This is a genomic window from Lentzea sp. NPDC054927, from assembly GCF_053610285.1.
In genome coordinates this window covers 1-56,964 of record NZ_JBSGXZ010000017.1, presented here as the reverse complement: position 1 = coordinate 56,964, position 56,964 = coordinate 1, and the positions used below count along the sequence as shown (strand labels likewise).

The 56,964-nt window shown below is 67.1% G+C and carries 51 protein-coding genes and 1 pseudogene (1 of these 52 only partly in view); 24 read left to right on the top strand and 28 right to left on the bottom strand.

The window, feature by feature from the left end; translation table 11 throughout:
- A protein-coding gene (locus tag ACWGE0_RS23050) for a glycoside hydrolase family 9 protein (protein WP_452262956.1) crosses the window boundary here: on the bottom strand, window positions 1–699 show its 5' end (the start). The gene continues 1,944 nt to the left of window position 1, outside the view; the window shows 699 of its 2,643 coding nt (coding positions 1–699); the start codon lies at window positions 697–699; its stop codon lies off the left edge, out of view.
- 701 nt (window positions 700–1,400) lie between these two features.
- On the bottom strand, window positions 1,401–2,333 hold the full coding sequence (locus ACWGE0_RS23045; RefSeq protein WP_452262955.1) for an extracellular catalytic domain type 1 short-chain-length polyhydroxyalkanoate depolymerase: 933 nt from the start codon (window positions 2,331–2,333) through the stop codon (window positions 1,401–1,403).
- Window positions 2,334–2,493: 160 nt separating this feature from the next.
- Here ACWGE0_RS23045 and ACWGE0_RS23040 point away from each other — a divergent pair, with 160 nt between their 5' ends.
- The gene (locus ACWGE0_RS23040; protein WP_452262954.1) at window positions 2,494–3,330 is read left to right on the top strand and encodes a PaaX family transcriptional regulator; all 837 of its coding nucleotides are present in this window, start codon (window positions 2,494–2,496) and stop codon (window positions 3,328–3,330) included.
- A 36-nt stretch (window positions 3,331–3,366) separates the two neighbouring features.
- Here ACWGE0_RS23040 and ACWGE0_RS23035 read toward each other — a convergent pair whose 3' ends face one another.
- Window positions 3,367–4,860, bottom strand: coding sequence for a non-reducing end alpha-L-arabinofuranosidase family hydrolase (locus tag ACWGE0_RS23035; RefSeq protein ID WP_452262953.1), 1,494 nt, complete (start codon window positions 4,858–4,860; stop codon window positions 3,367–3,369).
- Between the two features lie 213 nt (window positions 4,861–5,073).
- Here ACWGE0_RS23035 and ACWGE0_RS23030 point away from each other — a divergent pair, with 213 nt between their 5' ends.
- Entirely contained in the window at window positions 5,074–6,165 is a 1,092-nt protein-coding gene (locus ACWGE0_RS23030; protein ID WP_452262952.1) for an RICIN domain-containing protein, read from the top strand.
- A gap of 141 nt (window positions 6,166–6,306) precedes the next feature.
- Window positions 6,307–6,969: a lytic polysaccharide monooxygenase auxiliary activity family 9 protein gene (locus ACWGE0_RS23025; RefSeq protein WP_319967701.1), complete on the top strand. Its 663-nt coding sequence runs from the start codon at window positions 6,307–6,309 to the stop codon at window positions 6,967–6,969.
- Between the two features lie 58 nt (window positions 6,970–7,027).
- On the opposite strand, the gene ACWGE0_RS23020 is transcribed toward ACWGE0_RS23025, so the two are convergent.
- Entirely contained in the window at window positions 7,028–9,346 is a 2,319-nt protein-coding gene (locus tag ACWGE0_RS23020) for a beta-L-arabinofuranosidase domain-containing protein (RefSeq protein WP_452262951.1), read from the bottom strand.
- A 216-nt stretch (window positions 9,347–9,562) separates the two neighbouring features.
- Complete coding sequence (locus ACWGE0_RS23015; protein WP_452262950.1) at window positions 9,563–10,435, bottom strand: hypothetical protein; 873 nt, start codon at window positions 10,433–10,435, stop codon at window positions 9,563–9,565.
- Window positions 10,436–10,635: 200 nt separating this feature from the next.
- Here ACWGE0_RS23015 and ACWGE0_RS23010 point away from each other — a divergent pair, with 200 nt between their 5' ends.
- A complete protein-coding gene (locus ACWGE0_RS23010) occupies window positions 10,636–11,814 on the top strand; it encodes a trypsin-like serine protease (RefSeq protein ID WP_452262949.1) in 1,179 nt (392 codons plus the stop codon).
- Window positions 11,815–11,827: 13 nt separating this feature from the next.
- On the opposite strand, the gene ACWGE0_RS23005 is transcribed toward ACWGE0_RS23010, so the two are convergent.
- The 6 genes from ACWGE0_RS23005 to ACWGE0_RS22980 all read right to left on the bottom strand — a co-directional run bounded on the left by ACWGE0_RS23005 (window position 11,828) and on the right by ACWGE0_RS22980 (window position 21,273).
- A complete protein-coding gene (locus ACWGE0_RS23005) occupies window positions 11,828–12,217 on the bottom strand; it encodes a hypothetical protein (RefSeq protein ID WP_452262948.1) in 390 nt (129 codons plus the stop codon).
- A gap of 14 nt (window positions 12,218–12,231) precedes the next feature.
- Complete coding sequence (locus ACWGE0_RS23000; RefSeq protein ID WP_452262947.1) at window positions 12,232–13,863, bottom strand: hypothetical protein; 1,632 nt, start codon at window positions 13,861–13,863, stop codon at window positions 12,232–12,234.
- A gap of 9 nt (window positions 13,864–13,872) precedes the next feature.
- Entirely contained in the window at window positions 13,873–14,454 is a 582-nt protein-coding gene (locus ACWGE0_RS22995) for a hypothetical protein (protein WP_452262946.1), read from the bottom strand.
- A gap of 95 nt (window positions 14,455–14,549) precedes the next feature.
- The gene (locus tag ACWGE0_RS22990) at window positions 14,550–15,143 is read right to left on the bottom strand and encodes a hypothetical protein (RefSeq protein ID WP_452262945.1); all 594 of its coding nucleotides are present in this window, start codon (window positions 15,141–15,143) and stop codon (window positions 14,550–14,552) included.
- Window positions 15,140–20,098, bottom strand: coding sequence for a DUF6531 domain-containing protein (locus ACWGE0_RS22985; protein WP_452262944.1), 4,959 nt, complete (start codon window positions 20,096–20,098; stop codon window positions 15,140–15,142). The genes ACWGE0_RS22990 and ACWGE0_RS22985 overlap by 4 nt, the downstream gene beginning before the upstream one ends.
- Window positions 20,099–20,523: 425 nt before the next feature.
- Window positions 20,524–21,273: a GH12 family glycosyl hydrolase domain-containing protein gene (locus ACWGE0_RS22980; RefSeq protein ID WP_452262943.1), complete on the bottom strand. Its 750-nt coding sequence runs from the start codon at window positions 21,271–21,273 to the stop codon at window positions 20,524–20,526.
- 304 nt (window positions 21,274–21,577) lie between these two features.
- On the opposite strand from ACWGE0_RS22980, the gene ACWGE0_RS22975 reads away from it, so the two are divergent.
- A complete protein-coding gene (locus tag ACWGE0_RS22975; RefSeq protein WP_452262942.1) occupies window positions 21,578–22,042 on the top strand; it encodes a DUF4232 domain-containing protein in 465 nt (154 codons plus the stop codon).
- 120 nt (window positions 22,043–22,162) lie between these two features.
- On the opposite strand, the gene ACWGE0_RS22970 is transcribed toward ACWGE0_RS22975, so the two are convergent.
- A complete protein-coding gene (locus ACWGE0_RS22970; RefSeq protein WP_452262941.1) occupies window positions 22,163–22,621 on the bottom strand; it encodes an SMI1/KNR4 family protein in 459 nt (152 codons plus the stop codon).
- Between the two features lie 140 nt (window positions 22,622–22,761).
- On the opposite strand from ACWGE0_RS22970, the gene ACWGE0_RS22965 reads away from it, so the two are divergent.
- The 4 genes from ACWGE0_RS22965 to ACWGE0_RS22950 all read left to right on the top strand — a co-directional run bounded on the left by ACWGE0_RS22965 (window position 22,762) and on the right by ACWGE0_RS22950 (window position 28,824).
- Window positions 22,762–23,385, top strand: a complete 624-nt coding sequence (locus ACWGE0_RS22965; RefSeq protein ID WP_452262940.1) for a toll/interleukin-1 receptor domain-containing protein — start codon at window positions 22,762–22,764, stop codon at window positions 23,383–23,385.
- 875 nt (window positions 23,386–24,260) lie between these two features.
- The gene (gene lexA / locus ACWGE0_RS22960) at window positions 24,261–24,929 is read left to right on the top strand and encodes a transcriptional repressor LexA (protein WP_452263023.1); all 669 of its coding nucleotides are present in this window, start codon (window positions 24,261–24,263) and stop codon (window positions 24,927–24,929) included.
- Window positions 24,930–25,237: 308 nt separating this feature from the next.
- Window positions 25,238–25,864 (top strand): hypothetical protein, encoded by a 627-nt coding sequence (locus ACWGE0_RS22955; protein WP_452262939.1) that lies wholly within the window; start codon window positions 25,238–25,240, stop codon window positions 25,862–25,864.
- 353 nt (window positions 25,865–26,217) lie between these two features.
- Window positions 26,218–28,824, top strand: a complete 2,607-nt coding sequence (locus tag ACWGE0_RS22950) for a tetratricopeptide repeat protein (RefSeq protein WP_452262938.1) — start codon at window positions 26,218–26,220, stop codon at window positions 28,822–28,824.
- 377 nt (window positions 28,825–29,201) lie between these two features.
- Here ACWGE0_RS22950 and ACWGE0_RS22945 read toward each other — a convergent pair whose 3' ends face one another.
- Window positions 29,202–31,220, bottom strand: a complete 2,019-nt coding sequence (locus ACWGE0_RS22945; protein ID WP_452262937.1) for a tetratricopeptide repeat protein — start codon at window positions 31,218–31,220, stop codon at window positions 29,202–29,204.
- A 49-nt stretch (window positions 31,221–31,269) separates the two neighbouring features.
- On the opposite strand from ACWGE0_RS22945, the gene ACWGE0_RS22940 reads away from it, so the two are divergent.
- From ACWGE0_RS22940 to ACWGE0_RS22925, 4 genes and pseudogenes are all read left to right on the top strand, one after another.
- Window positions 31,270–32,493: a CHAT domain-containing protein gene (locus ACWGE0_RS22940; RefSeq protein ID WP_452262936.1), complete on the top strand. Its 1,224-nt coding sequence runs from the start codon at window positions 31,270–31,272 to the stop codon at window positions 32,491–32,493.
- A 159-nt stretch (window positions 32,494–32,652) separates the two neighbouring features.
- Window positions 32,653–33,147, top strand: coding sequence for a hypothetical protein (locus ACWGE0_RS22935; RefSeq protein ID WP_452262935.1), 495 nt, complete (start codon window positions 32,653–32,655; stop codon window positions 33,145–33,147).
- 818 nt (window positions 33,148–33,965) lie between these two features.
- Window positions 33,966–35,182 (top strand): annotated as a pseudogene (locus ACWGE0_RS22930) (IS110 family transposase).
- Between the two features lie 44 nt (window positions 35,183–35,226).
- Window positions 35,227–35,913, top strand: a complete 687-nt coding sequence (locus tag ACWGE0_RS22925) for a hypothetical protein (RefSeq protein ID WP_452262934.1) — start codon at window positions 35,227–35,229, stop codon at window positions 35,911–35,913.
- A 44-nt stretch (window positions 35,914–35,957) separates the two neighbouring features.
- Here ACWGE0_RS22925 and tcmP read toward each other — a convergent pair whose 3' ends face one another.
- The gene (gene tcmP / locus ACWGE0_RS22920) at window positions 35,958–37,325 is read right to left on the bottom strand and encodes a three-Cys-motif partner protein TcmP (RefSeq protein WP_452262933.1); all 1,368 of its coding nucleotides are present in this window, start codon (window positions 37,323–37,325) and stop codon (window positions 35,958–35,960) included.
- 146 nt (window positions 37,326–37,471) lie between these two features.
- Window positions 37,472–38,242 carry a DUF5131 family protein gene (locus ACWGE0_RS22915; RefSeq protein ID WP_452262932.1) on the bottom strand — a complete coding sequence of 257 codons (771 nt, stop codon included), beginning with the start codon at window positions 38,240–38,242 and terminating at the stop codon, window positions 37,472–37,474.
- A gap of 376 nt (window positions 38,243–38,618) precedes the next feature.
- Between ACWGE0_RS22915 and ACWGE0_RS22910 the strand changes: the two genes are divergently transcribed.
- Window positions 38,619–39,410 (top strand): DUF1883 domain-containing protein, encoded by a 792-nt coding sequence (locus ACWGE0_RS22910; RefSeq protein WP_452262931.1) that lies wholly within the window; start codon window positions 38,619–38,621, stop codon window positions 39,408–39,410.
- Between the two features lie 158 nt (window positions 39,411–39,568).
- On the opposite strand, the gene ACWGE0_RS22905 is transcribed toward ACWGE0_RS22910, so the two are convergent.
- On the bottom strand, window positions 39,569–39,868 hold the full coding sequence (locus ACWGE0_RS22905; RefSeq protein ID WP_452262930.1) for a hypothetical protein: 300 nt from the start codon (window positions 39,866–39,868) through the stop codon (window positions 39,569–39,571).
- Between the two features lie 156 nt (window positions 39,869–40,024).
- Window positions 40,025–41,206 carry a cytochrome P450 gene (locus ACWGE0_RS22900; RefSeq protein WP_452262929.1) on the bottom strand — a complete coding sequence of 394 codons (1,182 nt, stop codon included), beginning with the start codon at window positions 41,204–41,206 and terminating at the stop codon, window positions 40,025–40,027.
- Window positions 41,207–41,293: 87 nt separating this feature from the next.
- Here ACWGE0_RS22900 and ACWGE0_RS22895 point away from each other — a divergent pair, with 87 nt between their 5' ends.
- From ACWGE0_RS22895 to ACWGE0_RS22885, 3 genes are read left to right on the top strand one after another with little or no spacing between them, the layout of a single operon-like run.
- The gene (locus ACWGE0_RS22895) at window positions 41,294–41,872 is read left to right on the top strand and encodes a TetR/AcrR family transcriptional regulator (protein WP_452262928.1); all 579 of its coding nucleotides are present in this window, start codon (window positions 41,294–41,296) and stop codon (window positions 41,870–41,872) included.
- A gap of 26 nt (window positions 41,873–41,898) precedes the next feature.
- Window positions 41,899–42,600 (top strand): helix-turn-helix domain-containing protein, encoded by a 702-nt coding sequence (locus ACWGE0_RS22890; RefSeq protein WP_452262927.1) that lies wholly within the window; start codon window positions 41,899–41,901, stop codon window positions 42,598–42,600.
- Window positions 42,597–43,220 (top strand): class I SAM-dependent methyltransferase, encoded by a 624-nt coding sequence (locus ACWGE0_RS22885; RefSeq protein ID WP_452262926.1) that lies wholly within the window; start codon window positions 42,597–42,599, stop codon window positions 43,218–43,220. The genes ACWGE0_RS22890 and ACWGE0_RS22885 overlap by 4 nt, the downstream gene beginning before the upstream one ends.
- Here ACWGE0_RS22885 and ACWGE0_RS22880 read toward each other — a convergent pair.
- From ACWGE0_RS22880 to ACWGE0_RS22865, 4 genes are all read right to left on the bottom strand, one after another.
- Complete coding sequence (locus tag ACWGE0_RS22880) at window positions 43,210–43,605, bottom strand: hypothetical protein (protein WP_452262925.1); 396 nt, start codon at window positions 43,603–43,605, stop codon at window positions 43,210–43,212. The genes ACWGE0_RS22885 and ACWGE0_RS22880 overlap by 11 nt on opposite strands.
- Before the next feature lie 3 nt (window positions 43,606–43,608).
- Complete coding sequence (locus tag ACWGE0_RS22875; protein WP_452263022.1) at window positions 43,609–43,695, bottom strand: DUF6596 domain-containing protein; 87 nt, start codon at window positions 43,693–43,695, stop codon at window positions 43,609–43,611.
- A gap of 240 nt (window positions 43,696–43,935) precedes the next feature.
- The gene (locus ACWGE0_RS22870) at window positions 43,936–44,283 is read right to left on the bottom strand and encodes a hypothetical protein (RefSeq protein WP_452262924.1); all 348 of its coding nucleotides are present in this window, start codon (window positions 44,281–44,283) and stop codon (window positions 43,936–43,938) included.
- A 60-nt stretch (window positions 44,284–44,343) separates the two neighbouring features.
- On the bottom strand, window positions 44,344–44,997 hold the full coding sequence (locus ACWGE0_RS22865; protein ID WP_452262923.1) for an ArsR/SmtB family transcription factor: 654 nt from the start codon (window positions 44,995–44,997) through the stop codon (window positions 44,344–44,346).
- 60 nt (window positions 44,998–45,057) lie between these two features.
- Here ACWGE0_RS22865 and ACWGE0_RS22860 point away from each other — a divergent pair, with 60 nt between their 5' ends.
- The 4 genes from ACWGE0_RS22860 to ACWGE0_RS22845 are packed head-to-tail and all read left to right on the top strand — an operon-like array spanning window position 45,058 to window position 48,156.
- Window positions 45,058–46,149, top strand: coding sequence for an MBL fold metallo-hydrolase (locus ACWGE0_RS22860; protein ID WP_452262922.1), 1,092 nt, complete (start codon window positions 45,058–45,060; stop codon window positions 46,147–46,149).
- Window positions 46,150–46,157: 8 nt separating this feature from the next.
- Window positions 46,158–46,415 carry a rhodanese-like domain-containing protein gene (locus ACWGE0_RS22855; RefSeq protein ID WP_452262921.1) on the top strand — a complete coding sequence of 86 codons (258 nt, stop codon included), beginning with the start codon at window positions 46,158–46,160 and terminating at the stop codon, window positions 46,413–46,415.
- The gene (locus ACWGE0_RS22850; protein WP_452262920.1) at window positions 46,412–47,650 is read left to right on the top strand and encodes an MFS transporter; all 1,239 of its coding nucleotides are present in this window, start codon (window positions 46,412–46,414) and stop codon (window positions 47,648–47,650) included. Before ACWGE0_RS22855 ends, ACWGE0_RS22850 begins: the two co-directional genes overlap by 4 nt.
- Window positions 47,647–48,156 carry a cysteine desulfurase family protein gene (locus tag ACWGE0_RS22845; protein ID WP_452262919.1) on the top strand — a complete coding sequence of 170 codons (510 nt, stop codon included), beginning with the start codon at window positions 47,647–47,649 and terminating at the stop codon, window positions 48,154–48,156. Before ACWGE0_RS22850 ends, ACWGE0_RS22845 begins: the two co-directional genes overlap by 4 nt.
- An 80-nt stretch (window positions 48,157–48,236) precedes the next feature.
- On the opposite strand, the gene ACWGE0_RS22840 is transcribed toward ACWGE0_RS22845, so the two are convergent.
- The gene (locus ACWGE0_RS22840; RefSeq protein WP_452262918.1) at window positions 48,237–48,758 is read right to left on the bottom strand and encodes a hypothetical protein; all 522 of its coding nucleotides are present in this window, start codon (window positions 48,756–48,758) and stop codon (window positions 48,237–48,239) included.
- A gap of 1,478 nt (window positions 48,759–50,236) precedes the next feature.
- Between ACWGE0_RS22840 and ACWGE0_RS22835 the strand changes: the two genes are divergently transcribed.
- Window positions 50,237–51,460 carry an IS110 family transposase gene (locus ACWGE0_RS22835; RefSeq protein ID WP_452262917.1) on the top strand — a complete coding sequence of 408 codons (1,224 nt, stop codon included), beginning with the start codon at window positions 50,237–50,239 and terminating at the stop codon, window positions 51,458–51,460.
- Between the two features lie 175 nt (window positions 51,461–51,635).
- Here the strand turns inward: ACWGE0_RS22835 and ACWGE0_RS22830 are convergent, their stop codons facing one another.
- The 4 genes from ACWGE0_RS22830 to ACWGE0_RS22815 form a co-directional block, all read right to left on the bottom strand.
- The gene (locus ACWGE0_RS22830) at window positions 51,636–52,298 is read right to left on the bottom strand and encodes a DUF998 domain-containing protein (protein ID WP_452262916.1); all 663 of its coding nucleotides are present in this window, start codon (window positions 52,296–52,298) and stop codon (window positions 51,636–51,638) included.
- A complete protein-coding gene (locus ACWGE0_RS22825; protein ID WP_452262915.1) occupies window positions 52,295–52,966 on the bottom strand; it encodes a DUF998 domain-containing protein in 672 nt (223 codons plus the stop codon). Before ACWGE0_RS22825 ends, ACWGE0_RS22830 begins: the two co-directional genes overlap by 4 nt.
- Before the next feature lie 172 nt (window positions 52,967–53,138).
- Complete coding sequence (locus ACWGE0_RS22820) at window positions 53,139–53,267, bottom strand: hypothetical protein (RefSeq protein ID WP_452262914.1); 129 nt, start codon at window positions 53,265–53,267, stop codon at window positions 53,139–53,141.
- Entirely contained in the window at window positions 53,264–53,557 is a 294-nt protein-coding gene (locus ACWGE0_RS22815; protein WP_452262913.1) for a hypothetical protein, read from the bottom strand. The genes ACWGE0_RS22820 and ACWGE0_RS22815 overlap by 4 nt, the downstream gene beginning before the upstream one ends.
- Window positions 53,558–53,885: 328 nt before the next feature.
- Here ACWGE0_RS22815 and ACWGE0_RS22810 point away from each other — a divergent pair, with 328 nt between their 5' ends.
- Both ACWGE0_RS22810 and ACWGE0_RS22805 read left to right on the top strand, forming a co-directional pair.
- The gene (locus ACWGE0_RS22810) at window positions 53,886–54,539 is read left to right on the top strand and encodes a TetR/AcrR family transcriptional regulator C-terminal domain-containing protein (protein WP_452262912.1); all 654 of its coding nucleotides are present in this window, start codon (window positions 53,886–53,888) and stop codon (window positions 54,537–54,539) included.
- A gap of 159 nt (window positions 54,540–54,698) precedes the next feature.
- Complete coding sequence (locus ACWGE0_RS22805) at window positions 54,699–55,151, top strand: DUF3040 domain-containing protein (protein WP_452262911.1); 453 nt, start codon at window positions 54,699–54,701, stop codon at window positions 55,149–55,151.
- A gap of 43 nt (window positions 55,152–55,194) precedes the next feature.
- On the opposite strand, the gene ACWGE0_RS22800 is transcribed toward ACWGE0_RS22805, so the two are convergent.
- Together ACWGE0_RS22800 and ACWGE0_RS22795 are read right to left on the bottom strand one after the other, a co-directional pair.
- Entirely contained in the window at window positions 55,195–55,443 is a 249-nt protein-coding gene (locus tag ACWGE0_RS22800) for a hypothetical protein (RefSeq protein WP_452262910.1), read from the bottom strand.
- Window positions 55,444–55,841: 398 nt separating this feature from the next.
- Window positions 55,842–56,924 (bottom strand): hypothetical protein, encoded by a 1,083-nt coding sequence (locus ACWGE0_RS22795; protein ID WP_452262909.1) that lies wholly within the window; start codon window positions 56,922–56,924, stop codon window positions 55,842–55,844.
- Window positions 56,925–56,964: the final 40 nt, after the last annotated feature.

The window sequence follows — 56,964 nt, the reverse complement described above, 5'->3', positions numbered from 1 at the left end:
GTAGAAGCTCGCGGCGTCGGTGATGCACGAGCTGTACTTGCCGCGGTAGGTGTCCGCGAAGCTGTAGAGCTGCTTGGCGTGCGTGAGCAGGGTGGCCGCGTAGGCCGGGTCGGTGTCCTTGAAGACCATCGACGCCGATGCCATCGCTGCCGCGTACTCGCCGGCGAGGTCGGATCCGGGACAGGAAGCGTCCACTTTGTACGAGGGACGGGCCATCGGCATGACCTCGGCCGATCCCCACCAGGCGTGGTCCGGGTTGCCGGCGCCGACCTGGCCGTAGACGACGTTCGGGGACGGGTGCGCCTTGATGATCCAGTCCGTGCCCCACCGCAGGTTCGCCATCAGGTGCGGCAACTGGCCGGAACTCGTGTAGGCGCCCCGGTTCTCCACGGCGCCCCAGGCGAGCATCGACATGCTGAACGCGAAGGGCAGCCCGAACTTCACGTGGTCGCCGGCGTCGTAGAAACCCCCGGACAGGTCGAGCCCGACGTCCGAACCATCGCGCAGCGCCGAATCCGCCCGCCAGCTCACGCGGTTGTCCGCCGGCAGCTTCCCCGACCGCTGGGCGTCGTAGAACCAGACCGACTTCTGCAGCGCCTCCGCGTAGTTGAACGCGGGCGCCGCCTCCGCCCGCGGCATCAGCGGGCCGGTCAGCCCCGCGAGCACCGCGACGAGGACGGCTGCCACAGCTCTCGACATGCGACTGTGCACGTGAGCCTCCGAGGACAGGGGTTCGGATTCGGCTGGGAGCGCTCCCAGGTTCGGGACTGTAACGGTCACGAAACCGTCCCGACAGGGGTGCCCGCCGAATGCGTCGGGAAATGCCGACGTTCGGGTCGTGGTCATGGCCCGAACGTCGTCCACGCCTTCTGCCGAATGGCTCTGTGAATGTTTGCGGAGTCGCGAAGAGCCAGGTCGCCGAAGTGTCGGCAGCGCAGGATCGCCGTGACGTGAGCCCGTTCGGCGTAATTTTTACGTGGCTGTCACACGTCGACTTCGAGCGTGATTCCGGGGCCTCTCGCTGAGATGGCCTATTGGTGGGAGGAATCGCCTACTGGTCGTGTTCGAAATGGGCCATTTCGGTGGCGCCATTGGACGAGAAGAGTGGGTAGCAGGTGCTTTTTTGATTACCTGAAGTGCAATGTGAGGTTCGCTCCTGTATCGACGATGAGTTCGACGACCTCTTCCCGAGTCGCTGTCGTCATGGTTAAGTCCCGCTTCACCTGGGAACGCTCCCAGGTATCCGGCCCGGTGACGGGAGTGGGACGCGGACCGACACGGTGTGGCGTCGTGGAGGTCACCCTCGCGTCCTCGACGGCGGCCCGCCATCGTGCCGGTCCAGACGGGCATCCCCTCCGGCGTGAGCCGGGAGGGATGCCCGTCAGGAAACCTTCCCCGGTCTAGCGCGCGTGGCGGCGACCGGTGATGCCGAAGAACTCGACGGCGGAGGCGGCCATGCCCGCCGACGGCAGACTGTGCCCGGCGCCCTGGATGCGGTAGGCCTCCACCTGCGTGCCGAAGCGGCTGCGGTTCCAGCCGGGGCGCGGGGTGTCGGTGGACGTCGGTGTCTGGCTCAGGCCGAACACGTTGGTCCACTGCTCGATCTCCTCCTGCAGCAAGGAGTACGGCACGAGGGTGTCGGCGGTGCCGTGCCACAGCTGCATTCGCGGGCGGGGCCCGGTGTAGCCGGGATAGGCCTGCCGGACGGCGTCGCCCCACTGCTGCGGAGTGCGGTTCATGCTGCCGCCGGTGCACTTGCTGCGTCCCGGCGGGAAGTCGGCGGCGTTGGCGAAGCAGTTGAAGGGCACGCCCATGAACGCCGCGCCGGCTTTGAAGACGTCCGGGTACAGCGCGAGCATCTCGTTGGTCATCATGCCGCCCGAGGACGATCCGGTGGCGAAGACGCGGTTCGGGTCACCGCCGTACCGCTGCCGGGCGTAGCTCACCATCGAGACGATCGAGACGGGGTCGCTGCCCCCGCCGCGCCGCTTGGCGGCGTCGGACCAGGTGTCGAAGCACTTGCCGAAACCGGCTTCCTGTTGCGCGCTCGGGTAGATGACGACGAAGCCGTACCTGTCGGCGAGCGACGCGAACTCGCTGCCCGAGTAGAAGCCGGGGCCGGAGCCGCCGCAGCCGTGCATGGCGACCACGATCGCGGGAGCGGCCGGGCGGGAGTCCGGCGCGTAGACGTGCATGCGCATTCGGCCGGGATTGTCGCCGAAAGCGGTCACCTCCACCAGGGACGCGGCGGACGCGTGCGGTGCGAGCACGACTCCGGCGATGGTGATCAGGATGCTGACGAGTGTCGTGAAAGTGGTTCTGCGTGCGGTCATCGTCGACCTCCGGTCAGGGATTTGAGGTCCCCCCGAGGCTCGAACATATTCAGATCCGTGACGGCCGTCAAACTTTCGACGAATGTTGATGGTGAGGCGTTCGACGAAGAACGTCCGGTACTCGGCTAACGTCGAACCGTCAGGGTGGAAGGAGTGTCGAATGTCGGCAGCGGTGCCTCGCCCGGACGGAGTCGTGGCCGTGACCGCGGTCCGGCCGGAGACCGCGGTCCTCGCCCTGCTGGGCGATCACGTGCTGGACCGCGGTGTGGCCGTGTCGACGGTGGGCGTCATCGACGTGCTCGGGAACCTCGGCATCGGCGAGCACGCGACCAGGACGGCGTTGAGCAGGATGGGTCGCCGCGGACTGCTCCGCACGGTCCGCCGGGGCCGTCAGGCGTTCCTCGGGCTGACCGAGCACGGCACCGCGGTGCTGCACGACGGGCAGCGCAAGCTCGACGGCGAGGTCGTCGAACGGAACTGGGACGGCCGGTGGACGTTGCTGACGTTCTCGGTGCCGGAGAGCCGGCGCGCGGACCGGCACGCCCTGCGCACCCGCCTGGGCTGGTTCGGGTTCGGGCCGTTGCGCAGCGGCCTGTGGGTCTCCACGTCGGCGGCTGACGTCTCGGCGACGCTGGCGGAGCTCGATCTGCTGGAGCACGCCGAGGTGTTCCGCGCGGAGGCGACCTCGTGGACCGATCCCGCGCGGATCGCCGCGGAGGCCTGGGACCTGCCGGGAATCGCCGCCGGATACGAGGACTTCCTGCTGCGCTGGGAAGGCAGGGCGTTCGAGCACCTCGACGAGTTGTCCCGGCGGGTCCTGCTGGGCGCGGAGTGGTTGCTGGTGATCCGCCGCGACCCGGTGCTGCCGTCCGTGCTGCTGCCGCGGGACTGGCCGGGCACGCGGGCCGCGGAGGTGTTCCGCACCCTGCGTCAGGGCTGGGCGCGCCAGGCCGGTGAGCTGGCCGCGAGCGCGCTCGACTCCATTGTGGACGAATGAGCGCGGGACGGCCGGTCCGGCCGTCCCGCACCCGGTTCAGCAGGGTGAGTTGGTCTGCGTGAGCAGGCCCATCCGGTAGGGCAGCCGGAGGTAGTCGCCACCCGCGTTGGGATCGATGCCCTGGTAGACGAACTGCAGTCGGCACGGGTTGATGGTCAGTGTCTGGTCGTTGTTCGCGCGGACCATCTCGCCGTGGCTGATGTCGTGCGACCACTCGCCGCCCGGGAAGGTGACGTTGGCGCGGCCAGCGAACGGGTCGTCGTACAGGCCGGAGGCCGCCGTCCAGGGTCCGGTGAGGCTGGTGGAGGTGAAGGACCGGAAGTAGCGCCGCCAGCCGGGGCCGGCCGCCTCCTGGATCAGCAGGTACTGGTCGCTGCCCGCCACCTTGTAGACGTTGGTCGCCTCGAACAGGTTCTCCTTGGTGTCGGACAGGATCAGCTGGGTGTTGCCGAAGCCGTTGGGGAAGTTGCCCAGCGACGTCTGGGCGCGGTAGATGTGGCCGTTGTCGTCACTGAAGAACAGGTGGCAGTTGGTGCTGTCGCAGATGACCCAGAAGTCGATCCACGTGCCGTCGCCCTTGTTCTGCTTGACGATGTCCGGCTCCTCGGACATGAACGTGCGCGGCGCCGACCACGACCGCGGGTCGGCCGGGTTGGTGCTGGTCGAGTAGGTCGGCACGGGGGTCTGGTAGACCAGGTACCACAGGTTCTGCGGCGCGAAGTAGAACACCTGCGGCGCGGCGCGATAGCCCTGCCCGACCGCGGAGGACGTGTCGAGGTAGGTGTGCGGCGCGGACGCGGCCTGCGACCAGTCGCTGAACGCGTAGTGCACCAGACCCCACCCGGACGGGCCGGCCGTCGTGGCGTAGACCTGCCATTGGTCGTTGTACCGGATGACCGAGAAGTCCTTGACCGCCAAGGCTTCCGGGTGCTGGGCGTCGGGCTTCGGGCCGGCCAGCGGACCGCTCGAGGACCACTGGAACCTCGACGGCAGCGAGCCCGTGGTGCCGACGCGGACGAGCCGCCACTGCTGGTTCACCCCGCCCAGGTCCGAGTACTGGACGACGCCGGTCCCGTCGGCGGCCGAGAAACCCGGCACCTCGACGGCCTTCCCGCTGTTGCGGTTGACCAGCCGCACGTACCCGTCGGGGGAGTCCGCCAGCCGGAACTGCTGGTTCACGCCACCGTGGTCGGTCCACTGGTTGACGGCGGCGTTGTCGGCCGTCGACCACCCGGACACGTCCAGGATCTTGCCGGAATGCCGTGCCTTCAGCCGGTAGTAGCCGCCACCGGAGTCCACGAACTGGAACTGCTGGTTGGTCCCGTCGTGCCGGGCCCACTGCGTGACGGCGGCACCGTCGGCGGTGCTCGCGCCCGACACGTCCAACGCCTTGCCGCTGTTGCGGTTCACCACGACGTACCACGCACTCGTGTCCACAGTGGCCGCCTGCGCTCCCGGTGCACCCGTCGCGATCAATGTGCCGGCCAGCAGGGTCAGGACCGTGCCGATCACCGTTGTTCGACTGCCCATGTTCACCATCTTCCGTGATTGTGGCGGGACAGGATGTGAACGCTAACTTCGGCTGAGCGCGAACCGCAAGACTCTGCAATGCCCGAAGAAGTACTGAGTGGTACTCACGTGAGTCGAGTTCGACGAATTCGACTTCCGTTGTTGACTTCGCTTTGGTGCGCCTCCAATGTGAGCGCTAACAACACTAGTGCCGCTCTCATCGAGGAGAACGCGATGCTGACCAGGTCACGGCGGCTCATCGCCTGCGCCGCCACGTTGATCACCGCCGCACTGCTGCCCGCCGCGCCGGCGGTCGCGGAGTCCAACGGGGGAACACGGGTCATGCCGCTCGGCGACTCGATCACCGAGGGGACGCAGGTGCCGGGCGGCTACCGGATCGGGTTGTGGCAGCGGTTCGGCGGCGCGAACTACCGCGTGGACCTCGTCGGTTCGCAGTTCAACGGCCCAGGATCGCTGGGGGACCACGACCACGAGGGTCGTCCCGGCTGGCGCATCGACCAGATCGACGCGAACGTCGCCGGCTGGCTCGGCAACACCAGCCCGCGCACCGTGTTGCTGCACATCGGCACCAACGACGTGCTCCAGAACTTCGACGTGGCCAACGCGCCCGCACGTCTGTCGGCCCTGGTCGACCGCATCACCGCGACCGTGCCGAACGCGGACGTGTTCGTCGCGACGATCATCCCGCTGGCCAACGCGGGACAGGAGTCCGCGGCCAGCGCGTTCAACGCCACGATCCCTGGAATGGTGCAGGGCAAGAGGAACGCGGGCAAGCGCGTGCACCTGGTCGACATGCACGCCGCACTCACCACCGCCGACCTGATCGACGGCGTCCACCCGACCGCCACCGGCTACGACAAGATGGCCACCGCCTGGTACGCGGCACTGCGCTCGGTGCCGGGCAGCATCGGCGATCCCGCGGCCGGCCGGCGGATCATCGGCGTGCCCTCTGGCCGGTGCGCGGACGTTCCTGGGGCGACGACCACCAACGGCACGCAGGTCCAGCTGTGGGACTGTCACGGCGGAACCAACCAGAACTGGACGTACACCTCCGGCAAGGCGCTGGTGGTCTACGGCTCGAAGTGCCTGGAGGCCTCCGGCGGGGGAACGGCCAACGGCACCCCGGTGGCGATCTGGGACTGCCACGGCGGTGCGAACCAGCAGTGGAACGTCAACGCCGACGGCACGATCACCAACGTGCTGTCCAACCTCTGCCTGGACGCCAGCGGCAGGGGTTCCGTCAACGGCACCAAGCTGATCCTGTGGGCCTGCTCCGGGCAGTCCAACCAGCAGTGGAGGTCCTGACCGCGGTCGGCCGGGCCGGGGTGACTGAATCTGTCACGCAATGCACCGTTGCGATCTCGGAGGGTGACGAGATAGGGTGAAACTGGGAGCGCTCCCAGATCGATCGCTGTTGCTCGATCATCGGAGAATGGAGGCTCAACCATGCGTATGCGCACTACCTCCGGTTCCGTCACCAGACGTCGAGGCGTCCTCGCCGTGATCGTCGGCATGCTGGCCTGCACGGTCCTCTGGGCCCCGCCGGCCTCGGCGCACGGCACCATCGTCGGCCCCGCGACCCGCGCCTACCAGTGCTGGAAGACCTGGGGCAGTCAGCACACGAATCCCGCTATGCAGCAACAGGATCCCATGTGCTGGCAGGCGTTCCAGGCCAACGCCGACACGATGTGGAACTGGATGAGCGCGCTGCGGGACGGGCTCCGCGGAAACTTCCAGGGGGCCACCCCGGACGGACAGCTCTGCAGCAACGCCCTCTCCCGCAACAATTCCCTGAACACCCCCGGCCAGTGGAAGACCACCAACGTCGGCAGCACCTTCTCGATGCACCTGTACGACCAGGCCACGCATGGTGCCGACTACTTCCGGGTCTACGTCAGCAAGAACGGGTACGACCCCACCACGCAGAGACTCGGCTGGGGCAATCTCGACTTCATCACGCAGACCGGCAGGTTCGCCCCGGCCAAGGACATCACGTTCAACGTCCAGACCTCCGGCGCCTACCGGGGACACCACATCGTGTTCACGATCTGGCAGGCCTCACATCTGGACCAGGCCTACATGTGGTGCAGTGACGTGAACTTCGGTTAGGAGATCCGTCCGATGTGGTGCGTGCCCCCGGTGCTTCCGGGGGCACGCACCCACGTCATCAGTTGGCGACCAGGCGCCAGCGGTTGTCCGCGCTGCCGTTGTCGGAGTCCTGCACGACCTGCGCACCCGCGCTGGTGGAACCGTTGAGGATGCCGAGCAGCTTGCCACTGTTGGCGTTGCGGACCTTGTGCGTGCCGTCGCCGTTGGCGATCAACGTCCACCTGTGGTCGGCGGTGCCGTTGTCCGACCATTGCAGGACACGGGCGTTGTCGGCGGTGGACATGTTCTCCACTCCCAGCACCTTGCCGCTGTGGACGTTGCGCAGCCGCACGTCGGATCCGTCGGTGATCAGCTGCCAGTTGTGGTCGGCGGTCCCGCTGTCGTGCCACTGCACGGCCAGCCCACCGTCCGAAGTGGACATGTTCTGGACGCCCAGCACCATGCCGGTCCCGGCGTTGACCAACCGGTAGCTCGTCGTGCCGCCGCCACCGCTGGCGTTCCAGTAAACGGTGTAGTTGAACCCGTGCGCGTCGTGGAACGGCCCGAGGGGCACCTGCGTGCCGTTTGCCGTCGCGGTGAACGCCAGCGACGACGTGCTGGTGCGGGTGACGGAGCCGATGTCGAGCGAGGGCAACGCGGACAGGCTGCTGTTGCCGTAGTTGCCCGCCAGCACGGCCGGGCCGTAGGTCAGCGCGACGACGTTGGCGCTGTCGTTGGCCGGCTGGGCGATCACGCGCATCGGCAGCCGCAGCGTCACCACGTCGCCGGGCGTCCATGACCGCGTCAGCGAGGCGTAGGTGCCGGGCGTGGTGGTCACGTTCTGCGCGACACCGTTGACGCTGATGGTCGCGCCCGTCGTCCAGGCAGGGATGCGCAACCGCATCGTCCACGACCCGCCCGCGTTGCCGGTGACGGTCAGCGTCGTCGTGTCGCTCGCCGGGTAGGTCGTGCTCTGGGTGACCGTGATGCCGCGGGACGACCACGTCAGCACCGACGGCGTGTACAGGTTCACCGTGAGAGTGGTGCCGCTGAAGAAGTAGATGGAGTCGGCGAGCTTGGTGTTGGTCTCCAGTCCGGTGCCCTGGCAGCACCAGAACGTGCCGTAGTCCGTGCTCCAGTTGCCGCCGCCCCACGCAGGACCGGTGTTGCCCCGCCGGTGGCCGGGGTTGAGGCCGGTGAAGTAGCAGATGTTCCCGTGCGGGTCCGCCGGGTTCTGCTGGCCGATCAGGTGGTTGATCAGCGCGCGCTCGTAGTAGTCGAAGTAGGCCGCGCGGCCGGGATCGGTCAGCCACAGCTCACGGGTCAGCTTGAGCATGTTGTAGGTGTTGCACGCTTCGCACGTGTCGGTGTTGAGGTAGGCGGCGACGGCGTTGGGCGCGCGGAAGTGCTCGGCCTGGCTGTTGCCACCGATGACGTAGGTGTGCGCGCCGATGGTGATGTTCCAGGCGTTGGCGGCGATGTCGCGATACCGCGTGGTCCCGGTCGCCTTGTACTCGCGGGCCGCGCCGATCCACTTCGGCACCTGGGTGTTGGCGTGCAGGCCGTTGAGCCTGTCCTGGTTGGCCGCCAGCGGATCGAACACCGCGGCGTGGTCGAACCGCTGGGCCGCCGTCAGCCAGCGGGAGTCGCCCGTCTGCTGGTACAGGTCGGCGAGCACCGCGTTCATACCGCCGAACTCGGTGCCCAGGACGCTCTGCATCCGGCTGTAGGTCAGCCGGGCGGTGCGCCAGTCCACCCACCCGGCGAGGCGCAGCAGCACGTCCCGCGCCTGGGTGTTGCCCATGTAGCGCCAGGCGTCCAGCAGTCCGGCAAGGGTTTTGTGGAGGGAGTAGTACGACACGGACTTGGGCGAACCGGCCTCCATCGCGTCGAAGTCCGACTCGGGGAAACCCGACAGGTAACCGGTGTTGAACCCGGCCGCCGAGTTGTTCGCCTGGCACTTGGCCAGCTCCGCCACCATGTAGTTCGCCTTGTCCCGGCACGTGGTGTCGCCCAGGACCGCCCACGCCTGCGCCCAGGCGGTGAGGAAGTGCCCCTGGCTGTGCGTGCGGAACGGGAAGTTCGGCGCTTCCCAGCCTCCCAGTGCCGCGGCGCCGTTGGTGGACAGCCGGTGGTTGGCGCGGAAGTTGTAGAGCAGCCGGTCGACGTCGACGAACCGCAGGTACGACAGCGTCCGGTTCTGGTTGTCCAGCCAACGCCCCTGCGTCAGCCGGACCTCCGACAGGTCGAACGGGGAGGCGGACACGCCCGCGTCGCCGCGGGCAGGGGGCACGGTGGCGGCCTGCGCCGAACCTGCCATCAGCGACGGTGCCGTGGCCGCGACGGCGGCCACCCCCGCGGCGTGGAAGAGCGTGCGTCGACTCAACGGTGAGGGCATGAGGATGCTCCAGACACTCGGCTCAACGCAGGATGTTAGCGCTAACTTCAAAGAACTGGCATGGATGTAGTCGAATAGTCGAACGGTATCGCCAAGCGACTGTCAGGGTCCGCTGGCGTGAAGGCATTCGCTGTTAGCGCTCACATGACACGGTGAGTCCACTATGGTCAGTGAGGCGGTCGGGGGCCAGGGCCTGGTCTGGTACTCGCGTGAGGATCAGTCTGGCCACTCCCAGCTGATGCCGATCACACCGGAGTTCATGCCACTCGTCGCCACGTGCACCGCGTGGTGGGCGTTGAGCCGCAACTCGTTCAACCGGTGCTGATCGACGTACAGATCGGCGCGGAAGTAGTGGTGCACCTGGGCAGGCAGCGCGTCCGGGTGGAACCGCACCTCCATCAGGCAGGTGCCCTCGTGCCGGCGGAACGCGTGCGCGAAGTCGGTTCGGGAGTCGGAGGTGGTGTCGTGCAGCTCGTACTCCCAGACCCATGTCTCGCCGGTCTGAAGTCGTTGTCCGAAAAGCAGTTCAGCGGCCAGCACCTGTCCTTCCGGGTGGCGCAGCAGTCGCCCGGCGGCACAGTTGCGCACCGGTACGACACGGACACGATCGATCGCACAGTCCGGTGCGCCGAAGTACCGCACCACCGCTCGGTCGACGTCGTCCCGGCGGGCGCGGGCGAGGCTGCGCACCGTGATGCGCGACGGGCTGCGGTGCGCGTCCACGTCCACCGCGTGTTCGGAGGTGATCACCTCGAGGTTCCAGTCCCGCGCGCCGGGGAGCTCGTCGAGCAGTTCGCCCATCGGGCCGTGGTACTCGTCCACGCCCTGCTGCGGCCGGAACGGCGTGAGGTGGTGGGTGGCGAGCAGGCCCGTCAGGGCGTGGCGGGGCAGGCCGAGGATCTCCTCCAGGACCGCGATGGCACGCAACGAGTTCGGCCGTCGCGGCCATGCCCTGCCGTGTTGCCAGTCGCTGAGGCTGGCCAGCCCGACCCGGATGCCGCGCTCGGCCAGCCGCGACCGCAGCCGGTCGAGCGGCAGTCCGCGTTCGCGGATCGCGGTGCGCAACACGAGATGAAATGGTCCGGTCATCGAACTCCTCGTGCGCTCCACCCTACGGCGGTTCACGACGAGAGGTCCAGACCATCAACGGGCGGGCGGGCATCGTATTCACCAGCCGCGCGGGCGGTTAGCCCATCCGCAGCACCGAAGTTTCGGACTTAGATCCGGCGATTTCGGCCGGTGGACCCTTCTGGGAATTCTCCTTCGACCCCATCGAACGCGAGGTTCCCATGCGAGGACTGGTCAAGGGGCTGCTGGCGGCGGCCGCCGCCGTGACCCTGGCGGGATCGGCCGTCACGACGGCGACGGCACAACCCGATCCGCTGACCCCGAACATCATCGGTGGTGTGGACGCCACCGAGAACTACAGCTTCATGGCCTCGATGCAGGGCAACTCCGGTGGCCACTTCTGCGGCGGCGCCCTGATCCGGCCCACGTGGGTGCTGACGGCCAAGCACTGCATGGCCGGCGAGGTGCCCAGCGGTGTGCAGATCCGGATCGGCAGCAACAACCGCAACTCCGGCGGCACAGTCGCCAGGGTCAGGCGCTGGGTCGACCACAGCAACGCCGACACCTCGCTCGTCGAGCTCACCGCGCCGGTGACCCAGCAGCCGATCTCGATCGCACCGGTCGTGGCCCCCGGCTCGACCGTGCGGCTGCTCGGCTGGGGTGCCACGACGTGCAACCCCGGAGGTGGCTGCGGCGGTGCACCCACCACCCTCAAGCAGGTCGAGGTGCCGGTGCTGCCCGACAGCGCGTGCGGCACCGGCCAGTGGGAGATCTGCCTGGACAACAAGGACGGCAAGAGCGCCTGTTACGGCGACTCGGGCGGTCCGCTCCTGGTGGGCACGCCCGGCAACTGGCGGCTCGGCGGTGACACGTCCGGTGGCCCCGGTGTCTGCGGCACCGCGCGCTTCTACTACGCCGAACTGCAGGGCAGCGTCAACACGTGGATCAACAACGTCGCCGGCCCTGACGGCCCTCCGCCGGGCAACAACCTCGCCCTGAACAAGCCCGCCACGGGCTCGGCCGCCTGCAACGCGAACGAAGGTGCCGCGAAGGCCGTGAACGGCAGCGTCTCCGGTGGCACGACCGACAAGTGGTGCTCCACGGCCGGGACGAAGTCGCTGCAGGTCGACCTCGGATCCGGTCACGCGCTGAAGAAACTGGTCGTCAGGCACGCGAGTGCCGGCGGTGAGTCCGCGACGTTCGACACCAGGGACTTCGACCTGGCCGTGTCGGCCGACGGCACCGCCTGGACGACGGTGGCGACGGTGCGCGGCAACACCAGCGGTACCACCGAGCACGCGATCGGCACCACCGCGAGGCACGTCCGCCTCACGGTGATCACGGGTGCGCAGTCCGGTGGGAACATCGCCCGCGTCTACGAGTTCGAGGCGTACGCGTAAAAGTCCGCCGGCGTCAGCCGCCGAACGCCGAGTCGATCGACTTGGTCAGCTCACCGACCGTCTCGACCAGCGGGGCGACGGGCTTCACCATGTTGTTGAGGCGCACGAGAATCCGCGCGATCACCCCGCGATCCGGCTCGGCCGAGTCCAGCTCTTCCTGCAGCTCCTCGGCAACGGCCTCGGCCGAGTCGCCCGCGTCGCCCGTGTCGTCTGCGCCGGGGAGCTCCGCGCGGTGGCGTTCCAGCAACGTCATCAGTTCGGCCATCAGCTCACCGGTCGCCGCGCCGACGGTGAAACTCTGGCCGTGGCTGATCGCGCGGGCGTGCGAGCCGACGGCCTGGTTGCCGACGTTGCTCACGCCGCCGGACTGTTGGATGCCGTAGTTCGGCGAGCTTTCCGGCACGGTTTCCCCTTGTCTCAAGCCGGTTTCCCGGCGGCTTCGGGTGCGGGGAACCGCACCGTCGCGGTGGCCTCGCTGCCGACGGCCTGGTTGCCCACGTTGCTGACACCGCCGGTCTGGATGACGCCCTGATTGAGGATCGTCATCTGGCGGTTGCGGAACTCGGTGGTGTCCACGCCGTGCTCGTCGAGGAAGTCCAGCAGCGTGGCGAGCACGTGCCGTTCGATCAGCTTGAGGTGCTTGGCGGCGTCGGTCTTCTGGAAGTAGTTGTGGTAGTTGGCGTCCGTGGCCTCCTCGCGGACGCTGAACCGGGCGCCGTAGGGATAGCCGAGGTCCTGCCCGGCGATCGCCCGCTCCACGGTGCGGTGCCGGTTCCACCGCCAGTGGAAGGTGAGGTCGCGCACCACGCGGAAGGGAGCGCGCGGCACCGCGCTGGAGACGCCACTCGCCGCTCTGGCCAGCAGGCGGCCGATCGCGCTCGCGGTGAGCACCGGGCTGATCCGGTCCACGTCGTGGTACTGCTGCCACAACGGACCCAGCACGGTCCGGTCGCACTGCAGGTAGAGCAGCCGCCCGTCGGTGGAGAAGTGCAGGAACGTGCTGGCGACCACCTCGCCGCCCCACGACGGCACCTGCGCGCACAGGTAGTGCCGCGCCGAACCGTGCGGGCGCGCGGCGAGCCGGGCCAGGTCGTCGGCGGGCAGGTGCTGCTGGGGCGCCTGATCGCGCTGGGGCAGCAGCGCCGGATGCATGGTGAGCGCGTTGCCGCTGACGAACGCCCGCTCGGTGAGGAACAGCCCGGGCAACTCGTCAGGCTCCACGCCAACCCCGGCGAGCCGATCCCGGACGTGGTCGACCAGTTCGGCGGTGTCGAGCGGCACCACTTCGTCGGAGTCACTTCGCAGCAACGGCAGCGCGAACGACCACGTCGACACCAGCGGGCCGTGACCGATGAACGGCGTGAAACCGTCGTAGATCGTCACGTTGCCGCGTTCGGCCTCGTCGATCGCCGCCAGCCGGTCAGACAACCACGCCTGGCCGGACGGCAGCGCCGGCGCCTCCTCCGGATGGAATTCGGCACGAGTGAGCCCGCCCAGCAACGTCTGGCGGGTCTGCCACTCACTCCGCACCACCAGCGCGTACATCACCAGGCCCATCAGCAGCGCGAGCCACGGCAGACCGACCAGCCACTCCGCGACCGGCGGCTCCGGCGCCGGACGACTCCGCGTAGCCGCCGGGGCAACGCCCAGCGCGGACACCAGCGACACGGACAACAACAACACAATCGCCAACCCGACCAGGGCGAACACGACATCGCGCAGCCGCCGCGACTCCCCAGCGCGCCGGGCGAGGCTTCCGCCGATCGGCAACACCACCAGCAGCGCGACGATCGTCCACAGTGGAGACAGCACCAACGCCAGCACTGTCGCCCCGAGCAGGCACCAGTCCCGCACCCGCCGTTCCCGAACACCGTCCAGCGCGTGCAACAGCACCGGGCGCAGCGAGAACCCGACCGACGGCGCCGCCGCGTGCAGATCTTCAGTCAGCAGCGCCTTGGTCATCCGCTCGGCGAAGCGCTCGTCGGTCCTGGCCGCAACACACAGGTAACGAGTCGTGTCGTCAGGGGAGAACGCGGTTGGCTGGTTCATCGATCCCCTTCACCAGAACGACTTCGGCGCGTTGACACGGCGTTCCCTGCCGGCGGGAGTCCGGCGCTGCAGGGCGACGACCACACCGAGCACCAGACCGAACAGCACGCCGAACGAGGCCGACGTGGTGAGCTGACCCAGAAAGAAGTCCTCCGGCCGGTCGTAGGCGAGGTACGGAAGAGCGGACCGCGTGTCCAGCAAAGTCACTGCCACCGCCGCGGAGCCCAGCCCGGCGGTCACCGCACTGAGCGTCGTCATTCCGACGGTGGTGATGAACAAGCCCGCGCCACCCGCCGTTCCGCTGACCCAGCGCGGCACCCTGTTGAGCCCGGCGACGGCGAATACCAAGAACAACGCCGTCCGCAGGTTGGCGAACCAGAACAGGAACGGGCCGACGAGCTCCACGTCCACGTGCCAAGCCGGATAGGAGAACATCACGTTGGCGAGCCGGAAGACCGACTCACTGCCGGACAACGCGAAGGCGAGATCCCGGTTCAGCCACGGGTTTCCAACCAGCACGACATAACCGAGCAGCACGGCGACGCCCGGCGCCAGGAAACGCGATAAGTGAGGATCCCCCTGTCCAGCCACACCAGCAACCTAGGTCACCCACCGGTCCCGCGGCGACGGCTGATCGGCGTAGGTGTGCCGAAGAGCTTGCGCCATGTGCGACAACGGGGTGGATCTCACCCAGTTCCGCGCAACGCGCTGCTGACCAGTCGGTCGACCTCACGGACGTGGGCCTCGAACCTGGCGTAGGGGACACCCTCGCCGAGGCTGATGTACTCGAGGTACACGGTGTACTGGCCGTAGCGAGCCCAGAAGACCCATACGGTGCAACCAGGTTCCTTCGCTCCGATGCACGACAGATCGGCAGCGTGAGCACTGATCCCGGCAGGCACCTCGGCGTCACTCGGGTCGGTCGCGTAGTCGTCGCCGAGGCCGTCTTCGGGGTTGTCGAAGCGGAACGCCCACTCGGCCCGCCAGACGCTGTCGTGCCGCTGGACGCCCTGCACGAGGCTCGGTGCCCTACCGCTGCTGTCCCATTCGCGGACGTCCGGCCAACTTCCGTGCACCGTCCACTTCGGATCGCCGTCGACGACAGCAGGCTGGGGGAGCAACAGCCGATCGAGCGCGACGTCGGGGCCGCGCTGCCCGTCGAGAACCGACTGGTACACGACGGTCGCGGTGCCGAGCAGCAGGACCGTCACGCAGGCGAGCCCGAGGGCCGGCCGCGCGCGGCGGCCGGCCCTCGGGGTGTTCTCCGGTGTGTCCGTCACTTGCGCGGCACCACGTGCTTCGCCGCGTCGGGAACGGGTTTGAGCAGGAACAGCTCGGTCAGCCTGGCGCGGATCCCGTAGTCGATGTGGTCCGGTCCCAGCCGGTCGGGGGCGTGCCGCCCGGCGAGGTCGACGCCGATCTGGACCGTGATCACGTCGCCGGGGTCGTTACCGCCCGCCGGTCCGCCTCCCGCCGCGCCCTTCTGCAGATCGTCGCCGGTGAACCCGGCCTGGACGCCGACATAGCCGTAGTGGATGTTGGACCACACGTCGTAGAAGATGCGGTAGGGCTTGCCCGGCACGTCGGAGTACAACGAGTCCGGGTCGCCTTCCGACATGCCCCACTTCTCGCGGATCTTCGGCTTGTGGTCCCACGGGCACAGCTTCTGGCAGACCTGCAGTCCCCAGGAGACCTCGGCAGCCACCTTGGACTGCTGCTGGTCGTACTTCGTCACCCAGAACTCCCACCACGGCGACTGGTACCGCGAGAAGTCCAAGTTCTGTTTGATGCCGCGGACCACCTGCGACTTGGCGTTCGTGACCATCTCGCTGTGGATGTACATCAGGATCTGACAGTACTCGGACTCGCTGACCGTGCAAGAAACCTCCCACGGCGCCTTGTCCCACTGACCGGCGTCGGCCGACGGCGGCAGGGGTTCCGGATCCGTCACGCCACCGCCGCCGTCCGCGATCGGTGCGCCGCCGGTCGGGTCGATCAGCATCGTCGGCCGGTTGAGCACGTAGGCGTAGCTCGACGTGGCCGGCTGCCGCAGCGACGACGGCTCGGGGTCGATGCCGCCGAAGCGGCCAGTCGACGAGTCGTAGACGCGAGCGGGCAGTGCGTAACGGCCGTCCAGCGCGGGGTCGGCGTAGGCGCCGGTGAACCGCAACGGGTTCGTGCCACCGGCCCCACCCGCGGTGCCGTTGTCCCTCGGCTCGCCGAACGCGCCGTAGTCGTACTTCTCGGTCACCGCGCCGGCGGGCGACAGCACGGCGGCGACTCCACCGAGCCAGTCCGGCGCGTACGAGCCGACCCCGTTGTCGAGTGTGGCGAGCGCACCGTGGCCGGGCGCCGGCAGGTACCCGCGGGTCGAGTCCGAGGTGAGCCACGGCCTGTCGCCGTTGACGTCCCAGGACCACGCGCGATCACCCGACGAGATCCGGAGCGCGTCGCCGTCGTAGCGGAAGTCGGTGGTGCGGCCCGCCACGGTGGCCGACGCGAGGGTGTGGTCCAGGTTGTAGCGGAACGTGTCCTTGCCCGCCCTGATCTGGTTGCCCTCGTCGTCGTAGGCGAACGTGCGGGTCGTGTTGCCGGTCTTCTCCTCCACGAGCTGGTCGGCGTCGTCGTAGCCGTACTTGGTCGTGCTCGACCCCATGGTCCCCGTCCTGACCTGGCTGACCCGGTTGCCGACGGCGTCGTAACCGAACCGTGCGGTGCCGGTCGCCGACGGGTCGCAGCCCGGTTGCCCGCCGAGCAGGCCGGCGCCGCCGTAGCAGGCCGCGACGACCCGGTCGGCCTCGTCGTAGAAGTAGCCGGAGGTCTCGGAGGCGTCGCCGCGGGTGGTGATGATCCGGGTCGGGTTGCCGACCGGGTCGCGGGCGATCTGGTACGCGGCGACTCCGTGCGTGTTCATGTCCGCCAGGCGTCCTGCGTTGTCGTACGCCCGCTCGGTGACCAGCCCTGGAGCCGTGGTCCTGCGCAGCCGGCCGGACGGGTCGTACTCGAAGGCGTACGTGACGGGCGTGGTTCCCGCCCTGCCGCCACTGGCGGTGAGCTGGGTCAGCTGGCCGGCCTTGTCGAACCCGGACGACACGGTGGTGCCGTCGGGCCAGGTCCTGGTGGCGACGTTGCCGTCCCTGTCGTAGGTGTAGCCGTACACCTGGTCCCCGCGGGTGACCTTGGTCAGCCGGTCCCGCTTGTCGAACTCCTGGACCCGCACTCCCGCCGGGTCGGCGATGCTGGTCGGCCGGTTGCGGGCGTCGAAGCCGTAGGCGTAGACAGGTCCGTCGACCCCGAGCTGCCGCCGGACCCTGCGGTTGAGCGAGTCGAACGTCTCGATCGTGGTGCGCGCCTTGGCATCTCCACGTCCGGCGTTGACGGTCTTGACGAGGTTGCGTTCCTCGTCGTAGCCGAACACCCGCGTCCGCTCCAGCGGATCAGTGACGGAGACGAGCTGGCCGAGCCTGTCGTGGCGGTACTCGGTCTCCCGTCCCAGCGGATCCTTCCTGCTGACCACGGAACCGTCCGCGCCGTAGCCGTAGCGGGTGGGGTCGTGCCCGTCCGGCCCGGTCACCGCGACGAGCTGGCCGGCGTCGTCGTACTTGTAACGGGTGACGTGGCCGTTGGCGTCGGTGGAACCCGTCACGCGGCTGGTGGCGTCGTACTCGAAACGCGTGGTGTTGCCGAGCGGATCCGTTGTGGCGACGAGGTTCCCGTCCACGTCGTAGCTGTACCGGACGGCGAACGCCGACGGATCCGCGCCCGGTGCGTTGCCCCGCGGATCGGTCTTGGTCACCACCCGGCCGTCGTCGTTGTAGGACCACGTCGTGGCGCCGCCGGTCATCGACACCTTGCGCAGCGGGTTGCCCGCCGAGTCGTAGACGACCTTCGACTCGCCGCCACCCGCCGTCCTCACCGCGGAGGGACGGCCGTTGGCGTCGTAGTCGAGGTCGGTCCTGTTCCCCAGCGGGTCCACTGTGGACGTCACGTTGTCGGTGTTGTCGTGGCGGATCGTGGACTGGTTGCCGAACTCGTCGGTGGCGGTCTCCCTGCGGTCCAGCGCGTCGAACCCGGAGTCCACGTCGGCGGAACCACCACCGGGGTAGGGACGGGACGTGCGCACCAGGTTGCCGTTGTTGTCGTAGAAGTACCGGGTGGTGAACTGCGCGGGGTCGGCGCCCGGTGCGTTGCCCCGCGGCGACACCGTGGCCGCGAGCTGACCCCGGTGGTCGTAGGTGTACGTGGCCCGGTTGCCTTCCGCGTCGACGCGGGAGATTTCCCGGCCGGCGGGGGAGTATCCGGTCTTCGTGACGCTGCCGCGCGGGTCGATCACCGAGATCCGCCTGTTCAGCACCTTGGCGTAGGTGTAGAGGGTCGTCCTCTCCAGCGGGTCGATGCTGCGCACGAGCTGGCCGGCGTTGTCGTACACGTTCTCCTGCGCACGCTCGTGGCCGGGCGAGTGCACCGTGCGGACGCGGTCGAGCGCGTCATAGCCGTACTTCGTGGTGAAGTCGTGCGGGTTCGCGCCAGGAACATTGCCGCGCGGCTTCGTCTCGCTCAGCCGCCGCCCTGCCTTGTCGTAGGAATACGTGGTGCGTGCACCGGTGGGCGTCGTGCGCGCCACCATGTTGCCGGCCTGGTCGTAGCCGAAAGTGGTGACCTTGCCGCGAGGATCGGTCATCCGCGTCACGAGGCCACGGCTGTCGCGCTGGTAGACGGTCTTGTCGCCGGATGCGGCGGTCTCCTGTTCCACCTCGTCGTACGGCGAGTGACCGAACGCCGTCGTGTGCCCTTCGCCGTTGGTCAGCGACGCCGGGTTGTTGCGCCCGTCGTAGGTGGTGCGCTCGGTGAAGGAGAACGGTTCCGGCGCGGTGGCCGAGGTCCTGTTGCCCGCCGCGTCGAACCCGCGTTCGCGCTGGTTGCCCCGTGCGTCCACGGTCAGGCTGGGATCGAGCGCGGCGGAGTAACGGGTGTTGACCGCGTCACCGTTGCCGTTCTGCGTGTACACGAGAACGTTGCCGCGATACCCGTCGAAGAACACGACCCCGTCGGGATCGGTCGTCTTCGACTCCTGACGTCCGGCGTCCCACTCGAACGTGGTCCTGGCACCGTCCGCGGCCGACTGAGCCACGACCCGGCCCGCCGCGTACTCGTTGGTGATCTGCGCGTGGCCACGGGGATCGACGACTTTCACCAACACCCCGCCGGCGTAGACGTGCGACCAGGTGTTGCCCTGTGCGTCCTGCACCGCCGACAACCGGCCGTCCTCGTAGCTGTACTGGGTCTTCCGCCCGTCCGGCAGCGTGATCCTGCCGACCAGCCCGGCCGCGTTGAGCGAGACCACCACGACCCGTCCCGCCGCGTCGGTGATCCGCCACTCCGCAGCGGAGTGTCCGATGTGGACGCCGTGCCCGCGGGCGTTGGTGATCGACGTCAACCGCCCGGAAACATCGAACGCGTACACGATCTGGCCAGGCGTCGTGAGCCGCCACGTGTTGTCCGGCAACGCGGTGAGCGTCGAACGCACACCGGGTGGTCGCGCATATGAACCGTCGGCGTTGCGCGGGTAGGTCACCTGCGCGCCATCCTCTGCGCGTACCGTCACCGACGTTTCGCCACTGGCGGGTGGGAACACGCGAACGTCATAGGTCCACGCCCACCCCTTGCCCATCGTCCCCGAACCCTGGTTGGCCGAGGAGTAAGTCCTCTTGACCTGGAACGGAACCGCGAAGGACGCCATCTGGAAGTCCTGCTGCGACCAGTGGAACGCGCCCGTCGCGGTGTTGACCCCGGCACCCCGCACGGACTGCCCCGGCACGGACGCCGCCAGCGCGTTCGGGCAGCCACACCCGGCCGCCTGTGGCGCGGGCATCTCGGGCGGCACGGCGGTCTGGCGTGCCACCGCCTGGTTGGACGGCGCCGAGACGACCTCACTGCCGTCCTGACGTGCAACGGTGATCGTCACGGAATACCGCTTGCCCGCCACCAGCGCCCACCCCGCCGCGGTGCCGAACGCACGGCAGAACCGGCGCGGCTCACCACACCTGGGCAGCTCCGACGTCGGCTGGGACTGCTGCTCCTGACCCGTTTCCGGATCCAGGACGGTGGCGCGCCACTCCCGCCACGAATCGGTGTCCGTGCCGTTGAAATAGACCACGAGTGACGTGTCGCCGAGTTCGAAACCTGATCGTGCCAGCACTTCCTCCGCACCACCGACATCGGCGGCACGCCTCACCGCGGCCGGCTTCGGATCACCTTGTGCGGCAACCAGCGGCGGCGTGATCGGTGGCCTGTCCCCAGTCTTCCCGCCGTGGAATGGCAATGCCTGCGGCGGTAGTGCCCGTTGCTGTGGCGCGGCCCCGGCAGGTGCGTTGACCTGCGGCGCTGCCGATGCATACGGTAAGGCCACAATGGACTGTGATAAGAGCGCAAGCGCGCAGAACAACACGAGATGGCGCATGAGTGAATCCCCCAAGAGTCACATGCTTTCCCCCCATCTCGGACCATACGCCCCGAGTTCACGGCCGGTACCGTCATCTGGACCTAACGGCGTGGCTCGCACGGGTGAAGGTCAAGACTTGAAACGGCGGCCAATGTGGACACAGGCGAAGTGCCGGTTGCGGAAAATGCTCCGCAACCGGCACCGTTGTTGTGGCGCGGCTATCCGCTGACCGAAGCCGAGAAGTTGTCGACGGCGAGGCCGGTGCCGCCGTTCCACGGCTCGAACCCGGCCTGGATGCTCGTCAGATACCAGGAGCTGGTGATCGCCCCGCGGGCGCGCACGTCGTTGATGAAGTCCAGCACGCTGAACGACCAGGAGTTGATCGGCGACGGCGCGACGTAGGAGATGACGTTGTTGCCCCCGTTGTTGCCGCGCCACACCTGCCAGCTGCGGCCACCGATCGAGGTGGTGCCCACGGCGCTGCCGATGGGCTGGATCGGGCCCTGGCGGTTGAACCAGATCATGATCTCCATCTGGTTCACGCCGTTGGTCTTGGGCGTGGGGTCGAGCCAGATGTCGTAGGAGGCGTTGTATGTGCCGCCGGCGTAGCGGTACGAGATCGACGAGGTGGCGCTGCGGATGCGGCTGACCTGCATCGGCAGGCTGGAGCCAGGGGAGCAGTTGGTGTAGTGGCAGCCGAGGAACACCGACGGGTACGACACCGGTGCCCCGTTGGTCGGGCTCGAGCCTTGCTGCGAGGTGATCTGGAAGCCGGTCGACTTGACGTTGATGCACTGCTGAGCCGAGGTGCCCCACCGGTTGTTCTGGACCACGTAACGGCCCTGGATGGTGGTCGACCCGTACTGGTCGCAGATGGTCGTGTCGGCCTGGGCCGGACCGGCGGCCACGACGATGGTGCTCGCTGCCAGCAAGCCGGCAGCGGCGAGGGCACGGAGAGTCCTTCGCATGAAAACTCCTCTCACAGGGGTTCTGGGAGCGCTCCCAGAGTACCCAGCTGTCAACAGGCGAATCCTGGGTTCTTCCCTCGGAGTTCCGTGACGCCTTCGCCGGCATGCGTCACGGTCGTCGCCCCGCAGCGCTTCCCGCCCGGTCGTCGGTCCGATGTGGACGGTCTGGTGGGCGAACGCCAGTCCGCTGATCCGAACCTTCGCAATACCTTCACAAAATGCCGCGCCTTCCTGTGTCATGATCGCTCGTATGAAACCTGGGGGCAGAATCCTCGCCTTGTTGGCCGTGCTCGCGGGCTTGACCGTGAGCCCTACAGCATCCGCAGAACCGTTGTGCGACAACGGACTTCAGTTCACCACCACCGACGGCGACGCCGCGATGGGCTTGCGGGTTCTGCAGGTGCAGGTGCGCAACTGCGGCACAGAACCCTTGCAGCTCAACGGCTATCCGCAGGTGCAACTGCTCGATGTAGAGCGGCAGCCGTTGGTCGTCGACATCCTCGAGGGGTCGGGCGGTATCTCCTTCGTCGAGGGCTTCAACGACCCGCCGCAGCCGATCACGGTGCAGCCGGGGGAGACCGCGAAGACCGCGTTCATGTGGAAGAACACGAACACCGGCGAGGTGCCACCGCAGCTCGGCTGGTACGCCGACATGGCGGCCGCGCCAGGTGGCGCCTGGTACGAACTGGCGCCGCTGCCGCCGAGGACGAGCATGCACATCGACCTGGGCACCACGGGACGGATGGGCGTGCAGGCCTGGCATCGCTAGTTCGGTGTTCGTGATGGTCATCGGGGGCGAGGTCGAACAGGTCCACGTCTCCGCTGACCATCACGGATCATTTTCGCGTCAGCGCGGTTGGAGCTGCCGGCCGAGCGCACCTCGCCCCCGCTAGAGCCAGTCGTGGCGCTTGTAGGTCGGGGAGAGGACCCCGAAGCCGAAGTAGTCGGTGGTGGACAAGCTGTCGAGGAACTGGCGAGTCGAGTCGGCGAGCGGTTCCTCGTCGAAGCCGTCGAGCCGCACGACCCGGTCCTCGCCGGCGGCGAGGTCGGCGGTGTGCCAGCCGCACATGTCCCTGTTGTCGCTGCGGGCGAACACGATGACGTCGGCGGTCGGTGCCAGATCTTCCTCGTCGTCCTCGTCGATCAGGTGCTCGATGAGCTCCCGGTGCGTGCACATGCCGTCCGGCGCTTCGAAGTGCAGGAAGCCACCGAACGTGCCGACCCCCGACCGCAGGTAGAGCTCGGCCAACGCGTCCGGCAGCGGCGCCCCGTGCTTCTCGCCGAACGCGGCGATGTCAGCTGCCGTGACAACGCCACCGGTTCCGGACACCGACACCCCAGGCCACATGGCGGGCCAGCCTACCCCGATCCAGGCGGTGATCCAGCAGCGCGCAGGACATGGTCCCTGGTGCACAAGCGATTGGCATGAGAGTACGAAACCGTTGATCGCTGAGTAACAGCCCTTCCGAGCCCTGCGATGATCGGCACATGGCGGATCTGACCGGGCATCCTGGGCTGGTGCCACTGCTGGACGGCTATCAGTTCGACGTGTTCCTCAGCTACCGCAGATCCGGGCCGGGGAACGCGGCGACGTGGGTGCGCAACCACTTCCACCGCATGCTCGAAGACTGCCTCGCTGACGAGCTCGGCCGCACCGCGGTCTTCATCGACTCGGCAGTCGAGACCGGGGCGATGTGGCCACCGTTGCTGCGGGAAGCGTTGGCGCGCAGCAAGATGCTCGTGGCCGTCTGGTCGCCGCCGTACTTCCACTCGCCGTGGTGCCTTGCCGAGTGGCGGGCGATGGAGGCGAGGGAGCGGGCGCTGGGCGGGACCGCACGGCTGGTGTACCCGGTGCGGTACTCCGACGGGGACAACTTCCCCGACGACGCGAAACAGCGGCAACACTTCGACGTGCGCGGGGTGTCCAACCCCTTCCCCTCGTTCGGCGGCTCGCACAGGCAGTCAGATCTGTTCGACACGGTCCGGGTTATCTCGGGTGAGGTGGCCAAGGCGATCGCCGCCGTGCCGCCGTGGCGAGCGGACTGGCCGCAGTGTCAGGTCCCCGATCTGACGGCCGCGCCGAAGCCGGCTTTCCCGGTGTTCCAGCCATGATCGTCACCTTCACCGCCCAGCGGCCCGACGACACCGCGCCGATGATCGCCGCACTCCTCGCACGCTGGGGCTACCCCATCCTGTACGTCGACTGGAATCCCGACGAGTCACCGGACCTCCAGGCATCGCTGCTCGCCGATCCCGGCGATCCGCTCGCCGCGGTCGTCCGCACGCCGCTGCCGGGTGGCGGTGTCCTGGACGTCGTCGCGGGAATCGGGTTCGACCGTGTCGACGGAGACTGGGCGACCGCGTACTCCGACAGTCTGGGCGACCTCCTGGAGTCCTGCGCCGAGCGGTGGCAGGCGGTGTACGAGATCGTCGTGATCCGGGACGCGGCCGTGGGCCACCCGAGCCGCGGGATCGCTGTCGCGCACCTGCCCGACGCCGTGGTGGTCGACCGCAGGGGTGTCGACGCAGTCGCACTCGCCTCGGCGTCCGACGCCCGGCACCTGCTGCCGTACGGCCGCGCGGAACTGCTGGTTCTGCCGTTGCACGGGCCGGTGGAGGACGTCGATCGCTGGACGCTCACCTGGGTGCACGCCACCGTGCGTCCAGAGCAGGTCGCGGCGCTCGCCCAGGACGACGTCCGGGTGCTGGCGGCCTTGCTCGCCAACGGGTTCGCGGGGACCGACCTGCTGGTCGCCGACCCCGACGGATACGTGCTCGCGGCCGAGCACCGTGACGGCATCGCGGAGAGCGCCGGTGCCGTCCGTCCGGAACTCACGCACCCGGTGCCCGACACCGGCCTCGACCGGGTGCTGCGGGACCTGTTGAGCGAGGAACCACCTCTCCAGCCGCGTCGTCCTAAGACCTCTCCAGCGGCCGAGTACCTGGAGGGTCTCTGGGACGTGCCGCAGACCTCGGCGGCGAACCAGTTGACGCTCGCGTTGCCGTTGCAGGTCACGCAGGCACGGGACGTCGTCGGCAGCGCGGGCCTCACAACGCGCCAGCGCAAGGTCCTGCAGGTCATCCGGGACTGGGTGGACCGCTTCGGCTACCCGCCGAGCGTGCGGGAGATCGGTGAGGCGGTAGGGCTGACCTCGACGTCGTCCGTCGCGTACCAACTGCGCGCGTTGGAGCGGAAGGGGTTCCTGCGCCGGGACCCCAACCGCCCACGCGCGGTCGGCGTGTGGCCCGCGGAGATCGACGCCGAGCCCGACCCCGCGCCGACGCCGGTCTACGTGCCAATGCTGGGTCGCATCGCCGCTGGTGGGCCGATTCTGGCGGAGGAGTCCATCGAGGCCGTTTTCCCGCTACCACGGGAGATCGTCGGTGAGGGCGAGCTGTTCCTGCTGAAGGTGGTCGGTGACTCGATGGTCGGCGCGGCCATCACCGACGGCGACTGGGTCGTCGTCCGAAGGCAGGTGACCGCGGCCGACGGAGAGATCGTCGCAGCAATGATCGACGGCGAAGTGACGGTCAAGACGTTCAAGCGCAAGGACGGGCACGTGTGGCTGCTACCCCACAACGATGCCTGCGAACCCATCAGCGGGAACGAAGCGACCATCCTCGGCAGGGTGGTGACCGTCGTGCGGCGCCTCTGAGCTTCGGCATGGATTCAAGATCATCGGCATTGCTCGATTGCCCCACATCCGTGCATGCGAGGACAACATAGTTGGTAGTCCAGCAGTCTCGGTCTTGGTTCATGCTGCGGGGCGCGCATTCGCTGACCCGCTGATTAAGAGTCCTCGGGTGAGCCTCAACGGTGGTGTCGGCTGATGTCAGGAAATGCTGTTCGGCATGTCAGGTGCATGATCCGGAAGTTTCGTCTGCTGCCCTGTGTCAGTCTGTGTCGTCGCAGGTCGGCGTTCTCGGGCCCATCCCGGGCTCGCATTCGGGTGTCCTGCAGGACGTGTCACGAGCGGTCACGGTGATCATCGCGGCGGTTGTTGGTCTGACGTTCCTCTTCGGGTTCGGCAACGTTTTAAGCCTCGCTCTGCGGCTTGGAGTGCCGATGTGGGTGGCCCCGCTCATCGCGCCAGCGGTCGACCTGTCGATCCTCGGTCTGCTTCTGGCGACGCGGCACCTGGCACTGCACGGCGCGTCGGTGGCGGATCTCCGGCCGCTGCGCCGGTTCACTCTGTTCGTCAGCGCGGTCTCGCTGGCGCTGAATGTCGCCGAGCCAGTGCTGTCTGGTGCCTACGGCAAGGCGGCGTTCGATGCGGTGGGGCCAATGTTGTTGATCGGCTGGGCTGAGGTCGGACCACAAGTCCTGCAAGCGCTCGCTCGGATCGATGTAGTTCTAGCGCCCGCTGTCGAGCCACGACTGACTGATGGCCACCATGAGCCTACTACCGGGCGAGCAGATGATGATCTCTTCCGGGCGCGTCGGGCGGACGCCCGGCACTGGGCTCAGCATCGGCGGCCCATCTCGGCGGATGCCCTTCGCCGCGAGTTGGAGATCGGAGCGGACCGGGCTCGTGAACTGGTTGAGGTTGTTCGGGGCGAGGTTGCGGCGAAGGTATGCGCAGCGGTGTAGACGACCTGGACGCGCGCCGACGCTGCTGGCCTCACGCCTGGGCGTTCGACTCATCGTGGCCGCTGTTCTCGGAAGGCAGGGCCGAGCTGTCGTCTGCGATGCGCACGATGTCAGCGGTGAACAGCCACACTGAACCAGGACGTACGGCCATGCTGCGCGCCTTCGTGAACATCACGCTTCCGTGCCGCCGCCTGCTGACACGAGCTCACCGTCCACCGCCAACTCATTGCTCGGCGGCTGGGTCGCCATCTGAGAGATCCTTCGCCGGGGCCTCCAGCTCAGTAGCGATCTTGTTCGTGCGTGATGTAGACCTGGCTCGCACGACGGCGAGTCAGCGGTCGTGTCACGAATCTGTGGCTGCGTTCGATCAGAAGGACATGGCCCGCCGACAACCACGTCTGACAAGCCGCCGCGTGCTGGGGTACCTATCTGCTCGGTTCGCGCCGGTTCGGATCGGAGTCGCGTGGCTGCGCGGCAAGCGCAATGCGCTTGTGAAGACCGTTGTGCTTTGCGCCTTGGCATGGTCCTTGTTCGTTTTTGGGGTAGAGCGCTTCTTGCAGGTCGGTGACCAGGTCGCGTCGATAGTCGGCGTGCTGCTCGTCCTGGGCATCCTCACGGTTCCGGGCGTTCGCCGGCTTCTGGGGCTGGTCTCGCTCGACCAGTCAGCGGTTGGTCAGACCGCCGGCAGCACCAACCCGACCAGATACCTCGGTGAAGCAGCGCCGCGCAACTTCGTCAACCGCGACCACATCCTCAGCACCTTCAACGCCCTGCTGGATCAACATTTCGAAGCCTGTCGAACGAACGGAACTCCGAGTCAAGCGCTGGTCCTCACCGTGGGCGGCATGGCAGGTGTGGGCAAGACAGGATTGGCGCTGCACTGGGCACATCAGGTCAAGGACCGATTCCCCGACGGGCAGTTCTTCATAAACCTGCGGGGCTACTCCGCTGACGGTGGACCGGTGGAGCCGCACGAGGTCTTGGAACGATGGCTGAAGCTGCTCGAGCCAGATGCCGTGCTCCCCGACACGGAAGCCGCACTGTCGGAGATGTTCAAGAACGCACTCATCACGAAACGTGTTCTGCTGGTGGTAGACAACGCGTCAGACGAGGCACAGGTCCGGCCTCTGCTGCCCACGGTAGGAGCATCTGCGGCGATAGTCACGAGCCGGGAGCCGCTTACGGGGCTGGCCGCCGTGGAAGCTGTTGCCTCAGAAAGTCTCGACGTGCTCGCTCCGGTGGATTCCCAACGCTTGCTCACGGCGATCATCGGCCGGCCAGCGATCGATGACCCCGACTCCGTGGCCAGCCTGGCGCGATACTGCGGGCATCTCCCACTTGCTCTCCGAGTCACCGCGGGGAGCATCGTGACGAAGTCGGGCCGCGGGTATCCGTTGAAGACGTTGGTGGCGGCATTCGACGTGGAGAAGTTCCGCCTGTCACGCATGAGAAGCGCCCCCCGCCATGCCATGAGTGACGTTCAGCTGGCCTTCTCGTACTCGTATCGCGCGCTGGACATGACCGCACGACGTGCATTCCGGCTCCTGGGCTTGCACCTGGCTTCTGGCAGCACCATCGACACCTACGTGATGGGAGCACTCCTGGGAACATCCGCAGCCGAGGCCGCGAAGGTCTTGGAGCGCCTTGAACACAGCGGCCTCGTGACGGTCGTCGTGGACGAGAGCTTACGAACGACGACACCTGAGCTGCACCACATGGCCTACCGATACCGAGTGCACGATCTGCTCAGGCTTTACGCGGGTGGGTTGATCGCGCGTCGGCGGCATCGCCGGGAACGCTCCATCGCACTCCGCAGACTGACCATGGCCTACTACGGATGCGTGAACCACGCGTTCAACAAACAGAACAACGACAACCCTGTAGTTGACACCGAGTTTCTTGAGGAGTGGCGCACCAACTCGGCCGCGACGGCCTCGGTGGACCTGTCCGGCTCGCCGACAGACTGGTTCGACAAGGAGAAGGCCAACCTCCTCAGCGCGGTTCACGTCGCTGCTGGGGCAAGGCCACGCCCTCGCTACACCGCAAAGCTGGCGAGCAGTATGTTCTACTTTCTTGAAATCGGCGGCCACGTGTCAGATTGGCGGGCCGTGGAGCAGATCGCCTCAGACGCCGCAGCTGCAAGCGGAGACCTGCACGACCAAGCACGCTCGCTCCGCAATCGTGGACGTATAGCGCTCGTCCAGGTACTTGACGGCCAAGACCGCCTCTGTGATAACGGCCTTCGATCCGCCGTCGACCGAACCTTGTGCCGGGAAGCCATTGCGCTGTTGCAACGAAGTCTGTTCCTGTATCGGCAGGAGTACCGCCGCCACGGGCTGCGTAGGGATCGGGCGGGTGAGGTCACCGTGTTGCGCGAATTAGGTGACGCGCACCGATTGGAGGTTGATCCAGCCGCGCCCGATCCGGCGCTGATCGCCAACGCGATCGAGAAGTACGACGAGGCTGGCCACATCTACACGTCGCTGGCCAACGAGAACGGGTTGAATTCGTTGAGGCTTGCCTCGGGCATCGCGCGCAGTCTCGAAGACCCGGAGGATCACAGCGGCAAGGTGGAGGCGCTCTTCACTACTAGCTATCGGTACGGAGCCACGATGTGCAATGGGCGAGCACAGCACGGAAGGCTTGCTGCCTACTCGTTGATCCGACTGGCAGCACTCCGCCGCAGGCAGAGCCGGCTCGACGAAGCGATTGAGCTGTACCGAGAGGCAGTGTCGATGCTTAGGCTGCATGTGTCACGTGACCACATCAGACGAGCGCGTGCGCTTGCACTGCTCGGGCAGTCTCTCGCAGACAATGGCGCCCTTCCTGAGGCGACCACATACCTTCGCGAAGCCGTGGATACGTTCGTCGCCTGCGGTCCCTCACACGACGACGAGGCCGCAGCGGTAACAACCTGGCTTGCTAGCTATGCACCTCTTGACGAGAGCGGAAGTGTTTGAGTAGCTGTGGAAGCCACCGCCAACACCTGCCGCCGAAGCACAGTTGGGTCCGCTCAAGTCGACGGTCTGGTCGGCCGTGCGGTCGATGATCGTGATGGGCAGGTCGTGTTGGTAGGTGACCTGCCGGATGCCGAACTTGAGCTTCTTGCGGTCGCAATCACCGACGGCCAGGACGACGGCGCCAACACAACGTCCCAGAGGACTGAGGTGCGGCATCGACCAAGCCGCAGGTGCGCGGCAGCGGTGCACATGCCCTATGCAGAATAGAACTGTCAGGTCTCAGATACACAAGTTTGTGCTAGAGGACTGATGAGGCCAAAGGCTCGCCGGTAGCCGCCATGGCTGCATGGTCAGCTGCACGACATACCATAAAGGCGCTACGTGGCCACACCACTGCGCCACTCGTGGTTGGCCGTGTCCAGATCAGCAGCGATCTGCTCCAACCTGCCCGCCAACTCCCTGTCGGCCGCTCTGAGTGCATTCAGATCTGTGCGCAGGTCGGTGAGTTGCGACCATAAGACCGCGCGACCTGTCTCAAGCATCTCCAAAGCTCGGTCCGGCTGTCCAGTAGCTATCGCGTAAGCCGCTGCGGAAGAGGCCACCCCGCCACATCGGGTGAGCAGTACTTCGCTGCTTGTCCGGCTCACGCCACGCCACGCCACGCGGGGTATCAGAGCCGTCGCGGAGGCGAACGCCTCAGCGGCTGCTTCCCAGTCACCGCGCTCAGCCTCCACTGAGCCCAGCGTCTGTGCGGCCATGAAACGCTCGATCGGAGGCGCCGTCGTGGCATCGGCAGCTTCCGCGAGCAGCGCGGCAGCGTTGCTCAACGCCGTGTGGTTGTCATGGTCCGGCGCCATTCGGTGGAGACTGCGCAGGCAGTCGGCCAACAGCCGAGCGATCATGGATAGATCAGGACTGTCGCGCGGTGACGACGTGTGTGCCTCGGCCAGAGTGGTGATGGCGGCATCGAGGTCACTGGCCGCCTTGGTGTACCGATATTTGAACTGAAGCGCGGAGCCGAGGTTCGCAAGATTGCGATGGAAGTCTTCGTCATCTGGGGGCGTGAGGCCAACGGCTTCTTCGTGTAGCTGGATTGCATCGTCCAGGTCTTGCATTCTGCCGCGGGCTTCTGCGCGGAGGATCAGCATGTTTCCCAGGTTGGTCAGGCGTCTTTCGCGCTGGAACGTGACGTTCAAGTTGATTGCCTGCCAGGCATAGGAGATCGCCTGATCGAGATCGGTGGACTCGCCAACCGCCTCGTATCTGGCTTTGAACGCGATCGCCAGGTTGTTGCGGTTCCCTGCGAGATCCGTCAAGTCCTGGTCTTCCAGGAGTTCAGCCGCCTCAGTCAGCGTTGCGATGACGCTGTCGAGATCACCGAGTTCGAACAATGTCTCGAACCGTTCTTGCAGGGCTTTGGCTAGCTCGGCCAGTGACATGTAGCGCAACTGGCGGTCGTCCGTCGGTGTTGCTGCGGCTGTCCTGGCCAGCTCGACGGACCGGTGCAGATCTTCTGGATTTCCCTGTAACTTGAAGCGAGCGAGCAATGTCGATCCAACTCTAGTCATGACATGGGCGAGTTGCGACCCATACGGGCGTGGAGTGCTGGTGAGAGCCTGTTCTCCGTTGTCGATGGCCGCGACGAGATCGTCGGGGATCTTTCGCTTTAGGTAGCGAATGTGGTGCAGCTCGCACAGTGCAGCGAGGCTGTTCGTTCTCGGCTGGCATGGCGGCAGCGAACTCAGCGCAGCGCTGTGCGCCTCAATTACTTCATCGAGCAGGTCGTCGCTCTGGTCCAGTTGGTATTTGGCCTGCAGGATGGTCGCCATGTTCGCCCACGCCAAGGCCGAGTACGGTGCGGCAAGCTTGCCGGCCGCTCCGCGGACGTATTCCTCCGCTAGATCGAGGCAGGTGCTGTCACCAGACACCTTGTACACTAAGTGAAACGCGCCGCCGAGGTTGGCGATCCATCCAAACCGATTGGGGTCCGTCTGGCCCCTCTCCAATGCCTGGGACAGGAGCTCAACTGCCAGCTCCAGATCAATCAGTACCTCGAAGCGGCTGTGTCGTTCTAGGAGCGAGTTCCCGAGCACCGCGAGCTGGTATGCGGACACCAGATCTTCACTGTGCTTAGCCAACGCGATGAAAATATGGGCGGCTGTAATTACTTCTGTCTCGTTGGATCTGGCCGGCGACGCGAAATGTCGATACCAGTAGAACCACGCGACGGCCTGTGCGACGTTGACGTCCATGGCCCCATCAGGCGTGGTAGCGGCCGTCCACAGTCGCTGAGCGTCTGCCCCTGCGTCAGGGGCGAGTAGCGCAGTGGGGTCGTGGTGATCGGTGAATTGCGTGATGCGTGCCCGCAGGGCGTTCATCAAGTCGGCTACGGTCATCGGTCTCCCATCAGCGTTCGGAGTCGAACCAGACTAGGCGGAGAACGACGTGGACAACCGGATGGAATTGGCGTTGGAGTGGGATCGACTCGTCGAGCGAGCACGTCGCCTCGACGGCTTCCACGACTTCCTTCGCCCACCTCGGCTGGAAGACCTCGTACCGCGGTCCCTTGCCGGCCCCCTAGTTGTGGTGAACATCAGCCCGGTGCGATGCGACGCCCTGATTATCAGGGACGGTACGCCGTCTGCCTTGCCGCTCGGCGGGTTGACTTCCGGCGACCTGCTGCTGCGCGCACTCGCCTACCTCCAGGTGCAGACAGATTTCGACGAAGCAATCCGAAACTTCCTCAGCGCGAAGCGGAGAGGCGACGTGACCGTCCGCGAGGACGTCACGCGCACGTACCTTGAGGCAGCAGAGAATCGGGAACGAGGTCTCGCCGATGTCACGGCATGGTTGTGGGACATGATCGCGGAGCCGGTGCTGACCGAGCTTGGCATCACTACCGTCAGCCAGAACCCGAGCAGGCTGTGGTGGTGTCCGACCGGTTTGCTGAGCCTACTTCCGTTACACGCGGCGGGGCATCATGCAGAAGGGCGTGGTCGCACGGTCCTCGACCGTGTCGTCTCCTCGTACACCCCTACCGTGCGCGCACTACGACAGTCTCAGGAACGCACTGCTACCTCCAACCAACGGATGTTGGTGGTAGCAGTCACCGGCGATGGGGAGATGTCTCTGGAGTCGGTCGCACGCGACCGCGACCTTCTCACGCAGTTGTTCGGAGACTCATGCACCGTGCTCCAAGGTGCTGCGGCTATTAAGAAGGACGTGCGAGACGCACTGGTCAACCACGGCTTTGTCCACTTCAGCTGCCACGGCGTCCAGGACCTCACCGCACCTTCCAAGGGCGGCCTGGTGCTGCAAGACGGAACTCTGACGGTGACCGATGTCGTCGCGACTGAACACCACGGCGAGTTCGCGTTCTTGTCCGCGTGCAAGACTGCGGTCGGAGGCACGGCCCTGGCCGACGAGGCAATCACGCTCGCGGCGGCGCTGCATTACACCGGCTACCGTCACGTCATCGGAACCATGTGGTCGGTCTACGACAAAACTGCCGGTGAGGTCGCGGACGTGGTTTACCGGAACCTGACCGCCACTGGCGCGTTCGCCGTGGATCGATCCGCGCAAGCATTGCATGACGCGGTGTCCGAGGTTCGCCGTGCGGGTGATGGCAGGTTGAGCACCTGGACGCCGTTCACCCACACCGGACCGTAACCGAAACACATCCGGTTCTTCCTGCGATGATGAGAGCATGCCGACGAACCCGGAGCCGGTGAGCACCGGCGATGAGCCAAGGCCAGCCCCCGTAGACAAGGGATGGCTGGAAGTAGAAAACGTTCGCGACGGAGGTCCGGGACCAGACGTCGAAACTCGATGAGTGACCAAGGCAAGACGTATCTGGGCTTCGTTGAAGCCGAACTCAAGGCCGAGCGGGAGCGCCGCACCGCGTTCGAGGCACGTGGCCAAGCACTGGTGACGTCCTCCGGTGCACTGGTCACGCTCCTCGTCGGCCTCGCGGCCATCGTCAAAACGGCCGCGACACCCCAGTTAACCCCATGGGTGCTCGGTCCGGTCGGTACCGCGCTCCTGCTTTTCGCCACTGCAGGCGGCTGTGGCGTGATCGCTGGATGGAACAGGCACTACGCCGTCGCCGCCACGGGGACGCTCAGAACAATGCTTGCCGCACATTGGATCGACAATGAGGTGGATGCCCGCAACCACACCGGCAGCCTGCTGGTCAGCACCCTGGCCACGTTGCGCAGCGCGAACAACTTCAAGGCGCGTTGGGTGACCATCGGACTGATCGTTCAGGTGTCGGCGTTGATCGCGCTTGCTGTCGCGGTGCTGGCCATGATCATCCATGTGTGAGTCCGTTGGGGTGTCGTGCGGTCGAGCTGGCGTCGCGGTAGGTCGTGCGTCGTTTGGTGAAGCCGGAGATTGAGATGGGTGAGTTGTCCGCCTTCTACGGCGGTGTGCAAACCTCACTTGGGGTAGGTATGAAGCTGACGTCGGGTGCCATGCACCTGGCGGACCGCCTCAACCCGAGTGACCTTCCGGCGCGTCGCCGACACGCGCCAAGGCGTCGAGTACTCACGGCAGCAGCAGCCGCACGCTGGTTTCCTGGTGAGTGCTCACACCTCATCATCGCGGCGCGGCCGTAGTGGGTGTCGGTGTCTTGTCCTGGAGCGGACAGCATGCACTCGGCGATCGTCCGCGCGGTGAAGCCCCTTGCCGTCGAACAGGTCAGCACTACTGCCTCGGCGGTGAGCGCAGACTCCTGCTGCGGCGTCAGCGCCTGCTGCACAACCGACGAGCAGTCGGTCGACCCCACTCTGATTGTGGTGCAAGCAAAGTCCGAAGCCGGTTGCGGCTGCCAGTGAGCCGGCCCGACTCCATGCGCAACGGACGGCATCACGTCCCCAAGAGGAGGACCTCGCAACACCCGGAGACCTACCGGCCAAACTGCCGCCACGATCGGCAGGATGTGCGATAGCGGCCCCTGGCAGGTGAGCACTTGGTTAAAGCGGGTTTCTGAAGTCCTTCCCGAGACACGTGCGCTTGCTGGTGGCTGGGGATGAGCGACCGCTCAGGGATGTTGTGCCCGCCTGGCGCTGGTGTGAGCACATGACCAGTACCTGCCGGCGTTCTCCCGTTGATGCTGTTGCCGAGACGCGGAGGTACGTGAGGTGTTGTTCGTCGGTGATGACTGGGCTGAAGGTCATCACGACATCGAGATCATGGATGCTCAAGGCAAGAAACTATGCGGCACGCGAGTGCCCGAAGGAGTTGAGGGCATCCAGCAGCTGCACGCATTGATCGCCGACCACGCTGCTAGCGGGTCGGACCAGGTGTCGGTCGGGATCGAGACCGATCGTGGACCGTGGGTGACAGCACTGGTGGCTGCGGGCTATCGGGTGTTCGCGGTCAATCCGCGTCAGGCAGCTCGGTTCCGGGAACGGTTCGCGCTGTCCGGAGCGAAGAGCGATGCTGCGGACGCGCACGCTTTGGCGGACATGGTGCGCACGGATTCACATCAGCTGCGTCAGGTCGCGGGTGACAGCGACCTGTCCGAGGCGATCAAGTTGCTCGCCCGCACGCATCAAACCTTGATCTGGGACCGTCAACGACAGGTCGCTCGCTTGCGGGCCCAACTGCGTGACTTCTTCCCCGCAGCGCTGGCCGCGTTCGGCGAAGACTTGGCCGCGGGCGAGGTGCTGGATCTGCTCAAGCGGGCGCCGGACCCCGATGCTGCTGCCAAGCTCTCGCGGCCGGAGATCCTGGCAGCCCTGAAGCGAGTGGGCAGGAAGCGGCTCGTTGATGAGCGAGCCGAGCGGATTCATGTGGGTCTCAGCTCGGAGCAGCTCCGTCTGCCCGCCGTCCTGCAACGGGCCTACGCCACCCCGTCCGCGCGCTGGTGGGAACAATCGCCGCTCTGGTCGAGCAGATCAACCTCATCGAGGCCGAGCTGGTGAAACGGCTCGGCCGACACCCGGACGCGGAGATCTACCTCTCGCAGCCTGGTATGGGCGAGATCGTGAGCAGCAGGGTGCTCGGTGAGTTCGGTGACGACCGCACCCGCTATGCCGGAGCGAAAGCGCGGAAGAACTACGCTGGCACCAGTCCGGTCACGATCGCATCAGGCAGCAGGTCCACTGTCAGCGCTCGTTACGTCCGCAACACACGGCTGGTCGACGCGCTGATGCGTCAGGCCATGTGCGCCCTACGAAGCTCGCCGGGAGCACGCGCGTACTACGACCGCCAACGCGGCCGCGGCGTGCCACACAACGCCGCTCTCCGGCACGTCGCCAACCGGCTCGTCGGCATCCTCCACGGCTGCCTCGCCGCCCGCACCACCTACGACGAAGCCACTGCCTGGGCCCATCAAGCTGAGCGTGCCGCCTAACTTCCAGGGATGTCTCGGGCTCGCAATCGGGGATCCTGCAGGACGTGTCGCGGGCGGTCACGGTGATCATCGCGGCGGTCGTTGGTCTGACGTTTCTCTTTGGGTTCGGCAATGTTCTGAGTCTGGCGATGCAGTTGGGAGTGCCTGTGTGGGTGGCCCCGCTTGTCGCACCAGCTGTTGATTTGTCGATCCTCGGGCTTCTTCTGGCGACGAGGTACCTCGCCCTGCACGGCGCGTCCACCGAGGTCTTGAAACCACTGCGACGGTTCACGCTCTTCGTCAGCGCCGTGACGTTGGCGCTCAACGTGGCAGATCCACTGCTGTCGGGTGACTATGGCAAGGCTGCGTTCGACGCGGTGGGGCCGGTGCTGCTGATCGGGTGGGCCGAGGTCGGACCCGGCATGCTCCAGTCGATCTCGCAGACTGGTCGATCACGGCAGGCTCAGCTGCTCGCCGTTAGCCACGAGCATCGAGCCTACGAGATGTCCGACGCCGAAGAGGATGCTACGAACCTTGGTCGTGCACGACAGGCGGACGCCCGACACTGGGCGGTCCACAAGCGACCCATCTCGGCGGACACGCTGCGCGGTGAACTCAAGATCAGCATGGATTGTGCACGTGAACTAGTATTCGCTCTTCGTGCCGAACTCGCTGACCTAATTGTTGAACGTGTTGGGGGACATGGCCCGGGGCTGCGAGTCGCCGCCTTGGTCGGCGATGAACGCGACTAGTTTGTTGCACTGAGTCCGCGATCCCGTTCCGGCCGGCTCAAGGTTCAAGCCCGCCGTATCGACTGCTTCTCGATAGGCTTACTGGTTTCACGACGTTCAACTAGACCTTGCTGGGCCAGTTGATCCCATGCCCTTCGGAGGTGCTTGCCGTCGGCAAGTCCCAGCGTTGTACCGAAGATCACGTCCATGTCCCGGCAGACGTCGAGTCGCGGTCGCGTCTGTGTGAGCCTTTTGATGTTCTCGGTGATTGTGGCGATCCATCGCTTCTGGAGTTCCTCCTCGGCCCGTGAGTGTTCCTCCTCGGTGATCTGAGGAACCAGCGTCCCCGAGAACAAGTCCTCCTGACCGGTGTCGGCTTCACGGGCGAGGCGCTTAGTGAGTGCGAGCTGGTGATTGGCCTGGCGCCAGGTGCTGTTCGCCTTCGCTGCCGCTTCGGCGATGCACCACTTGCCCTGAGGGTGGAAGGTGAAGTGGACCAGCCAGTAGACCGGTGTGTCCTGCTCCAGCGTGTTCCAGACCGGAATCAACGTCGCTTCACACCGCTGTGGGATCCCAGGCTGCGCGCGCTTGTTGACCGCCTCGCACACGAGGCGGGCGTACTCGCTGACCAGCTTGCTCACCGCTTGTCCGCCTATGGATGCCGCCAGGTAGACGTCGCGCCACCAAGCCCCGCCGAGGACCAGGTCCAGTCGATCGAGGGTGGTTGCTTGTTGGGCAGTGGGCTGGTCGGTGTTGAGAAAGCCTCCGGCTCGGGAGAAGGCCATGGAGATGAAGTTCAGCAGGATCTCGGTCTTGCTTCCTCGTCCGGCGCGAGGGCGCTTGAGCACGCGCACCACCTCGTCGAACGTGGGACCGAGGCCGTAGGGGTCGATGAACATGAACAGCGGTGCATCACCCGCGAATGCCAGAGCCTCGTCCAGGTGCTTGCTTGCCTTGCCATGGCGTGCTTGCCACCGCGCCTCCGGCGGCATGTTCTGCGTCAGAACGGCCTTGAGGTGTTGATGGTGACTGCGTCGGGCCTCAACGAACATGCACGCGATGTCCCGGTGAGCAGCCCCGGACGCGCCCAACATCCCTGTCACGTTCTTCGCGATCAAGAGAGGGCTTCCGGGCGTGCCGTCTTCGTACTCGCCTGGCCCGGCGTGTGTGTCGACGTAGACCAGGCGCTTGTCGACCTCGGTGGAGCCGGCCTTGCCTGCGAACTTGGGGAAGTAGCTCTTCAGCAGGCTGTGCTTGAACACCGCCGCGGACTTCTTCGACACGAAGAACGGGTCGCAACCAGGTCCGGTCTCGGTGCCGATCTCACCGCCGGTCTCGCCGCCCAGCTGGTAGTCGGCCAGTTCTTCGGCAGTGAGGTCGTCGTTCGTTCCGTCTGCGGCAATGCTCGGATCGTTGCGCTCGTCGTCCGTCAAGCGGTCCCTCCAGCTCTCACCGAGGTGTCGCTGTTAGTGACCGTCAACGCTACGCAAGAGTGAACCCAGGTCCACTACCTCAGACGGGTGACGCGTCGTAGAGTCGCTGACGTTGTGGCGACGACCTTGACGCCGGTGTTGCTGGATCAGATTCGCCCTGCAGGAGTGGCTACCAACTGTGATCGGTTGGGCATCTCGTCCCAGGTACGGCCCTCAAGGAGGCGACCACCTGCTTTCGGCGTGCGGCCTCCCCATTGCTTGAAGAAGAAGGGGACTCCTGCTTGGACGCACTGGTCACGGATGTCGATCACCCAGCGTTCCTCGACGGGACGTGCGTTTGCGCCTGACTCTCCGCCGACGATGACCCAGTCGATGCGGTCCAAGCTGACATCGTGCAGCGGGCCGATGAGTGGCTCGCAGGACAGGAATCGCACCGCCGCTGGTACGTGCGCGAGGTCGTCGATGCGTCCCACCACGTCCTGGCTCTCCACGGATGTGCCGATCCACACGTTCTCCGGCCAAGTGAGCTTGTCCGCGATCCTGCGCAGTCTCAGTGCTCGCTTGGTGAGGATCTGATACGTGTGCCGGGGGGTCGAGGCCATCACGTCGAACACCCGCTGGATGAACTCGAGCGGGATCTTGGCGTGGAACAGATCGCTCATCGAGTTGACGAACACCAACCGCGGCTCACGCCACCGGAACGGTTCGGCGAGTGAAGCGGCGTGGGTCATCACGCCGAAGCCAGGACCGCTGGTTCGCGGGTCCCCATCGGTCTGGTACTTCGCGGAACCCATGGCCTTCAACCGTTTTGCCAGTGCTAGGGCGTAACAGTTGTCGCATCCTGCCGAGATTCGGTCGCATCCGGTTGTCGGATTCCACGTCGTCTCGGTCCACTCGATGCTCGATCGGGTGCTCATCGCTCTCCTCCTGGCCAGATCGACACCGTAGGGCACCGGTTCCTGCCTCTGATGAGTGCTACCCCAGCTTGTATCTCGAACTAGCGTTCGAGGCAACACGCCGCGCCGCGTCCATAAGCTCGTGACGGTGGCGAATCTGTACCGTCACCGAGCCTCGCATCCACCTTGTCGGCTACGGCGACTGAATCGGCCCCGTCCCCTTCACGCTCATCGAAGTCGGTCCGACCGCACACCACCTTTGCGCAGATCGCGGAAGGCCTGGCGTGCCCGCTCGGCGGCGATGAGCAACGTCCGGACTCCGTAGCCCGGTTTGTCGGAGGTGTGTGTTAGACCTAGGCCGCACGAGCGCGACCGCAGGGCGACATGGAGTCCGTGCATGAACTTCAACTCCTGGGACCTCAAGCACCAGCCACGTGGCGCGATTGTCGAGGTCAAGCTGAGCGGTAACGCCGCCAACGTCCGCCTCTTCGACAGCTCCAACTTCAGCTCGTTCAAGGCAGGACGGCGCGCGACCGGCTACGGCGGCCAGGCGACCCGCTCGCCGGTGCGCCTACAGGTTCCCCGTTCGGGTCACTGGTACCTCGTGATCGACTACGGCGGCATGAGGGGCAGCGGTCGCGCGTCCGTGCAGGTGCTCCCTGGAGCGCTGCCTGAACTGCGCCAGCGGTCGATGCCCACGCTAGATCGGCTCGCGGAGTCCGTTGCCGCGCTTAACCACGTCGACAACGAGCTCATCTCCAAGCAGTGGGACGTGTTCATCTCCCATGCGTCCGAGGACAAGGACGAGATTGTCCGTCCCCTCGCTCACGCTCTTCAGGGCCTGGACCTGCGGGTCTGGTACGACGAGTTCGAGCTGAAGCTCGGCGACAGCCTCCGGCGCAAGATCGACCAAAGCATCGCCAACAGCGCGTTCGGTGTGGTCGTGCTCTCCGAGTCGTTCTTCGCCAAGGGATGGGCGCAGTACGAGCTGGACGGTCTGGTCACCCGAACTGTCGACGGCTCGCAGGTCATGCTGCCGCTGTGGCACCGGCTCACTAAGGCGGAGGTCATTTCCTACAGCCCTTCGCTCGCTGACAAGCTGGCCCGTAGCACTACCGACAGCACCCTGGAGGAGATCGCCGCCGAGATCGCGGAGATCGTCACCTCTGCCACCCGAGAGGTTGCTTGAGGACGGCGAATCGGAGTGAGACCCATGAGTCGTTGCCCTGTGGGCCAGGCTGGGGAAATCGTCCACGCCGCTCGTAGCAGCGCAGCACCTGTGGGATCACGCCCGCCAGCTTGGCGAGTCTCTCCCTTCTCACGCCGGGGTGCCGGGTCAAGTCGTGCTCACGGCAGGTGGCGGTCCAGCCAGCGCAGCAGCACGCCCAGACGTCCGCGCTCGTGCCAGCCCTTCCTGATCGCCCTCTCACGGACGGCATGAACCCCGGACCGTAGGCGTCCAATGGGCGACGAGTGCAGTTCGTCGCGGCGCAGCATGGCGCGGCGCCGCAACCAGTTGGCGCAAGCCAGACACACGCCGACCTCGGGGTGCTGCCCGAGGCGCACCAGTTCGGCTTCGGGGAACTCGCCTCCGCAGCACCAGCATCGCGTCACCGTTGCACTGTCGTGTTCGGGCTGGACCGTCATTCGGTCACCTCCGGGTGCCTGTGACGTGCAGTATCCGCTCTTGCATCCGGTATCTCGTCGTGTCACGACAGCTGAGCGGAGTCTTGGACGCCGCAGGCGTGCACGCTGCTCGCCGCGCCTAGCCGACGTGACGCCGACGCCGACACGTGCGGTAGATCAGCGGTCCCACATCACCGGCAGGGCAGTGAGTCCGCCTGTCAGCATCTCGCGCCGGACCGACAGGCTCTCCATGGGAACGGCCAGGCACATGGTGGGGAAGCGTGGAATCAGTTGGGAGAACACGGCTTGTAGTTCCATGCGGGCCAGTGGGGCGCCGATGCAGTAGCGGAGGCCGTGGCCGAAGGTGAGGTGGGCGGCGGCCTGGCGGGTGATGTCGACGCGGTCCGGTTCGGCGAAGACGGTCGGGTCGTGGTTGGCGGCGCCGTTGTCGAGCAGGACGAGGTCGCCGGCGCGAATCCTGACGCCGTCGATCTCCAGGTCGGTGCGGGCATAGCGGGGGATCCCGCCGCCGCCCTTGCCGGGCGCGCGAAGGATCTCTTCGACGGCGTTCGGGATGAGGCTGGGGTCGTCGCGCAGGGCATTCCACTGATCAGGGTTGGCCAACAGGAGCAGCGCACCCATGCCGATCTGGACCACGGTCGTCTCGTGGCCAGCGAACAGTAGTGCCATGGAGAGCATGGCGGCCTCCTCGGTGGAGACGCCGTCGGTCGCGCACAGACGTGAGATCACGTCGTCGCCGGGCTCCCGTCGCTTGGTCTCGACGAGGCGCAGGCCGTAGCCGAACAGGTTGCCGAGACCTTGTTCGGAGACGGTGCGGTCGTTGATGTTCGCGGCGGCCTCGGTCCAGGCTCGGAACTGGTCGCGGTCGTCGTACGGCACGCCGAGCAGCTCGCAGATCACGAGAATCGGCAGCGGGACCGCGACCGCGGCGTGCAGGTCGGCCGGAGGTTCTGAGTCCGCCAAGTCATCGAGCAGCTGTGTGGTCAGTGCGTCAATGCGGGGACGCAGTGCTCTCATGTGCTTGGGCGAGAAGTGCGGTTGCAGCAGCGCACGCATCCGGGCGTGGTCGGCCCGCTCGGTGCTGAAGTTCCCCAACGGACCGCCGAACAGCGCGGACTCGCCGGTGCGTGCCGCGTTCTGCGGATCGGGATGAGATCGCCCGAGCCGGTCGTCGGCAAGTAGGTCACGCACGCGGGCGTAGTCGGTGACCAGCCAGACCTCGTCGCCCACCGCAGTGCGGATCCGGTGAACCGTCCCCTGGGACTGCAGGACGCGCAGCTGCGGGGCCATCTGCAGCGGCTGTGGTTGCTCGAACGGCAGTTGAGCAGGAGAAACCATGATATCTGCCCCTTGTTCAGGACTGCTTGTATAAGTTGACTTAAACAAAGCTACTTGTAGACTGTGGCCTAAACAAGTGGAGGCGTGATGGCTGCGGGTCCTCAGAACGTGCGGCGCATGCCGCGCGCGCAGCGGCGCGAGCAGATCCTGGACGCCGCGACCCGCGCGTTCGCCCGTACCGGATACGTGGCGACCGGACTCGACGGTGTGGCGGCTGAAGCCGGGGTCACCCTTGTGTTGCTGTACCGGCACTTCGACTCGAAAACCGACCTGTACCGGGCTGCGCTCGACCGGGCGTGCGCCCGGCTGGAAGCGACGGTCGGCTCCAGTGACTACGACGAGGGCAGCATCTCCGCCTTGCTGCGCGCTGCCGCCGAAGATCCGGACGGGTTCCGGTTGCTGTTCCGCCACGCCGTGCGTGAACCGAACTTCCGTGACGTGGTGAACGGAATGCAGGCGATGTCGGCGGAGGTCACCCGTCGCGAGCTCGCCGCGGTGATTCCGGAAGGTCCGTGGCTGGACTGGGCTGTGCAGATCGTGCCGACGGTCACCCTGGAGTCCGTGATCGCCTGGCTCGACGCCGGCCAACCCGATCCGGAACGGGCCGCTGACTGCATCGCCCTGGTGGTGCACAGCGCAATTCAGGCGGCTCGCGGTCTTGACTGACCCGGTCGGTCATTTATTGTGGGAGGGTGCCACGCACCCGTTCCGCCGACATGTTCCCCAGGCTCGTCTCGGCCGCCGCCGAGACGTTCATCGCGCAGGGCTTTCAACGCACCCAGATGCAGGACGTCGCCGACGCGCTCGGGGTGGCGAAGGGCACCGTCTACGGCTACGTCGAGAACAAGGACGCGCTGCTCGGGGCCGCACTGCGGTTCGCCGACGGTGTGGAGCCGCTGCCCGAGGTGGCCGACCTGCCGGTCCGCCCGCCCGCGGAAGGCGAGCTGGCCGCGATGGTGGCAGAGCGGTTGCGGGGCGAGGTCGAGCAGTTGCGACTGGTCGAGGCGTTGTCGAAGCGACGACGTGGCCCGCTCGCCGTGGAGCTGAGCGAGATCATCACGAACCTGTACGAGACGCTGTCCCGGCACCGGGTCAGCATCAAGCTGGTCGACCGCTGCGCCCCCGAGTTGCCGGAGCTGGCCGATGTCTGGTTCGGCCAGGGCCGCTCGGGTCTCGTTGTGGTACTGACCGAGTATCTCCAGCGGCGCAAGGCGTTGCGGCTGCCCGGACCGGCGCCGCTGGTCGCCCGCACGATCCTGGAGACCTGTGTGTTGTGGGCGGTGCACCTGCACTGGGATCCCGCCCAGCAAGAGCCTCAGGACACCGCTGCCGTTCCATCCACGCTGGCAGGCCTGCTCACGCGTGGACTGCTGCCGGAAGGGACATCGACATGAGCAAGCAGCTCGACACCGAAGGCCTCCGTGACGTGTGGGATCGCTACGCGCCGCGCTACGACCGCGACATCGGCTTCTTCGAACGCATCCAGTTCAGCGGCGGCCGCGATTGGGTGTGCCCGCAGGCCACCGGGGACGTGCTCGAGGTCGCCATCGGAACCGGCCTCAACCTTCTGCATTACCCGGCGGACGTCACGCTGACGGGGCTGGATCTCAGCCCGGCGATGCTCGACATCGCCCGTACCCGCGCCGCCGAGCTCGGCCGCGAGGTCGAGTTGTGTGAGGGAGACGCGCAGGCGTTGCCGTTCCCGGACGAGTCGTTCGACACCGTGGTCTGCACGCTCGGCTTGTGCGGTGTTCCGGACGAGCGCGGGGCGATCGTCGAGATGCACCGCGTGCTGCGGCCTGGTGGGAAGCTGCTGTTGCTCGACCACGTGGGCAGCCAGCACCGTGTCATCCATTTCGTACAGTCGTTGCTGGAAAAGTTGAGCGTGCGGATGTGCGGCGACTACCAGACCCGGCGTCCGCTGCCGTTGGTGGAGCAGGCCGGGTTCGTAGTGCAGCGGCAGGAACGGCTCAAGCTCGGCATGGTCGAGCGGGTGGCGGCCGTCAAGGCCTGAGCCGCTGTTCCAGCAGTGCCTGCTCGGCAGGGTTGGCGGTCAGCTCCAACGCGCGCTGATCTGCCTCGCCTGCCTCGTCGTCACGACCGATGTCGCGGAGTAGCTCAGCGCGCGTGGCGTGGTAGAGGTGGTAGCGGTCCAGGCCGAGAAAATCCAGCTCGGCCAACGCTTTCTCCGCCCCGGCGACGTACCGGAGCGCGATCGCGCAGTGCAGCCGGGTCACCGGGGACGGCGCGAGGCACAGCAGCATGTCGTAGAGGATCACGATCTGCTGCCAGTCGGTGTCCTCCCAGGACTTCGCCTCCGCGTGGCACGCGACGATCGCCGCCTGGAGCTGATACGGGCCAGGGCGGCGATCGCGGGCAGCACGGGTCAGCACCTCCACGGCCTAACCGATCATCTGCTGGTCCCACCGCGACCGGTCCTGATCCTGCAGCTGCACCAGGTTGCCATCGGGGGAGAACCTGCCGTTCACGCGGGCGCGGTGCAGACGGATCAGGGCGAGCAGGCCGCGCGTCGCCGCGGGAGTCGCGGCTGGCCACGGGGACCGCGGGCAGGGACCGGGCCGTGAGAAGCGGATCGGGTCGAAGCAGTACCCACAGCACGATGGCGGCCGCGGTGTAGGCGAAGACCGCGAGGATGAACGGTCCGTCGAGCGCCGGGACGAGGTTGGGTCCGAGCACCGCGCCGAGCGTGGTGGCGACAAGCACCGTGCTCACCGCGCGTCCTCGGCGTAGCGCGCCTGGAGGTTGGTCGCACTGCCCGCGCCGTAGACGAACAACGCGACGAACAGCAGCACTGCGTTGTCGGTGGCCGCAGCGATGACGACGCCGAGCGCACCCACTGCGCCGGTGAGGTAGCCGCCGGCGAGGCCGGCGCGTCTGCCGCGTAGGCCGGAGACGCGGGCGATCAGCAGAGCCGCGAGGGCGGAGCCGATGGTGAACAGTGCCGCGGGTAAGCCTGCCGCGCTGGTGGCACCAAGCATGTCCTGGGCGAGCAGCGCTCCGGCGGTGATGCCCGCGGCCAGGCCGGCGCCGCTGAGGATCTGGGCTGCGACGAGCACTGTCAGGATGCGTCTTTGGGCAGGGTGACGAGTGATCAGGGTGTTCACGGTGTCCGTTCCTCAGACCGCGACGGGGAGTTCGGCGAGGCGCCACTCGAGCATGCCGTCGGCAAGGCGCCGGGCCGTTCGTCCCTGCGCGGTGAGCAGGCGGACGGCGTCGTGGGAGAGCACGCAGTAGGCGCCGCGGCAGTACGCCACGACTTCTTGGTCGGCTGGGAGCTCGGCCAGCCGGTCCGCCAGTTCGTCCAGCGGAACGGACACTGCGCCGGGGATGTGCCCGGCGGCGTACTCCTCGGCGGGCCGCACGTCGATCACCGTCGCGCGTCCCGATCGGACGCGTTCGAGGAGCTCCTCGCGGCTGACTGCTTCGGTGTCGTCGCCGAGGTAGGCCTCACGCGCTGTGCGGACGTCGGGCAGCCGGTCGTCCGCGACGGTGCGCAGTAGTGCGAACAGCGCGGCGACGTCGTCTCCGGCCAGCCGGTAGAAGATCTTCGTGCCTTCGCGGCGGGTGACCACGAGGTTGGCCTGCTTGAGGGTCTGCAGATGCGCCGACGCGGTCGTCAGCCCCAGCTCCGCCGACTTCGCGAGCGCGTCGACCGTGCGCTCGCCCTGAGCGAGCAGGTCGAGCAGTTCCAGTCGCTTGCCGCTCGCGAGGGCCTTGCCGACCCGAGCGAACTGGTCGAACAACGCGTTCTTGGCATCCCGATCACCCATGGTTCTCCAATCATCCTTGGAATAGTGTAGAACACTGGATGTGGGAAGGAGACGATGGCCATGCCTGAGGTGCTAGCGCTTGTCGACGAGGGTCTGGGGAACTCCGCGTATCTGGTCAATCTGGGCGACGGCCGGGCGCTGGTGGTCGATGTCAGCCTCGATCTGAGGGAAGTCGGCCGCGCCGCCCAGCGACGCGGGCTGAGCGTGGCGTTCGCCGCGGACACACACCTGCACGCCGACTTCCTGTCCGGAGCCCGTCAGCTGTCCGCGACCCAGGACACCCGCGTGCTCGCCTCCGCGGCCGGACACCGCGAGTTCGCGCACAACGGGCTGCGCGACGCCGCCGAGGTCGACCTCGGCGGCTTACGTCTACGGGCGTTGGGGACCCCCGGCCACACCGACGAGCACCTGTCGTTCCTGCTGCTCGACGGCGACCGTCCGCTCGGGGTGTTCACCGGCGGCTCGCTGATCGTCGGTGCGGCCGCGCGGACCGACCTCGTCGCTCCCGACCGGACCGAGGACCTCGCCCGCGCCCAGTACGCGTCGCTGCGCAGGCTCGCCGAGCTGCCCGACGACGTGACCGTCTGGCCCACGCACGGCGCCGGATCCTTCTGCTCCGCCCCGCCTGGCGCGGACCGCACCAGCACGATCGGCAGGGAGAAGGCGACGAACCCGTTGCTGCGTGCGGCCGACGAGGACGCCTTCGTCAAGGAGCTGCTCGGCTCGCTGGGCAGCTATCCGCCGTACTTCCGCCGCCTCGGCGAGATCAACCGCCAGGGCGTTCTGGTCGGAACGCCTGAGCTGCCGCCGCTGGAGGTTGGTGCGGTACGGCGGCTTCTGGCCAACGGCGCGCGATTGATCGACGTCCGGCCGGTCGACGAGTTCGCCGCCGCGCACGTGCCCGGCGCGCTGTCGATTCCGCTGCGGCCGGTGTTCGCACGGTGTTCGCATCGTGGCTCGGCTGGCTGGCACCGCACGACCAGCCGCTGGTCGTGGTGCGCGGCGCCGACCAGGACCCCGCGGAGATCGCCTGGCAGGCAGCCAAGATCGGCTACCTCGACCTCGCTGGTGAGCTCGACGGCGGGATGGACGCGTGGACGGCCGCGGAACTTCCCACGGCTACAACCAGGTTGGTGCGCCCGGACGAGGTGAGCGGACCAGTGCTGGACATTCGGCAGGAACCCGAGTTCGCCTCCGGGCACCTGCCGGGCGCGCAGCACGTCGAACTCGGCGACCTGCCCAGCCGCGTTGACGAGGTGCCGCATGAGCCGCTGATCGTGATGTGCGGACACGGGGAGCGCGCCATGGGCGCCGCCAGCCTCCTCGAACAGGCGGGGCATCGCGACGTCGCCGTGCTCACCGGCGGACCTCAGGACTGGACCGACGCGACCGGCGGACGCCTGGAGAGCGGCAGATGAGCCTCCACCTCGGCCTGCGCGCCAACCTCGCCCAGTTCAGCCTGCTCGTCGCGGTCAACGCACTGGTCGGCGGTGTGCTCGGGCAGGAGCGCGCGGTGCTGCCGCTGCTCGCCAAGGACGAGTTCGGCCTCACCGGCTACACCTTTGTACTCACCTACGTCGTCGCCTTCGGCCTGACCAAGGCCGCCACCAACTACTTCGCGGGCACCTGGTCCGACCGCTTCGGGCGCCGCCCGGTGCTGCTGGCCGGCTGGCTGGCCGCGATCCCCGTACCGCTGATGCTGATCTGGGCGCCGTCGTGGGGTTGGGTGGTCGCGGCGAACGTGCTGCTCGGCGTCAATCAGGGCCTCACCTGGTCCACCACCGTCATCATGAAGATCGACCTGGCCGGGCCGTCCCGCCGCGGCCTCGCGATGGGCCTCAACGAAGCCGCCGGCTACATCGCCGTCGCGGTCACCGCGCTCGCCACCGGATACCTCGCCGCCCGCTACGGGCTGCGCCCGGCACCGTTCCTGCTCGGACTGTCCTATGTGGTCCTCGGGATCGGACTGACCGTCTTCGCCGTGCGGGAGACCCGAGAACACGCCCGGCATGAAGCGACACAGCACCCCGTTGCCTCTGAGGGCATGCCGAGTGACCGGGAGATCTTCACCCGCACGAGCCTGCGGGAGCCCGCGCTGTCCGCTGCGAGCCAGGCCGGGATGGTGAACAACCTCAACGACGGTCTGGCGTGGGGCCTGTTCCCGATCCTGTTCGCCACCACCGGCCTTTCGGTCGCCAAGATCGGTGTCCTGGCCGCCGTCTACCCGGCCGTGTGGGGTCTGGGGCAGCTGGTCACCGGTCCACTGTCGGATCTCTGGGGCCGCAAACATCTGATCACCGCGGGCATGCTCCTTCAGGCCGCCGCGCTCGCACTCGTCGCGCTCGCCGACACCTTCACGGTGTGGCTGGTCGCGGCCGTGCTGCTGGGCGCGGGCACCGCGATGGTCTATCCGACCTTGCTGGCGACGATCGGCGACGTCGCGCACCCGGCATGGCGCGCGCGAGCTGTCGGTGTCTACCGGCTCTGGCGCGACGGCGGTTTCGCGGTGGGCGCCCTGCTAGGCGGCATCGTCGCCGACCTCTGGGGCCTGCGCGCCGCGGTGTGGGTGGTCGCCGCGCTCACCGCGTTGTCCGGAATCGTGGTCGCCGTGCGCATGTACGAAACCCACTCCAACAGGAAGGTCAGCGCGTGACCGTCCCACATGGACTTCTCGACGGACCGATCTACCTCGACTACAACGCCACCACACCGATCGACCCCGTGGTGACCGAGTCGATGCTGCCGTACCTGACCGCGGAGTTCGGCAACCCGTCCAGCACCCACCACTACGGCCGGGAGTCCCGCATCGCACTCGATCACGCCCGTGATCAGGTCGCTGCGCTCCTCGGCACGTCAGCTGAGCGGATCGTGTTCACCGGGTCCGGCTCCGAGGCTGACAACCTCGCCATCTGCGGCACCGCGCTGGCCTCCGGCGTGGACCGGCCGCACGTGATCACCCAGCCCACCGAGCATCCCGCCGTGTTGCGGGCGTGCGAGGCGTTGCGCCGCTGGCACAACGCGGAGGTGACGTTCCTGCCCGTCGACAGCCACGGCCTGGTCGACCCGGCTGATCTCACGGCGGCGATCAGCCCACGCACCGTCCTCATGTCCGTTATGGCGGCGAACAACGAAACCGGTGCACTTGTATCTGCCCAGTGAGCGAGTTCTGGCCCCACGCTGCGCCAAGCCGCCGCACGTCGGCTCTTAGCCGATGTGCGTAGTTGTCGTGAGAGCCAGTTTCAGGCGCCGTTGACAGGTTCGGGGATCGCGACGTCTGTGGGGCGTACGAAGAGGGATTCCTGGCCGGCTGGCAAGCAGCTCACGGCTTCATCGGTCGCGACCCCGTCGCAGTGCTGGGCGCTGAGAATCCAGATCATTTCGTGGGTGTGGTGGCCGGGGCTGAGCGGGGCCATCCGCGGGATGATGAAGAAGCCCGGTAGGTCGGGAAATGCAGGGTTGATGTCGTGGATGCGCACGTCGGTGCGAAACGCCTCATCGGACGGGACAAAGGTGTATGCCTTCTCCTGGGCGGTGCCACCGTCGACCACCACCTTGATCGTGGTCTTGGCGAGGACATCGTCAACCGGGTTCGCGTGCAGCGGCACGTACCCAGGCGGGTAGACGGCGTCGGCGGTCTCAGCGCCGAAGTAGCTAATAGTCGGCCGCCAGTGTTCGCCCGCGGTGAGACCTGTGCAGATCGGGTTGACGAACTGTTCGGGGACATCGAAGAGCTCGTTGAAACTGATCCCGGAGGGATGCACGCAGTTGTTGTCCCGGGTCGGCTGCCCGCCGCTCGCCGGAGGACCGACCAGTACGAGTGACGCCGTGACCGCGGCCGCGATGGCGATACCGCGAGACAGGGCTTTGGATCTGCTCATGACGCCTCCCAGCGGGCCGCGGCCGGATGCCCGTGCTGCGACGTTGGGGTTCTCTCACTTCGTGTCAGGTGGCAACACGACGGGCCGTCGGGTTTCACCGCGTTTGCGCCAGCCGACGCTTCTGAATCGCACAAGCACCGGACACGTCAGTTGACATCTGACTTTAATGTCGTCCCGGTCATGAGCCGCGTTACGAAACTGGTGGCCATGGGATGGAGGTGCCCGGACCGATCGCCGTTCGTGTGCGCGCCTGCCGATGCGACCGACGCGCATCGCGGCCTCGAGCTGGCGGCACAACTGGTGGTTCCCAGGGCGAGACGCTGGATGCCGGCTGCGGCCAGGTCGAGGTGGCTGGTGAGGTCGGTTTCGCGCCGAAGCCGGTGATTGTCACGTTTGAGCTGGCCAGCCGAGACGCGACCGTGCCGCGAACGCTCCGAAGTGGACGATCCACCACCGAAGTCCACGGTGGCCGTCAGAGCAGACGCCAACGAACCGCGTGGCGCTATGCCTGCATCGACGCGACGGCCAAGATGATTACGGTGACCACAAGCCGGCACAGTCCTTCCCTTGAGACGTTTCAGGGTCTGACACAGCTCGGCAACCGATCCGTCAAAGCGGAACGGTCGAGCCGATTCAGGTACGACGCCAGGACTCGTCCGCCGTGTTCGCCGAGACCTTCCGTGTCCTGCGGCCCGGCGGCCGCATCGGCATCTCCGATGTCGTCGCCGACGACCACCTCACGCCCGCCGAGCGAGCCGAGCACGGCTCCTACGTCAGCTGCATCGCGGGATCCCTGACCTCGGCGAGTACCGCGAGGGTCTGGAGTCCGCCGGCTTTGCCAATGTCGAGATCACGCCGACATTCGAGGCGGCGGACGGCATGCATTCCGCGATCGTCCGCGCGGTGAAGCCCCTCGACGTGAAGCCCGTCATCGCAGGCGTCCCGGTGCGGGATGCAGGCTCGTGCTGCGGTGTGAGCGCCTGCTGCACGTCCAGCGAGCAGCCAGTCGACTCGAATCTCACCGTGGCGGAAGCGAAGTCAGAAGCCGGCTGCGGTTGCCAGTGAGTACATCCAGCGCCGTGCTCGGTTGGCCTCACACGATTGAGTGCACCTTCGAGCGACATGCAGAGGATGTCCAGGCAGGCGACCGACACCTCACTGCGAGATGGCTGCCTGGCGGGGTGAGCACTTGGCTCGTTCGGAGTTGGTGAGTCCTGCCCGTGGTTCGTGCGCCTGCTGGGTGGCTGGGGGAGTGACCGCTTAAGGGATGTCGTGCCGCACCGTGGCGCTGGTGTGAGCACTTGACCACTGACTGCTGGCGTTCTCCCGATGTCGTTCTGGCCGACTGGAGGTAGGTATTGGTGTTGTTCGTTGGTGATGACTGGGCTGAAGGTCATCACGACATCGAGATCATGGACGCGAGCGGACGGGCGTTGGTGAAGGCCCGGCTGCCCGAAGGAGTGGAGGGTATTGGCCTGCTGCACAGTCTGATTGCTGAGCAGGTCGTGCCGGACGCCGATCCGGAGCAGGTGCTGATCGGGATCGAGACCGATCGTGGTCCGTGGGTGGCGGCGCTGGTGGCGGCTGGCTACCGGGTATTCGTGGTCAACCCGCGGCAGACGTTCCGGTTCCGTGAACGGTTCTCGCCGTCGGGTGCGAAGAGCGATGCCGCGGATGCACACGTGCTGGCGGACATGGTGCGCACTGATTCGCACCAGCTGCGTCCGGTCGCGGATGACAGCGACCTGGCCGAGGCGATCAAGTTGTTGGCTCGTGCGCATCAGAGCATGATCTGGGACCGGCAGCGGCTGGTCGCCCGGCTGCGCGCACAACTGCGTGACTTCTATCCGGCGGCATTGGCCGCGTTCGGCGAAGAGCTCGCGGCAGGAGAGGCGCTGGACCTGCTGCAGCATGCACCAGATCCAGACACCGCGGCGAAGCTGTCACTCGCGAAGATCACCGCTGTCCTGCGCCGCGCGGGCAGGTGCAAGATCGACGAGCGAGCACGGAAGATCCGGGACGAACTGCGTTCAGAGCAGCTGCGCCTACCGGTCGCCGTGCAGCAGGCATACGCCACGACCGTCCGATCGCTCGTCGCGATGATCGCCACGACCGTCGAGCAGATCGACTACCTCGAGCGGGAGTTGGCTGAGCGCTTCCACGAACACCCGGATTCGGCGATCTACCTCTCCCAGCCCGGCATCGGTGTGGTCCTGGGCAGCCGTGTGCTGGGCGAGTTCGGCGACGACCCGGACCGCTATGCCGGGCCGAAGGCACGCAAGAACTACGCCGGCACCAGCCCGGTCACCATCGCCTCCGGCTGCAGAAGCACCGTCAACGCCCGCTACGTGCGCAACACCAGACTCATCGACGCACTGATGCGCCAGGCGATGGCCGCACTGGCGGGTTCACCTGGAGCGCGCGTCTATTACGACCGCCAACGCGCACGAGGGCTCCCACACAACGCCGCTCTGCGGCACGTCAGCAACCGCCTCGTCGGGATCCTTCACGGCTGCCTCGCTACCCACACGATCTACGACGAGGCCACAGCCTGGGGCCACCACACCGCTGCAGTCGCAGCCTGATCCTTAATCCCAGGGATGTCCTCGGGCGGTGGCACTTGCCCGAATAGCCCGTCGACCGGCACCAGTCCCCGGGCTCGCAGTCGGGGATGTTGCCGGACGTTCGAGCAGCTGGCACCCGGCCGGCGACAGCGGAAGGGACAAGCCCGGCCCACGCGGGGTCGGGCGAGTCGTGCGGTCAGGATGGCAGTGAGATGGCTGCGCGCTTGTGCTGTCGGAGCAGGTGCGTAGCGAGGATGGCGAAGTAGCTGAACCCGATGGTGATGCTGATCCGCTGCCACAGGCCGTGGTAGCTGCCGGTCTGGGTGTCGGCGTCGTACTGGGCGACAGCGACCATCAGGGTGGTCATGGCCAGGACGGCGTTGGCGATCGAGTACCACATCCAGGCCCGTTGGCGGTCGGCGGCGAAGCGGGCGGCGAGCACGAGCATGGCGGCGGTCATGACGGTCCAGGTGGGGAACAGGTTCGCGTCGTGGATCAGGCTGTGCAGAGTGGGGGTCGCGGTCCCTGTGCTGCCGGGTGGGTAGCCCGGTTTCGGGTCGGCGGTGAACACTCCGGCTACCACCAGCCCCAGGCCGAACAGCCCGACCAGTACCGGTGCGGCGATTGCACCGCGGCCAGGGCGCAGCAGGCTGCGCAGTCCGAAGGCGAAACAGATCGTGAGTGTGCCGGCGGTGACGAAGTTGGCGATCATGAGCCAGCCGCGGTCGCCGTTGGCGAGTTCGCTGCCGAAATGGTGCAGCGGGTTGTAGCCGGGTCGGGTCAGGCTGTCGAGCAGCAGCACGATGACGTACAGCGCCGGGCCGAGGCCGGCGGTGAGCAGAAGTCTGGTGCGGATCATGCCGGCTGCTCCTGCGTCGCGGCGCGGCGGACGCTGACGGCGACCGCGAGGAGCCAGGCGATGAACGCCGCGGCCATGAGCCGTTCACCGAGGCCGGTGGCGGAGCGGCTGCCGAGCAGGCCGCCGAGCTGGTTGTCCAGGATGCCGGTCGCCCAGAAGAGCACATAGCCGATCGGCGGTAAGGCTGCGACCCGACGCAGCCCCGAGTTGTTCGTCGCCGTGACGATTGGCTTGGCGAGCAGCGGACCTGCGAGGGCGAAGCAGGTGAACGACAGGATGCCCGCAGCGGCGTGGATCGCGCCGGCGGTGGTGAGGAACCGCGGGTCGGTGGGGTCGATGGGATCGGTCGGGAACGCGCCGACCATCACCATGGCGAGCCCCGCGATGGTGAGCGACGTGAGGCCCGCGCGCGGTCGCGGCGACGGCAGGGCCGCGGCGACCGCCACAGTGATGGCCAGGGTGCCCAGACCGAACGCCAGGGCGGCGACGCTGAGCAGCCACCCGTGCGGCCCCAGGACGTACTCGCTGACGGTGATGCTGACCGGATCGCGGGCGGGGTCGACGACGTGCAGGACCGCGACCAGCGTCACGAACACGAGAACCCCCATGCCTCCGATGGCTGCCAGCTTTCCGACGTCCCGCTGTTCGTCAATATCAAACTTCATCATGCCTACACTGTAGACACAGGCTACACTGTAGACGCAAATCGGACCGCCGGTGCTCGGTTGCACACGGAGAGAACCGGCATCGGCCCGGCGCTGGTGCTGATTCCCGGTGGTGGCGGTGACGCCGAGATGTACGCCGAGGTCGTCCCACCGCTGGCGACGCGGTTCACCGTGATCACCTACGACCGGCGCGGCAACTCGCAGCCTGGTCGACGACGAGTCCGTCTCGATCGCCGTCGCCGATCAGGCGGCCGATGTGGTGGCCGATGTGGTGGCCGATGTGGTGGCCGTGCTGGATCATCATGGGATCGAGCGGGCGCACATCTTCGCAGCGGTAACGGCGTGATCATTGCGGTGGAGGTCCTGGCCGGGTACGGCGACCGGCTGCTGGGCGACATGGTGCACGAGCCGCCGCTGGTCCAGCTCCTGCCCGGCAGTCCAGAACAGCTGGAACTGGACGAACTGCGCCGGATCGCGGACACCGAAGGACCGATGCGCGGGTTCGTCGCCTTCGTGGCGATGACCATGCCCCGCCCGCCCGGTCGTTCCAGACCCCGCCGGCCGAACGACACTGGCCGGGATGCTGCGGGTCATGCTGGCCTGCGGCGCGGTGTCGCGACGGCTGGCCGGACGTGCGCCGGGGCGGGATGCACCGCTTTCTGGGCAACGCCGACATCTCCTTCCGCCGTGAGCTACCCGCGTTCTGCTACGACTACGAACCCGACCTCGCGGCGCTGGGATCGGCCGGGGTGCGGTGGTGGCTGGCCACTGGTCGGGTCAGTGTGGGCCGCCCCTACCACAGGCCCGCCCACGTCCTGGGTGAGAGACTTGGCGTGCACTGCGTGGAGTTTCCTCGCGGGCACACCGCATACCCGCAACAATCCGAGGAATTCGCCCGCCGCTTGACCGAGCTCCTGGAAACATGACCAACGACGAACAAACCCGCCGGCCTCGGCCGGTCGCGCCGACGAGACCGACGCTGAGCCGCGAGTACATCGCAGCCATGGCCCTTGCGCTCGTCGACGACATCGGGCGGGACAAGTTCTCCATGCGCAAGCTCGGTGCCGAACTCGGTGTCGACCCGATGGCCGTCTACCGGTACTTCACCGGCCAGGAAGCACTGTTCGACGGCATCGCCGAGACCCTCTTCGTCGAACTCGACATCGAGTCGCTGCCCTGGGACGGGCCTTGGCGCGATCTGGCTGAGCAGTACATCCGTCGCCTGCGGGACACGCTGCTCGCCCACCCACAAGCGGTCACCATCTTCGCCACCCGTCCGGTCCGCTCACCGGCGGCCATCGAGACCGGCAACCGCATGATCGGACTCATGGTCGAGGCGGGCTTCACTCCGGGCGACGCCCTGCGCGTCCTGCGTTGCCTGCGGGAGTTCACCATCGGTCACGCACTCACCCTGGCCGTGCTCCAATTCGGCGGCGAGCGGCGTAGCCGGAAGCCGCCGCCGGAATCACCGGAGTACAACCTGCTTGCACGCAGCGCCGACGACGCGGGCGCCGACGGGCACTTCGACCTCGGCCTCACCGCTATGCTCGACAGCTTTGTCCGCCTTGCCAGGTAAGGACACAAACGCGTTCGTTGCGGCGGCATCCGCGATGTCGTAGGGCTTTAGGATCTCGCGACCAGCGCTGTCACTGGTGCTGCAGCTGGTGCTGCAGCTGGTGCCCAGGATTGGGCACAGGCGGCTATCGGTGGTCTAACCGGTATCGCTTGAGTGTTCATGTGGCCAATGGAGTCGCCACGGTGCAGGTCGGCGTTCGAACGGAAACCTTGGCGGGTCTCGAGCGTTGGCCTTGGTGAAGTCCTGAGCAGCCCGGCGAGAAGACCGGACATGAGACTGCCGGACCGCGAGCAGCAGGAACTGGACGAAATCGAGCGCCACCTCGCCGAGGACGACCCGAAACTGGCCGCCAGCTCAACCGCCCCGCACCCAGGGTGCCGCGCTGGACCCTCGAGGTTCGCCGTACAACGCCGCCCTGCGGCACGTCGCCAACCGGCTCGTCGGCATCGTCCACGGCTACCTCGCCACCCGCACCACCTACGACGAAGCCACCGCCTGGGCTCACCACACCGAGCGGGCCGCTTAACTTCCAGGGATGTCTCGGGGGCGGAGGCGAGTCAAGGCACGAAGGGATTGGAGCTGAGCTGCTCAGCGCCAGCACCGGCCTGGTGATCTGAGGCCGGTGCTGGCGAGTGCGACTTAGTTGAAGCGTAGTTCAGGCGGGCGGGTTCGCTGGCAGTGGTTCCTGCACCCGGTCCTGGTTCACCTGGGGCGACGGCTGCGGCACCGGGGTGTGGGGTGCCGGGTACGGTGCCGGCGGCTCTACGACCTCGGCCTGGCACGTCTTGGCGGCGGAGAACGTCACCCCGAACACGTCGACCTCAAGGTCGAAGTAGTGAATGGCAGCGCCGAGCGCCAAGACGACCGCGGTCGTGCGGGCGACGGCGACCCAGCTGCCGGCCACGAACTTCCCCGTGCGTCGGGCCCAGGACAACCAGCCGCTGTCCGCGCTGCTTGCCGCACGGTCGACTTGGCCTGTGGGGTCGGTGGTGCGTCCGTCCTTACGCCGCGTGGTCCTGCGCGGCTGTGCGCGCGTTCGGGCAGAAATCGCGCTTCGTTCGGTGGAACTGGGCTTGTTCTGTGAACTGCCCTTTCGCGAGCCACGTAGGCTCATGTGTGCTCCCTCTTGAGATGCATCCACGGCGGATAATTCGACGGGAGCGCCGACGCTCACCTGCCTAGGAACAGGTGGTCGTCTCCCGCTCAGGGGTCGCCAAAGCGGCCCCTGAGCCATGTGCGGGGACAGGTGTCACCACGACCGCGATCGACCCGGCGGCCGCGTGCGCAACGTCGTGCCCAGGGTCAGTGGGTGAGTGTCACCCCAGTGAGCAGGCCGGAGAGCAGGCCTAAGAAGAACAGCAGCGCGGCGATCGGCACTGCGGCGCGCAGCGTCACGGTGCGCGCCGACCACACGACAGCTGTGCAGGTAGCGGGCGCCATGTAGCTCCGCGATGACGGCGCCAGCCTGGTGCTCATGGTCGGCGCCGCCATTGCGGCACGCGAGAACAGGTCGGGCGCGAACCACTCCCGGTTGTCGGTGACGCCGGAACGCTGGTGGTCAGCAGTCTCGTCGTCAGCCGCACCGTGACCTTCGCCGGCCTCCGAGTCGTGCGCGTGCTCCCCGGCGCTCACGACCTGCGTCGACGGCGCCATACCAGGTTCGCCGGTCGTGGTTCTGAGCCGCCGCCACGCTGCCACCCACGCCCGCACGGTCTGTTCGTCGCCACCGCAGGCGGCGACGAACGTACTGACCATCTCGGGGCTCATGGGCAGCCTCGGCCGGGTGCACAGGTTGTGCAAGGTGGTGCGGGGCAACGGATAGCCGAGCCCTTCGGCCACCTTGGCCAGCCTGGCGTACGAGGCTCCGGTGCTGTTTTTGAGCTTCTCGAAGCCCAGCTGGAACTCGGGTGCGGTCTGGATCGTCGCCGGGTCGGGCCACTCGGTGGTATCCGGGCACGATGGCGTGACCTGCCGGCGCGTCGGCGCACCGGTAGGAGACGCGCTGGCCGGCCTGGCCGCGACGAGGATCGGCACCGTGCGGGCCGCGCTGATGTCCTCGGCACGGTCGACCTGTGCACCCGCCTGCGGCGCGGTGTGCCGCCGCTGCGACTGTTCCCACAGTTCATGTATGAAGCGCCGGTCGGCCTCGGTGGCGTCGGCCGCAGCCAGATACTGGTTGAGCACGTTCCACGGCACGGTGCCACGTTCGGCGAGCCCGACATCGGCCAACGACAGGTCGGCGCGTTCGGCGAACTCGGTCGGCGTCAGCATGGAGGCTCGCCGCAGAGCTTGCAGCGCCACGGCGACGAACTCCTTGCCGCTTGCCTCCGGCCCGCTCTCGGCCACGACATCGCGTAAGGGAGTGAGGTCGCGAAGCGAGGTCACGACTCAGCCTGCCAACGGCGAGGTCGGCACGGGCGTGGCT

Excerpts from the sequence above, each read along its gene's own strand:
- ACWGE0_RS22825 (WP_452262915.1), bottom strand. The coding sequence starts at position 52,966 with ATGATGAAGTTTGATATTGACGAACAGCGGGACGTCGGAAAGCTGGCA.
- ACWGE0_RS23010 (WP_452262949.1), top strand. The coding sequence starts at position 10,636 with ATGCGAGGACTGGTCAAGGGGCTGCTGGCGGCGGCCGCCGCCGTGACC.
- ACWGE0_RS22945 (WP_452262937.1), bottom strand. The coding sequence starts at position 31,220 with ATGACCGTAGCCGACTTGATGAACGCCCTGCGGGCACGCATCACGCAA.
- ACWGE0_RS22820 (WP_452262914.1), bottom strand. The coding sequence starts at position 53,267 with ATGATGATCCAGCACGGCCACCACATCGGCCACCACATCGGCCACCAC.
- ACWGE0_RS23025 (WP_319967701.1), top strand. The coding sequence starts at position 6,307 with ATGCGTATGCGCACTACCTCCGGTTCCGTCACCAGACGTCGAGGCGTC.
- ACWGE0_RS23000 (WP_452262947.1), bottom strand. The coding sequence starts at position 13,863 with ATGAACCAGCCAACCGCGTTCTCCCCTGACGACACGACTCGTTACCTG.
- ACWGE0_RS22860 (WP_452262922.1), top strand. The coding sequence starts at position 45,058 with ATGCCTGAGGTGCTAGCGCTTGTCGACGAGGGTCTGGGGAACTCCGCG.
- ACWGE0_RS22805 (WP_452262911.1), top strand. The coding sequence starts at position 54,699 with ATGTGGCCAATGGAGTCGCCACGGTGCAGGTCGGCGTTCGAACGGAAA.
- ACWGE0_RS22900 (WP_452262929.1), bottom strand. The coding sequence starts at position 41,206 with ATGGTTTCTCCTGCTCAACTGCCGTTCGAGCAACCACAGCCGCTGCAG.
- ACWGE0_RS22810 (WP_452262912.1), top strand. The coding sequence starts at position 53,886 with ATGACCAACGACGAACAAACCCGCCGGCCTCGGCCGGTCGCGCCGACG.
- ACWGE0_RS23035 (WP_452262953.1), bottom strand. The coding sequence starts at position 4,860 with ATGGGCAGTCGAACAACGGTGATCGGCACGGTCCTGACCCTGCTGGCC.
- ACWGE0_RS22865 (WP_452262923.1), bottom strand. The coding sequence starts at position 44,997 with ATGGGTGATCGGGATGCCAAGAACGCGTTGTTCGACCAGTTCGCTCGG.
- ACWGE0_RS22935 (WP_452262935.1), top strand. The coding sequence starts at position 32,653 with ATGAGTGACCAAGGCAAGACGTATCTGGGCTTCGTTGAAGCCGAACTC.
- ACWGE0_RS23015 (WP_452262950.1), bottom strand. The coding sequence starts at position 10,435 with ATGACCGGACCATTTCATCTCGTGTTGCGCACCGCGATCCGCGAACGC.
- ACWGE0_RS22830 (WP_452262916.1), bottom strand. The coding sequence starts at position 52,298 with ATGATCCGCACCAGACTTCTGCTCACCGCCGGCCTCGGCCCGGCGCTG.
- ACWGE0_RS23045 (WP_452262955.1), bottom strand. The coding sequence starts at position 2,333 with ATGACCGCACGCAGAACCACTTTCACGACACTCGTCAGCATCCTGATC.
- ACWGE0_RS22965 (WP_452262940.1), top strand. The coding sequence starts at position 22,762 with ATGGCGGATCTGACCGGGCATCCTGGGCTGGTGCCACTGCTGGACGGC.
- ACWGE0_RS22815 (WP_452262913.1), bottom strand. The coding sequence starts at position 53,557 with ATGACCCGCAGCATCCCGGCCAGTGTCGTTCGGCCGGCGGGGTCTGGA.
- ACWGE0_RS22980 (WP_452262943.1), bottom strand. The coding sequence starts at position 21,273 with ATGCGAAGGACTCTCCGTGCCCTCGCCGCTGCCGGCTTGCTGGCAGCG.
- ACWGE0_RS22850 (WP_452262920.1), top strand. The coding sequence starts at position 46,412 with ATGAGCCTCCACCTCGGCCTGCGCGCCAACCTCGCCCAGTTCAGCCTG.
- ACWGE0_RS22895 (WP_452262928.1), top strand. The coding sequence starts at position 41,294 with ATGGCTGCGGGTCCTCAGAACGTGCGGCGCATGCCGCGCGCGCAGCGG.
- ACWGE0_RS23040 (WP_452262954.1), top strand. The coding sequence starts at position 2,494 with ATGTCGGCAGCGGTGCCTCGCCCGGACGGAGTCGTGGCCGTGACCGCG.
- ACWGE0_RS22915 (WP_452262932.1), bottom strand. The coding sequence starts at position 38,242 with ATGAGCACCCGATCGAGCATCGAGTGGACCGAGACGACGTGGAATCCG.
- ACWGE0_RS23020 (WP_452262951.1), bottom strand. The coding sequence starts at position 9,346 with ATGCCCTCACCGTTGAGTCGACGCACGCTCTTCCACGCCGCGGGGGTG.
- ACWGE0_RS22885 (WP_452262926.1), top strand. The coding sequence starts at position 42,597 with ATGAGCAAGCAGCTCGACACCGAAGGCCTCCGTGACGTGTGGGATCGC.
- ACWGE0_RS22910 (WP_452262931.1), top strand. The coding sequence starts at position 38,619 with ATGAACTTCAACTCCTGGGACCTCAAGCACCAGCCACGTGGCGCGATT.
- ACWGE0_RS22970 (WP_452262941.1), bottom strand. The coding sequence starts at position 22,621 with ATGTGGCCTGGGGTGTCGGTGTCCGGAACCGGTGGCGTTGTCACGGCA.
- ACWGE0_RS22905 (WP_452262930.1), bottom strand. The coding sequence starts at position 39,868 with ATGACGGTCCAGCCCGAACACGACAGTGCAACGGTGACGCGATGCTGG.
- ACWGE0_RS23030 (WP_452262952.1), top strand. The coding sequence starts at position 5,074 with ATGCTGACCAGGTCACGGCGGCTCATCGCCTGCGCCGCCACGTTGATC.